Annotated in this window: 50 protein-coding genes, 1 tRNA gene and 2 riboswitches (1 of these 53 running past the window's edge); of the genes, 39 read left to right on the top strand and 12 right to left on the bottom strand. The window is 60.3% G+C overall.

Annotated elements, in window-relative coordinates; genetic code table 11:
- From AC1DIG_RS00255 to AC1DIG_RS00190, 14 genes are all read left to right on the top strand, one after another.
- Positions 1-947, top strand: the 3' portion of a protein-coding gene (locus AC1DIG_RS00255) for a metallophosphoesterase (protein ID WP_477766056.1). Its footprint begins 28 nt before the window's first position; 947 of the gene's 975 nt are visible here — the last part of the coding sequence; its start codon lies beyond the left edge, outside the window; its stop codon occupies positions 945-947.
- Positions 944-1819 (top strand): rhomboid family intramembrane serine protease, encoded by an 876-nt coding sequence (locus tag AC1DIG_RS00250; RefSeq protein WP_477765605.1) that lies wholly within the window; start codon positions 944-946, stop codon positions 1817-1819. The genes AC1DIG_RS00255 and AC1DIG_RS00250 overlap by 4 nt, the downstream gene beginning before the upstream one ends.
- Before the next feature lie 44 nt (positions 1820-1863).
- On the top strand, positions 1864-2124 hold the full coding sequence (locus AC1DIG_RS00245) for a YeaC family protein (RefSeq protein WP_071550343.1): 261 nt from the start codon (positions 1864-1866) through the stop codon (positions 2122-2124).
- Positions 2121-2951, top strand: coding sequence for a DUF2797 domain-containing protein (locus tag AC1DIG_RS00240; RefSeq protein WP_477765604.1), 831 nt, complete (start codon positions 2121-2123; stop codon positions 2949-2951). The genes AC1DIG_RS00245 and AC1DIG_RS00240 overlap by 4 nt, the downstream gene beginning before the upstream one ends.
- Before the next feature lie 12 nt (positions 2952-2963).
- Positions 2964-5621 carry an aminopeptidase N gene (gene pepN, locus AC1DIG_RS00235; RefSeq protein WP_477765603.1) on the top strand — a complete coding sequence of 886 codons (2658 nt, stop codon included), beginning with the start codon at positions 2964-2966 and terminating at the stop codon, positions 5619-5621.
- A 397-nt stretch (positions 5622-6018) separates the two neighbouring features.
- On the top strand, positions 6019-7071 hold the full coding sequence (locus AC1DIG_RS00230) for a WD40/YVTN/BNR-like repeat-containing protein (protein WP_477765602.1): 1053 nt from the start codon (positions 6019-6021) through the stop codon (positions 7069-7071).
- A 23-nt stretch (positions 7072-7094) separates the two neighbouring features.
- Positions 7095-9470, top strand: a complete 2376-nt coding sequence (locus AC1DIG_RS00225; RefSeq protein WP_477765601.1) for an efflux RND transporter permease subunit — start codon at positions 7095-7097, stop codon at positions 9468-9470.
- A 425-nt stretch (positions 9471-9895) separates the two neighbouring features.
- A complete protein-coding gene (locus AC1DIG_RS00220) occupies positions 9896-10687 on the top strand; it encodes an enoyl-CoA hydratase/isomerase family protein (RefSeq protein ID WP_477765600.1) in 792 nt (263 codons plus the stop codon).
- A 45-nt stretch (positions 10688-10732) separates the two neighbouring features.
- Positions 10733-11893, top strand: a complete 1161-nt coding sequence (locus tag AC1DIG_RS00215; protein WP_054597340.1) for an acyl-CoA dehydrogenase family protein — start codon at positions 10733-10735, stop codon at positions 11891-11893.
- Between the two features lie 18 nt (positions 11894-11911).
- A complete protein-coding gene (locus AC1DIG_RS00210; RefSeq protein WP_477765599.1) occupies positions 11912-14011 on the top strand; it encodes an acetate--CoA ligase family protein in 2100 nt (699 codons plus the stop codon).
- Positions 14012-14021: 10 nt separating this feature from the next.
- Positions 14022-15629 (top strand): 5-guanidino-2-oxopentanoate decarboxylase, encoded by a 1608-nt coding sequence (locus AC1DIG_RS00205; protein ID WP_477765598.1) that lies wholly within the window; start codon positions 14022-14024, stop codon positions 15627-15629.
- Positions 15630-15675: 46 nt separating this feature from the next.
- Positions 15676-16866 carry a pyridoxal phosphate-dependent aminotransferase gene (locus tag AC1DIG_RS00200; RefSeq protein ID WP_477765597.1) on the top strand — a complete coding sequence of 397 codons (1191 nt, stop codon included), beginning with the start codon at positions 15676-15678 and terminating at the stop codon, positions 16864-16866.
- On the top strand, positions 16859-18274 hold the full coding sequence (locus AC1DIG_RS00195; RefSeq protein WP_477765596.1) for an aldehyde dehydrogenase family protein: 1416 nt from the start codon (positions 16859-16861) through the stop codon (positions 18272-18274). Before AC1DIG_RS00200 ends, AC1DIG_RS00195 begins: the two co-directional genes overlap by 8 nt.
- A gap of 68 nt (positions 18275-18342) precedes the next feature.
- Positions 18343-19065 carry an NAD(P)H-dependent oxidoreductase gene (locus tag AC1DIG_RS00190; RefSeq protein ID WP_477765595.1) on the top strand — a complete coding sequence of 241 codons (723 nt, stop codon included), beginning with the start codon at positions 18343-18345 and terminating at the stop codon, positions 19063-19065.
- Between the two features lie 122 nt (positions 19066-19187).
- Here AC1DIG_RS00190 and AC1DIG_RS00185 read toward each other — a convergent pair whose 3' ends face one another.
- Positions 19188-19469 carry a DUF3077 domain-containing protein gene (locus AC1DIG_RS00185; RefSeq protein WP_477765594.1) on the bottom strand — a complete coding sequence of 94 codons (282 nt, stop codon included), beginning with the start codon at positions 19467-19469 and terminating at the stop codon, positions 19188-19190.
- 722 nt (positions 19470-20191) lie between these two features.
- Here AC1DIG_RS00185 and AC1DIG_RS00180 point away from each other — a divergent pair.
- Entirely contained in the window at positions 20192-20752 is a 561-nt protein-coding gene (locus AC1DIG_RS00180; protein WP_477765593.1) for a lipid-binding SYLF domain-containing protein, read from the top strand.
- 34 nt (positions 20753-20786) lie between these two features.
- On the opposite strand, the gene AC1DIG_RS00175 is transcribed toward AC1DIG_RS00180, so the two are convergent.
- A complete protein-coding gene (locus AC1DIG_RS00175) occupies positions 20787-20996 on the bottom strand; it encodes a hypothetical protein (protein ID WP_477765592.1) in 210 nt (69 codons plus the stop codon).
- A gap of 288 nt (positions 20997-21284) precedes the next feature.
- Here AC1DIG_RS00175 and AC1DIG_RS00170 point away from each other — a divergent pair, with 288 nt between their 5' ends.
- The 3 genes from AC1DIG_RS00170 to AC1DIG_RS00160 all read left to right on the top strand — a co-directional run bounded on the left by AC1DIG_RS00170 (position 21285) and on the right by AC1DIG_RS00160 (position 22871).
- Positions 21285-21443 (top strand): DUF3309 family protein, encoded by a 159-nt coding sequence (locus AC1DIG_RS00170; protein ID WP_477765591.1) that lies wholly within the window; start codon positions 21285-21287, stop codon positions 21441-21443.
- Between the two features lie 125 nt (positions 21444-21568).
- Positions 21569-22018 (top strand): carboxypeptidase regulatory-like domain-containing protein, encoded by a 450-nt coding sequence (locus tag AC1DIG_RS00165; RefSeq protein WP_477766055.1) that lies wholly within the window; start codon positions 21569-21571, stop codon positions 22016-22018.
- A 1-nt stretch (position 22019) separates the two neighbouring features.
- Entirely contained in the window at positions 22020-22871 is an 852-nt protein-coding gene (locus tag AC1DIG_RS00160; protein ID WP_477765590.1) for a sensor histidine kinase, read from the top strand.
- Positions 22872-22876: 5 nt separating this feature from the next.
- On the opposite strand, the gene AC1DIG_RS00155 is transcribed toward AC1DIG_RS00160, so the two are convergent.
- Together AC1DIG_RS00155 and AC1DIG_RS00150 are read right to left on the bottom strand one after the other, a co-directional pair.
- Positions 22877-23572, bottom strand: coding sequence for a Crp/Fnr family transcriptional regulator (locus AC1DIG_RS00155; protein ID WP_477765589.1), 696 nt, complete (start codon positions 23570-23572; stop codon positions 22877-22879).
- Between the two features lie 123 nt (positions 23573-23695).
- Entirely contained in the window at positions 23696-24424 is a 729-nt protein-coding gene (locus AC1DIG_RS00150; protein WP_477765588.1) for a Crp/Fnr family transcriptional regulator, read from the bottom strand.
- Positions 24425-24650: 226 nt separating this feature from the next.
- On the opposite strand from AC1DIG_RS00150, the gene cls reads away from it, so the two are divergent.
- Positions 24651-26045, top strand: a complete 1395-nt coding sequence (gene cls, locus AC1DIG_RS00145; RefSeq protein ID WP_477765587.1) for a cardiolipin synthase — start codon at positions 24651-24653, stop codon at positions 26043-26045.
- 156 nt (positions 26046-26201) lie between these two features.
- Here cls and AC1DIG_RS00140 read toward each other — a convergent pair whose 3' ends face one another.
- Genes AC1DIG_RS00140 through AC1DIG_RS00130 form a run of 3 tightly spaced genes read right to left on the bottom strand, consistent with a single transcriptional unit; the run spans position 26202 to position 30153 of the window.
- Positions 26202-27362 carry an iron-containing alcohol dehydrogenase gene (locus AC1DIG_RS00140; protein WP_477765586.1) on the bottom strand — a complete coding sequence of 387 codons (1161 nt, stop codon included), beginning with the start codon at positions 27360-27362 and terminating at the stop codon, positions 26202-26204.
- Positions 27363-27365: 3 nt separating this feature from the next.
- The gene (locus AC1DIG_RS00135; protein ID WP_477765585.1) at positions 27366-28757 is read right to left on the bottom strand and encodes an aldehyde dehydrogenase family protein; all 1392 of its coding nucleotides are present in this window, start codon (positions 28755-28757) and stop codon (positions 27366-27368) included.
- A gap of 22 nt (positions 28758-28779) precedes the next feature.
- On the bottom strand, positions 28780-30153 hold the full coding sequence (locus AC1DIG_RS00130; protein WP_477765584.1) for a glutamine synthetase family protein: 1374 nt from the start codon (positions 30151-30153) through the stop codon (positions 28780-28782).
- 326 nt (positions 30154-30479) lie between these two features.
- Here AC1DIG_RS00130 and AC1DIG_RS00125 point away from each other — a divergent pair, with 326 nt between their 5' ends.
- The 16 genes from AC1DIG_RS00125 (at position 30480) to AC1DIG_RS00050 (ending at position 48667) form a co-directional block, all read left to right on the top strand.
- Entirely contained in the window at positions 30480-30797 is a 318-nt protein-coding gene (locus AC1DIG_RS00125; protein ID WP_477765583.1) for a Rieske (2Fe-2S) protein, read from the top strand.
- Between the two features lie 89 nt (positions 30798-30886).
- Positions 30887-32335 (top strand): Fe-S cluster assembly protein SufB, encoded by a 1449-nt coding sequence (gene sufB / locus AC1DIG_RS00120; protein ID WP_477765582.1) that lies wholly within the window; start codon positions 30887-30889, stop codon positions 32333-32335.
- A 16-nt stretch (positions 32336-32351) separates the two neighbouring features.
- Positions 32352-33116 (top strand): Fe-S cluster assembly ATPase SufC, encoded by a 765-nt coding sequence (gene sufC / locus AC1DIG_RS00115; protein ID WP_477765581.1) that lies wholly within the window; start codon positions 32352-32354, stop codon positions 33114-33116.
- Entirely contained in the window at positions 33113-34423 is a 1311-nt protein-coding gene (sufD, locus tag AC1DIG_RS00110) for a Fe-S cluster assembly protein SufD (protein WP_477765580.1), read from the top strand. Before sufC ends, sufD begins: the two co-directional genes overlap by 4 nt.
- Complete coding sequence (locus AC1DIG_RS00105) at positions 34420-35694, top strand: SufS family cysteine desulfurase (protein ID WP_477765579.1); 1275 nt, start codon at positions 34420-34422, stop codon at positions 35692-35694. Before sufD ends, AC1DIG_RS00105 begins: the two co-directional genes overlap by 4 nt.
- Complete coding sequence (sufU, locus tag AC1DIG_RS00100; RefSeq protein WP_477765578.1) at positions 35691-36149, top strand: Fe-S cluster assembly sulfur transfer protein SufU; 459 nt, start codon at positions 35691-35693, stop codon at positions 36147-36149. The genes AC1DIG_RS00105 and sufU overlap by 4 nt, the downstream gene beginning before the upstream one ends.
- Before the next feature lie 6 nt (positions 36150-36155).
- Positions 36156-36989, top strand: coding sequence for a putative Fe-S cluster assembly protein SufT (gene sufT / locus AC1DIG_RS00095; RefSeq protein ID WP_477765577.1), 834 nt, complete (start codon positions 36156-36158; stop codon positions 36987-36989).
- A gap of 24 nt (positions 36990-37013) precedes the next feature.
- Positions 37014-39002 carry a thioredoxin domain-containing protein gene (locus AC1DIG_RS00090; RefSeq protein ID WP_477765576.1) on the top strand — a complete coding sequence of 663 codons (1989 nt, stop codon included), beginning with the start codon at positions 37014-37016 and terminating at the stop codon, positions 39000-39002.
- 42 nt (positions 39003-39044) lie between these two features.
- Positions 39045-39392, top strand: a complete 348-nt coding sequence (locus tag AC1DIG_RS00085) for a carboxymuconolactone decarboxylase family protein (protein ID WP_477765575.1) — start codon at positions 39045-39047, stop codon at positions 39390-39392.
- Between the two features lie 144 nt (positions 39393-39536).
- Positions 39537-42602 carry a formate dehydrogenase-N subunit alpha gene (fdnG, locus tag AC1DIG_RS00080; protein ID WP_477765574.1) on the top strand — a complete coding sequence of 1022 codons (3066 nt, stop codon included), beginning with the start codon at positions 39537-39539 and terminating at the stop codon, positions 42600-42602.
- A complete protein-coding gene (gene fdxH / locus AC1DIG_RS00075) occupies positions 42602-43552 on the top strand; it encodes a formate dehydrogenase subunit beta (protein ID WP_477765573.1) in 951 nt (316 codons plus the stop codon). Before fdnG ends, fdxH begins: the two co-directional genes overlap by 1 nt.
- Complete coding sequence (locus AC1DIG_RS00070) at positions 43549-44202, top strand: formate dehydrogenase subunit gamma (protein ID WP_054597365.1); 654 nt, start codon at positions 43549-43551, stop codon at positions 44200-44202. The genes fdxH and AC1DIG_RS00070 overlap by 4 nt, the downstream gene beginning before the upstream one ends.
- Positions 44203-44206: 4 nt before the next feature.
- Complete coding sequence (fdhE, locus tag AC1DIG_RS00065; protein WP_477765572.1) at positions 44207-45133, top strand: formate dehydrogenase accessory protein FdhE; 927 nt, start codon at positions 44207-44209, stop codon at positions 45131-45133.
- 85 nt (positions 45134-45218) lie between these two features.
- Positions 45219-46649 (top strand): L-seryl-tRNA(Sec) selenium transferase, encoded by a 1431-nt coding sequence (gene selA / locus AC1DIG_RS00060; protein ID WP_477765571.1) that lies wholly within the window; start codon positions 45219-45221, stop codon positions 46647-46649.
- Positions 46646-48565, top strand: coding sequence for a selenocysteine-specific translation elongation factor (gene selB, locus AC1DIG_RS00055; protein WP_477765570.1), 1920 nt, complete (start codon positions 46646-46648; stop codon positions 48563-48565). The genes selA and selB overlap by 4 nt, the downstream gene beginning before the upstream one ends.
- Positions 48566-48571: 6 nt before the next feature.
- A tRNA-Sec gene (locus AC1DIG_RS00050) sits at positions 48572-48667 on the top strand.
- A gap of 58 nt (positions 48668-48725) precedes the next feature.
- Here the strand turns inward: AC1DIG_RS00050 and AC1DIG_RS00045 are convergent.
- Positions 48726-49676 carry a magnesium transporter gene (locus tag AC1DIG_RS00045; protein ID WP_477765569.1) on the bottom strand — a complete coding sequence of 317 codons (951 nt, stop codon included), beginning with the start codon at positions 49674-49676 and terminating at the stop codon, positions 48726-48728.
- A gap of 145 nt (positions 49677-49821) precedes the next feature.
- Positions 49822-49996, bottom strand: a riboswitch (M-box (ykoK) riboswitch).
- A 376-nt stretch (positions 49997-50372) separates the two neighbouring features.
- Positions 50373-50533, top strand: a riboswitch (yybP-ykoY riboswitch).
- Between the two features lie 18 nt (positions 50534-50551).
- Here AC1DIG_RS00045 and AC1DIG_RS00040 point away from each other — a divergent pair.
- A complete protein-coding gene (locus tag AC1DIG_RS00040) occupies positions 50552-51559 on the top strand; it encodes a sodium:calcium antiporter (RefSeq protein WP_477765568.1) in 1008 nt (335 codons plus the stop codon).
- Positions 51560-51562: 3 nt separating this feature from the next.
- On the opposite strand, the gene AC1DIG_RS00035 is transcribed toward AC1DIG_RS00040, so the two are convergent.
- Positions 51563-52486: a LysR family transcriptional regulator gene (locus AC1DIG_RS00035; protein ID WP_477765567.1), complete on the bottom strand. Its 924-nt coding sequence runs from the start codon at positions 52484-52486 to the stop codon at positions 51563-51565.
- 103 nt (positions 52487-52589) lie between these two features.
- On the opposite strand from AC1DIG_RS00035, the gene AC1DIG_RS00030 reads away from it, so the two are divergent.
- Both AC1DIG_RS00030 and AC1DIG_RS00025 read left to right on the top strand, forming a co-directional pair.
- Entirely contained in the window at positions 52590-53147 is a 558-nt protein-coding gene (locus AC1DIG_RS00030) for an ester cyclase (protein ID WP_477765566.1), read from the top strand.
- 145 nt (positions 53148-53292) lie between these two features.
- Positions 53293-53637: a cupin domain-containing protein gene (locus AC1DIG_RS00025; protein ID WP_103314646.1), complete on the top strand. Its 345-nt coding sequence runs from the start codon at positions 53293-53295 to the stop codon at positions 53635-53637.
- A gap of 47 nt (positions 53638-53684) precedes the next feature.
- Here the strand turns inward: AC1DIG_RS00025 and AC1DIG_RS00020 are convergent, their stop codons facing one another.
- Positions 53685-54665: a site-specific integrase gene (locus AC1DIG_RS00020; protein WP_477765565.1), complete on the bottom strand. Its 981-nt coding sequence runs from the start codon at positions 54663-54665 to the stop codon at positions 53685-53687.
- Between the two features lie 182 nt (positions 54666-54847).
- On the opposite strand from AC1DIG_RS00020, the gene AC1DIG_RS00015 reads away from it, so the two are divergent.
- Positions 54848-55816, top strand: a complete 969-nt coding sequence (locus AC1DIG_RS00015) for a DNA-binding protein (RefSeq protein ID WP_477765564.1) — start codon at positions 54848-54850, stop codon at positions 55814-55816.
- 98 nt (positions 55817-55914) lie between these two features.
- Here AC1DIG_RS00015 and AC1DIG_RS00010 read toward each other — a convergent pair whose 3' ends face one another.
- Together AC1DIG_RS00010 and AC1DIG_RS00005 are read right to left on the bottom strand one after the other, a co-directional pair.
- Positions 55915-57351 (bottom strand): NAD(P)(+) transhydrogenase (Re/Si-specific) subunit beta, encoded by a 1437-nt coding sequence (locus AC1DIG_RS00010; RefSeq protein ID WP_477765563.1) that lies wholly within the window; start codon positions 57349-57351, stop codon positions 55915-55917.
- Positions 57348-57671, bottom strand: a 324-nt coding sequence (locus AC1DIG_RS00005) for an NAD(P) transhydrogenase subunit alpha part 2 (RefSeq protein WP_477765562.1), incomplete at its 5' end; no start/stop codon positions are given. The genes AC1DIG_RS00010 and AC1DIG_RS00005, both read right to left, overlap by 4 nt.

Below are 57671 nucleotides of genomic sequence, written 5' to 3'. Positions count from 1 at the left end.
ACCTGATCGGTGACGTGCACGGTTGCGCTCATACCCTTGAGCATTTGCTGGGCCGACTCGGGTATCACAAGCAAGCCGGCGTCTGGCGCCATCCGTCACGCATGGCCGTGTTTCTCGGTGACGTCATCGACCGCGGCCCGCGGATTCGCGAAGCGCTGCACATCGTTCACGACATGGTCGAGGCCGGTCAGGCGCTGTGCATCATGGGCAACCATGAATTCAACGCGCTCGGCTGGAGCACGCCGGCCCCGCCTGGCAGTGGTAAACAGTATGTGCGTGAACACACGCCTCGGCATGCGCGCCTGCTCGAAGAAACCCTGACTCAATTTGCCGATCACCCGGCGGACTGGCACGACTTTCTTGCCTGGTTCTACGAGATGCCGCTGTTCGTCGACGCCGGACGCTTCCGGGTCGTCCACGCGTGCTGGGACGGTGGCCTGATCGACGTGCTACGTGCGCAGTATTCCGATGGCTGCATCGACGAACACTTCGTCCAGGCGGCGGCGGTTTCCGGCAGTTTCGCCTGCATGGCCTTCGACCGCTTGCTGCGCGGCACCGACATGCGCCTGCCGCACGGCTTGACCATGACCAGCGGCGACGGTCTGACGCGTTCGTTCTTCCGCACCAAATTCTGGGAAGACAACCCACAAACCTACGGCGACATTGTGTTCCAGCCAGATGCCTTGCCCGAGTCCGTGGCTCGCACGCCGCTGTCGCCGGTAGAAAAAGATAACCTGTTGCGCTACGGCATCGACGAACCGCTGTTGTTTGTCGGGCACTACTGGCGCAGCGGCAAACCGGCGCCGATCCGCCCGAACCTGGCCTGCCTGGATTACAGCGCGGTGTTGTACGGCAAGCTGGTTGCCTATCGGCTGGATCAGGAAACCCGTCTCGATCCACACAAGTTTGTCTGGGTCGATGTTGAACGGCCAGAGGTATTGCGATGAGTGTTGTGGCTGTTTTACGTCTGCCGCTGGCGGTGGACCTGAGTGGTTTCGTCAAACTGCTGCAACGCATGCACGTGCCGCATCGGGTCAGCGAAGAAGCCGGTGAACAGGTGCTGTGGGTGCCGGACGCGATCAGCGAAGACGTGCGCTCGCTGTACGAACGGTTTCCTGCGGGCGATCCCGAGCATCAACTGGATATCCCGGCTGCACAAGCGAATATCCAGCGTCCAGGATTCGTCGAGCAACTGCGCAACAGCCCGGTAACGGCGCTGATTCTGCTGCTGAGCATGATCGTCGGCGCTGTGACCATGCTCGGCGAGAACCTCGATACCATGCGCTGGCTGACGTTCCTCGAGTTTCGCGTGGTGGGCGAATACATCCACTTCACGCCGTTGGCCGACAGTCTGGCAGCGGGGCAGTGGTGGCGTCTGGTGACGCCGATGCTGATCCACTTCGGCGTACTTCACCTGGCCATGAACGGCATGTGGTACTGGGAACTGGGGCGGCGTATCGAGTCGCGTCAGGGCAGTGTCAACCTGCTGGGGCTGACGTTGCTGTTCAGCCTGGTGTCGAACTACGCCCAATATTATTACGGCGGCGCGACCTTGTTCGGCGGTCTGTCCGGGGTGCTTTACGGCCTGCTCGGGCATTGCTGGATCTACCAGTTGCTGTCGCCGAACCCGGCGTATCGCCTGCCTCGCGGGGTGTTGGTGATGATGCTGGTGTGGCTGCTGCTGTGTATGTCGGGGCTGATCTCGATGATCGGTTTCGGCGAAATTGCCAATGCGGCGCATGTCGGCGGGTTACTCGTCGGATGCCTCACCGGTTTGTTGGGCGGCTTGTACAGTCGCCGTAGACTCTCTGTCCAATAAACTGCCGTCTAAATTGTGCTGTGAATAACGAGCGCGGAGACCTGATGTCCTCTTTTAACGAAATGATCAAAAACATCACGCCAGAGATCTATCAGAGCCTGAAATTGGCGGTAGAGATCGGCAAGTGGTCCGACGGCGGCAAACTGACTGCCGAGCAGCGCGAACTGTCGTTGCAGGCGATGATCGCCTGGGAAGTGCAGAACCTGCCCGAGGAAGAGCGCACCGGATATATGGGCCCGCAGGAATGCAGTTCGAAGTCGATCACTGTGCCGAATATCCTGTTCAAGTCGGATGCCATCCATTGATCGAGATTGGCCGCGGTGTAATCAGCAAGATGTCGGCGCGCCTCGAAGCGTCGACCGTGCAATACGCTTTTCGCCTGGGCGATACCGAGGTGCCGGTCAATCCCATGATCGGCAGCACGGTCCGCCTGGAATACCTGGGTGCGATCCACTGCATCCATTGCGGACGCAAAACCAAAACCAGCTTCAGCCAGGGTTACTGCTACCCGTGCATGACCAAACTGGCGCAGTGCGATGTCTGCATCATGAGCCCGGAGCGTTGCCATTACGATGCCGGGACCTGCCGTGAACCAGCCTGGGGCGAGCAGTTCTGCATGACCGACCACGTGGTGTATCTGGCCAACTCGTCGGGCGTCAAAGTCGGGATCACCCGCGCCACCCAGCTGCCAACCCGCTGGCTCGATCAGGGTGCCAGCCAGGCATTGCCGATCATGCGCGTGTCGACCCGTCAGCAATCCGGCTTCGTTGAAGACCTGTTTCGCAGTCAGGTGGCCGACAAGACCAACTGGCGCGCCTTGCTCAAGGGCGATGCGGCACCGGTTGACCTGAAACAGATTCGTGATCAACTGTTCGAAAGCTGTGCCGAGGGCGTGCAAGGACTGCAGGAGCGCTTCGGTCTGCAAGCGATTCAACCGGTATTTGATGTCGAGCCGATTGAAATCCGTTACCCGGTCGAGCAGTACCCGGCCAAGATTGTCAGCTTCAATCTGGACAAGAACCCGATTGCCGAAGGCACGTTGTTGGGGATCAAGGGTCAATACCTGATCTTCGATACCGGCGTTATCAATATTCGTAAATACACGGCCTACCAGCTCGCCGTGCATCAGTAAAAGGACTCCAGCATGCGCACCGAACAACCGAAGATGATCTACCTGAAGGACTATCAGGCGCCCGAGTACCTGATCGACGAGACGCACCTGACCTTCGAATTGTACGAGGACCACAGCCTGGTCCATGCGCAACTGGTGATGCGCCGCAATCCGGCCCGTGGCCCGGGCCTGCCGCCGCTGGTACTGGATGGCCAGCAACTCGAGCTGCTCTCGGTAGCCTTGGGCGACACTGAACTGAGCGCCGGCGACTATCAACTGACGGACAACCATCTGACCCTGCAACCGACCAGCACCAGTTTCACGGTCGACACCAGCGTGCGGATTCACCCGGAAACCAACACCGCGCTGGAAGGCCTGTACAAATCCAGCGGCATGTTCTGCACCCAGTGCGAGGCCGAGGGCTTTCGCAAGATCACCTATTACCTCGACCGCCCGGATGTGATGAGCAAGTTCACCACCACGGTGGTCGCCGAGCAGCACAGCTATCCGGTGCTGCTGTCCAACGGCAACCCGATTGCCTCAGGTCCCGGCGAAGACGGTCGGCACTGGGCGACCTGGGAAGACCCGTTCATGAAGCCGGCCTACCTGTTCGCGCTGGTAGCCGGTGACTTGTGGTGCGTCGAAGACACCTTCACCACCATGACCCAGCGCAGTGTGGCGCTGCGCATTTACGTCGAGCCGGAAAACATCGACAAGTGCCAGCACGCCATGAACAGCCTGAAGAAGTCCATGCGCTGGGACGAAGAAGTCTATGGTCGCGAGTACGACCTGGACATCTTCATGATCGTTGCGGTCAACGACTTCAACATGGGCGCCATGGAGAACAAGGGCCTCAATATCTTCAACTCCAGCTGCGTGCTGGCCCGTGCCGAAACCGCGACCGACGCCGCGCACCAGCGGGTTGAAGCGGTGGTGGCCCACGAATACTTCCACAACTGGTCAGGCAACCGCGTGACCTGCCGCGACTGGTTCCAGCTGTCGCTGAAGGAAGGTTTCACGGTGTTCCGTGACGCCGAGTTCTCCGCCGACATGCACTCGCGCACCGTCAAGCGCATCGAGGACGTGGCCTACCTGCGCACTCACCAGTTCGCCGAAGACGCCGGCCCGATGGCTCATGCAGTGCGCCCGGATGCGTTCATCGAGATTTCCAACTTCTACACCTTGACCGTCTACGAGAAAGGTTCGGAAGTGGTGCGCATGATCCGCACCTTGCTCGGTGCCGAAGGTTTCCGCAAAGGCAGCGACCTGTATTTCGAGCGTCACGATGGCCAAGCGGTCACCTGCGACGATTTCATCAAGGCCATGGAAGATGCCAACGGCGTCGACCTGACCCAGTTCAAACGCTGGTACAGCCAGGCCGGCACACCGCGTCTGGCGGTGAGCGAGTCTTACGACGCGGCGGCCAAAACCTACAGCCTGACCTTCCGCCAGAGCTGCCCGGAGACCCCGGACAAGGTTGAAAAACTGCCGTTCGTGATTCCGGTCGAACTGGGCCTGCTGGATAGCAAAGGCGCAGCGATCGCATTGCGTCTGGCCGGTGAAGCGGCCGCTGACGGGACCTCCCGCGTGCTGTCGGTGACTGAAGCCGAGCAGACCTTCACTTTCGTCGATATTGCTGAACAACCGTTGCCATCGCTGCTGCGCGGTTTCTCGGCACCGGTGAAACTGAGTTTCCCGTACAACCGCGATCAACTGATGTTCCTGATGCAACACGACAGCGACGGCTTCAACCGTTGGGAAGCCGGCCAGCAATTGTCGGTGCAGGTGTTGCAGGAACTGATCGCTCAGCATCAAGCAGGTCAGGCATTGGTGCTGGATCAGCGCCTGATCAGTGCGTTGCGTACTGTGTTGGCGGATGAATCCCTGGATCAGGCGATGGTCGCCGAAATGCTCTCGCTGCCAAGCGAGGCGTACCTGACTGAAATCAGCGAAGTGGCGGACGTCGATGCGATTCACGCGGCCCGTGAGTTCGCTCGCAAGCAACTGGCGGACAACCTGTTCGACGCGCTGTGGCTGCGTTATCAGGCCAATCGCGAGCTGTCGAAGCAAACTGCTTACGTTGCCGAAGCCGAGCATTTCGCCCGCCGTAGCCTGCAGAACATCGCGTTGTCCTACCTGATGCTCAGTGGCAAGCCAGAAGTGCTGGCCTCGACGCTTGAGCAGTTCGATGCCTGCGACAACATGACTGAACGCCTGACGTCGTTGGCGGTGCTGGTTAATTCGCCGTTCGAAGCCGAGAAGGCCAAGGCGCTGGCAAGTTTTGCCGTGCACTTCAAGGACAATCCACTGGTCATGGATCAATGGTTCAGCGTTCAGGCCGGTAGCACGTTGCCGGGTGGTTTGCAGCGGGTTCGGCAGTTGATGGAGCACCCGGCGTTCAATATCAAGAACCCGAACAAGGTGCGGGCGCTGGTCGGTGCGTTTGCCGGGCAAAACCTGATCAACTTCCATGCGGCCGATGGTTCGGGGTATCGCTTCCTTGCGGATCTGGTGATCGAGTTGAATGGCTTCAACCCGCAGATCGCTTCCCGCCAATTGGCGCCGCTGACGCGCTGGCGTAAATACGACAGCGCCCGTCAGGCGTTGATGAAGGCCGAGCTGGAGCGCATCCGCGCTTCGGGTCAACTGTCCAGTGATGTGTTTGAAGTGGTCAGCAAAAGCCTGGCGTGACGCGTCTGATCTGACGCTGATACCTGATCGTTCCCACGCTCTGCGTGGGAATGCCACCATGGACGCTCTGCGTCCGCTGTTGACGTCGTGACGCGGAGCGTCACGGGATGCGTTCCTTTGCGGCGCGTGGGAACGATCTGTCGTCTGTGAATCCTCGCTCATCATCCCTGCGAATGCCTGGTCATTCAGCGACCGTTCGTGATTCCCCCAGTTAACAAAACATAACGTGGCGTTGATTGTCAGACCTTTCGAAAGCTGGATAGGATAGGCCAGCTTCCGAAGGGGCTCTAGATTGCGCGTTTCAGGACTATGCTCCAAAAACGCTCAATCGCGACGAGCAACCCTGCGGCGCCCTGAAAGGTTGAACGACCTAACAATAATAATGGGGGAAAGGTCTATGAGTGAGCCTGTCATGGGTGTGGGTTTTTGCCGCCCGCCGGCGTTACGCAGATTCGCGTTGCTGGCTACAGCGCTCTCGCTGTTGGGTTCTGCCGTGCTGTCGGCACCCGTCCTGGCCGCAGATGCACCGGCGTCCGGTACGGTCTATTCGATTGAGTCCGCCAAGTCCGCCAAGGGACTGATGCTTGATGTTGCGCATGCAGGCAAGCGCCTCGTGGCCGTCGGCGATCGTGGCCACATTCTGTATTCCGATGACCAGGGCCAGACCTGGACCCAGGCCAAAGTGCCCAGTCGGCAACTGCTGACCGCGGTCTATTTCGTCGATGACAAGCATGGCTGGGCTGTCGGTCATGACGCGCAAATCCTCGCCAGTGAAGACGGTGGCGTTACCTGGATCAAACAATTCGAAGACTTGAAGCGCGAAGCGCCACTGCTGGCTGTCTGGTTCAAGGACCTCAGCAGCGGCTTTGCCGTGGGTGCTTACGGCGCTCTGCTGGAAACCACTGACGGTGGAAAGAACTGGGCAGACGTCGGCGATCGCCTCGATAACCCGGATCAATACCACCTCAACGCTATCGCAGCGGTAAAGGATTCCGGGCTGTTCATCGTGGGCGAGCAGGGCAGCATGTTCCGTTCCCCTGACTGGGGGCAAACCTGGGAACGCCTTCAAGGTCCGTACCAGGGGTCGCTGTTCGGGGTGATCGGCACCGCCAAACCGGCGACGTTGCTGGCCTACGGTCTGCGCGGCAATCTGTTCCGCTCCACTGACTTTGGCAGCACCTGGGAGCAGGTCGAGCTCAAGGCTGCGCGCGGCGCGCTGGAGTTCGGTCTGTCCGGTGCGACCTTGCTCGACGACGGCAGCATCGTGATCGTTGGCAATGGCGGCAGCGTGGTGCGCAGCAGTGACGACGGCGTGACCTTCAGCGTATTCAACCGTCCCGACCGCATTTCCGTTTCGGCGGTCACGGCGGCGGGCAATGGCAACCTGATTCTGGTAGGACAGGGCGGCGTTCGCGCTACTTCGCCAATCGGCGCCGAGCTGGGCAAATAATGAGAGGCGCAGATATGACATCCATGAGCAGTCATCATCAGGACAAGGCGACGCTACTCGAGCGCCTGATTTTCAATAACCGCCCAGCAGTGATCGTGATCTGCCTGCTGGTCAGCATGTTCCTGTTCTGGCAGGCGACGCTGATCCGGCCGTCCACCAGTTTCGAAAAAATGATCCCGCTCAAGCATCCTTTCATTGAAAAGATGATGGAGCACCGCAACGATCTGGCCAACCTCGGCAATACCGTACGTATTTCCGTGGAAGCCACCAATGGCGACATCTTCTCCAAGGAGTACATGGAGACCCTGCGCCAGATCAACGATGAAGTGTTCTACATTTCCGGTGTTGACCGTTCCGGCCTCAAGTCGCTGTGGAGTCCGAGCGTGCGCTGGACCGAAGTGACTGAGGAGGGTTTTGCCGGCGGTGAAGTCATCCCGCAGAGCTACAACGGCTCGGCCGACAGCCTCGATCTGCTGCGCAACAACGTGCTCAAATCCGGTCAGGTCGGTCGGTTGGTGGCCAACGATTTCAAATCGAGCATCGTCGATATTCCACTGCTGGAGTCCTACCCGGACCCGCAGGACCAGGGCAAGCTGCTGGCACTGGACTACCAGAAGTTCTCCCATGAACTTGAAAACAAGATCCGCAACAAGTTCGAAAAGCAGAACCCCAACGTACAGATTCACATCGTCGGCTTCGCCAAGAAGGTCGGAGACTTGATTGACGGCCTCATCATGGTGGTCATGTTCTTCGGCGTGGCGTTCGTCATCACCCTGATTCTACTGCTTTGGTTCACCAACTGCCTGCGCAGCACCGTGGCGGTGTTGAGCACCACCCTGGTGGCAGTGGTCTGGCAGCTCGGGTTGATGCACGCGTTTGGCTTTGGCCTGGACCCGTATTCGATGCTGGTGCCGTTCCTGATCTTCGCCATCGGTATTTCCCACGGTGTGCAGAAAATCAACGGGATTGCCTTGCAGTCCAGCGACGCGGACAACGCCTTGACCGCCGCCCGGCGCACATTCCGTCAGCTGTTCCTGCCGGGGATGATTGCGATCCTCGCGGATGCAGTGGGTTTCATTACCTTGCTGATCATCGATATCGGGGTGATTCGTGAGCTGGCCATCGGCGCGTCCATCGGCGTGGCGGTGATCGTGTTCACCAACCTGATCCTGCTGCCGGTAGCGATTTCCTACGTCGGCATCAGCAAACGTGCAGTCGAGCGCAGCAAGAAAGACGCAATCCGCGAGCATAGGTTCTGGCGTCTGCTGTCGAATTTTGCCAGCTCGAAAGTCGCCCCGGTTTCAATTCTCCTGGCGCTGATCGCCTTCGGTGGTGGCCTCTGGTACAGCCAGAACCTGAAAATCGGCGACCTCGACCAAGGTGCGCCAGAGCTGCGTCCGGATTCGCGCTACAACCAGGACAACAACTTCATCATCAGCAACTACTCCACCAGCTCCGATGTACTGGTGGTGATGGTCAAGACCAAGGCAGAGGGCTGCTCGCGTTACGAAGCCATGGCGCCGATCGATGAACTGATGTGGAAGATGCAGAACACCGAGGGCGTGCAGTCGGCGATTTCCCTGGTGACCGTCTCCAAGCAGATGATCAAGGGCATGAACGAGGGCAACCTGAAGTGGGAAACCCTGTCGCGTAACCCGGACGTGCTGAACAACTCCATCGCCCGTGCCGATGGCCTGTACAACAACAGCTGCTCGCTGGCACCGGTGTTGGTGTTCCTCAACGACCACAAGGCCGAAACCCTCGACCGTGCAGTGCATGCGGTGCAGGACTTCGCCAAGGAGAACAACAAGGACGGCCTGGAGTTCATCCTGGCTGCCGGCAACGCCGGGATCGAAGCGGCCACCAACGAGGTGATCAAGGAATCGGAACTGACCATTCTGGTGCTGGTGTACATCTGTGTGGCGACCATGTGCATGATCACCTTCCGTTCCTGGGCGGCGACCTTGTGCATCGTGTTGCCGCTGGTGCTGACCTCGGTGCTGGGCAACGCGCTGATGGCGTTCATGGGCATCGGCGTGAAAGTCGCGACCTTGCCGGTGGTGGCGCTTGGGGTGGGGATTGGCGTGGACTATGGCATCTATATCTACAGCCGCCTCGAAAGCTTCCTGCGTGCTGGCCTACCGTTGCAGGAGGCGTACTACCAGACGCTGAAGTCCACCGGTAAAGCGGTGCTGTTCACCGGTCTGTGCCTGGCCATCGGCGTATGCACCTGGATCTTCTCGGCGATCAAGTTCCAGGCCGACATGGGCCTGATGCTGACCTTCATGCTGCTCTGGAACATGTTCGGTGCGCTGTGGCTGTTGCCGGCGCTGGCGCGTTTCCTGATCAAACCCGAGAAGCTCGCCGGGCAGAAGGGCAACTCGCTGTTCGCTCACTGATCCTTGTCTGAAATGAACAAGTCGCAATCCTGGGGTTGCGGCTTGATCGTCCCCTCGCTCTGCTTCACGAGCGTCCGGTAAAACCTGAAGGGGGAGCTTGCTCCCCCTTGCTGCGTCTGCGTCCAAGCAATAATCAAGCTTTTTTGACTCGACTCTCACCCATGTTCAGCAGCGCTCGATTCGCGTCATTGCTTCAGGCACTTCCTCATCAGCTATCCAAAGCTGTAGCCAGTTGTTCAAAGTTGTAACAGCGCAGCTGAGGCATGGCCAAAAGCCAGAAAAATACTCAATAAAAACAATAATTTAATGCTTTTTTAAAGCTGTTACAGCCCATTTCCTCGCAGATTGCCGCCTTGCTGAACACTCGTTTAGTATGGCCTCAAGTCGCATCACCTCATGCCAAACACAATAATTCGAGGATTCGCATGACTACTCAATCTTCTCTGCTCAGTCAGGTCGAAGCGGGCGTTGCCTGGATCACCCTCAATCGCACCGCTCAGCGCAATGCGCTGGACATTCCAACCCTGAAAAATCTTCACGCCTTGCTGGATGGCTTCAATGCCGATCCTGCGGTTCGGGTCGTGGTGCTGACCGGTAGCGGCCGCAGTTTCTGCGCCGGTGCCGACCTTGCCGAATGGGCCGAAGCCGAAGCCCGTGGCGCGCTGGAAAGCTACGGCTGGACCGAAACCGCCCACGCGCTGATGAGCCGCCTGTACAGCCTGGACAAACCAACCATCGCAGCGATCAACGGCACCGCCGTCGGCGCCGGGATGGACCTGACGCTGTGCTGCGACCTGCGCATCGCCGGGCAATCGGCGCGGTTCAAGGCCGGCTACACCAGCATGGCGTATTCGCCGGACGCTGGTGCCAGCTGGCATCTACCACGGTTGATCGGCACCGAACAGGCCAAACGCCTGCTATTTCTTGACGAGTTGTGGAGCGCCGATCGCGCCTTGGCAGCGGGGCTGGTCAGCGAAGTCTGCGCCGACGAACAACTGCTCGACGCCGCCAGTGAATTGGCCACACGTTTGGCCAGCGGACCGACCTTTGCGTTCGCCCAGACCAAGAAGCTCATGCGCGAAGGCGCCCAGCGCAGCCTGCCGGAACAACTGCAAGCCGAACTGGCGGCGGGGTTGCTCTGCGGTCGCAGCGAAGATGGTGCAGAAGCCTTGCGCGCGGCCATGGAAAAACGCTCGTCACAATTTGTCGGCAAGTAGGCCCACGCCGCTCATCTATTCAGTGAACGAACAACAGGTAACACCATGAATTTCCAACTGACCCAAGAACAAGAAATGTTGGTGGACGCGGTTCGCAGCTTTGTCGCCAAGGAATTGCTGCCCCATGAAGAAGCGGTCGACCGCGCCGACGAAGTCTCCCCGGAGCTGGCGGCACAGATTCGCGGCAAGGCCATTGCGGCGGGCTTTTATGCCTTCAACATGCCTGAAGAAGTCGGCGGTGGCGGTCTTGATTACCTGTCGCAGGCGCTGATCGAGCGTGAGCTGTCCAAGGTTTCCTGGGCGCTGCATGTATTTGTCGCTCGGCCGTCGAAAATCCTCATGGCCTGCACCGGCCAGCAAATCAACGATTACCTGCTGCCGTGCATTCAGGGCGAGAAGATCGACTGCTTCGCGCTGACCGAGCCGGGCGCCGGCTCCGATGCCAACGCGATCAAGACCCGTGCGGTGCGTGACGGCGATGACTTCGTGCTGAACGGCAGCAAGCACTTCATCAGCCACGCCGGGCACGCCGATTTCGCCATCGTTTTCGCGGTCACCGACACCTACGAACACAACGGCCGCAAGCGCAACGCCGTGACCTCGTTCCTGGTGGATCGCGATACCCCGGGCATGACCATTCGCCGTGGACCGAAGTGCGTGAGCAACCGTGGTTATCACACCTTCGAAATGTTCTTCGACGATTGCCGCGTACCGGCCTCCAAAGTGCTCGGCGAAGTCGGCAAGGGTTGGGAAGTCGCCAACGCCTGGCTGACGGCCGGGCGAGTGATGGTCGCGGCCAACTGCGTTGGCCAGGCTCAGCGCGCACTCGATGTATCGCTGCAATGGGCGGCGGATCGTAAACAGTTCGGCCAGCCGATCGGTACCTATCAAGGCGTGTCGTTCAAGTTGGCCGACATGGCCACGCAGATCCGCGCGGCAGAGCTGCTGACCTTGCACACGGCGTGGAAGATGGATCAAGGCACGATGACCGATGGCGAGGCCGGAATGGCCAAGCTGTTCGCCAGTGAAGTGCTCGGTCGGGCGGCCGATGAGGCGGTGCAGATTTTTGGTGGCATGGGCCTGATGGATGAAGGGCCGGTGGAGCGTATCTGGCGTAACGCGCGAATCGAGCGGATCTGGGAGGGCACTTCGGAAATCCAGCGCCACATCATTTCCCGCGAGCTGCTGCGGCCGCTGTTGCGCTGATCGCCCCGGAGAATACCTATGTCCCAGACGATTCGTGACAACCTCAAACGCCTGCTCGCGCCGCGCCATCTGGCGTTTGTCGGTGGCCGCAGCATGGCTCGGGCCCTTAAGCGTTGCGCTGAAGGTGGCTACCTTGGGCAACTTTGGCTGGTTAACCCGCAGCATGAAAGCCTTGAAGGCGTGCCGTGCGTGCGCAGCATCGCCGAACTGCCGTGCGGCCCGGACGCGGTGTTCGTCGCGACCAACCGTGACTTGACCCTGACCTGCGTGGCCGAACTGGCCGCCAAAGGCGCGGGCGGGGTGATTTGCTACGCCTCGGGTTTTGCCGAGACCGGCGCTGAAGGTCAGGTACTGCAACAACAGTTGCTCAAGGTTGCTGGCAACATGGCTTTGCTCGGGCCTAACTGCTACGGCTTGCTGGATTACTTGCACAGTTCGGCGTTGTGGCCGGTGGCCCACGGCGGCAAACCGGTGGAGCAGGGCGTTGCGGTGCTGACGCAGAGCGGCAACTTCGCTTACAACCTGTCGATGAGCGACCGTTCGCTGCCGGTGGCCTACATGGCCTCGGTCGGTAATCAGGCGCAACTCGGTATTGCCGAATTGATGGACGTGCTGCTCGACGAACCCCGGGTCACCGCCATTGGCTTGCACCTGGAAGGTTTGAAAAACGTTCCAGGTTTCGCCCGCGCGGCGCACAAGGCGCTGGAGAAGGGCATTCCGATCATCGCCTTGAAAACCGGTGTGTCGCAGATCGGCGCCGAACTGGCCCTCAGTCACACCAGCTCGCTGTCGGGTTCCGATGCGCTGTACGACAGCCTGTTTGCACGGCTTGGGGTGATTCGCGTCAGCGGTCCGGTGAGTTTCGTCGAAACCCTCAAGGCTGCGGCGTGCGGCAAGCTGCCGGCGGGCAACAGCCTGATTGCGCTGGCCTGTTCGGGCGGCGATGCCGGGCTGATTGCCGACTACGCCGAACGCAATGACCTGAGCCTGCCCAAGCTCGATGAGCGTCAAACCGATGAGCTGGCGCAGGTGTTGCCGAGCTACGCCAACCTGGTCAATCCGCTGGATTTCACCACGGCGATCTGGGGCGACGGCGAGGCGCTGAACCGCATGCTCGACAGCGCCCTGCGCACTGAAGCCGATGCGGCGATGCTGGTGCTGGACTACCCGGCGGAGTTCACCGGTGAGCGCAAAGAGTGCGACTTGCTGCTTGAGCTGTACTGCCAGGCGCTGGTCCGTCACGGCAAGACCGGTTTCGTTACGTCAGCCTTTCCCGAACTGCTGCCGGCCAGTGCTCGCGAGCGCTTGCACGTTCAAGGCGTGGCGGCGTTGCAAGGTGTGGAAGACGGATTGGCCGCATGGGGCCGAATCGCAGGCTATCAACGCAATCGCCAGGCACTGCTCGCGCTCGGCGAATCAGCATTGGTGCCGCTGTGTCCGCAAGCGTTGGACGGTGAAGGCCGCTTGCTCAACGAGTGGGACTCCAAACAGGCCCTCCAGGCCTTCGGCTTACCGACTCCAAACGGCGTGTTGAGCACACCGGAGAAGGCACTGAATGACGCTAAAACGCTCGGTTACCCGTTGGTGCTGAAGGCGGTCAGCGCGCAATTGCCACACAAAACCGAAGCCGGCGCCGTGGCACTGAACCTCAAGGATGGCGCGGCCTTGAGTGCAGCACTGGAAACCATGCGCGCGAGCATTGCCGATTACGCACCTAATGTGCGGTTCGATCGGGTACTGCTGGAGCCCATGGCAACCAAGCCATTGGCTGAACTGATTGTCGGCATCAAGCGTGAAAACGATTTTGGCCTGGCCTTGGTGATCGGCGCCGGCGGGATTCTGGTGGAGTTGCTCAAGGACAGCCGCAGCCTGCTGCTGCCGACCACCGATGGTGCGATTCGCAGAGCGTTGTTGAGCCTGCGCAGTGCCGCGTTGTTGCAAGGCTTTCGCGGTCGTGAAGCTGCAGATCTGGACGCATTGGTGGCGGCGATTCGTGCCGTGGCCGATTACGCCTGCGAGAACGCCGGGCAGTTGCTGGAACTCGATGTGAACCCATTGTTGGTCGGTGCCCACGGCACGACGGCGGTCGATGCGTTGATTCGCCTCGGCCACAAGTGAGGATATGAACATGCAAACCACAACTTTGACCGGCGGCCAGGCCCTGGTTCGCCTGCTGGCCAACTACGGCGTCGACACCGTATTCGGGATTCCCGGCGTGCACACCCTGGAGCTGTATCGCGGCCTGCCCGGCAGCGGCATTCGCCACGTATTGACCCGCCACGAGCAAGGCGCCAGCTTCATGGCCGACGGCTATGCGCGCGTCAGCGGCAAACCCGGCGTGTGCTTCATCATCACCGGGCCGGGTGTGACCAATGCCGCGACCGGCATCGGTCAGGCTTATGCCGACTCGATTCCGATGCTGGTGATTTCCAGCGTCAACCACACCGCCAGCCTCGGCAAGGGCTGGGGTTGCCTGCATGAAACCCAGGACCAGCGCGCCATGACCGCGCCGATCACCGCGTTCTCGGCGGTGGCGCTGAGCACTGAGGACCTGCCGGAGCTGATCGCCCGTGCCTATGCGGTGTTCGACAGCGAACGGCCACGGCCGGTACACATTTCTGTGCCGCTGGATGTGCTGTCAGCACAGGTTACTCGCGATTGGAGTCATGAAGTGGTGCGTCGCCCCGGACGCGGCGTACCGGCAGCGACCGCGCTGGATCAAGCCGTGGCCAAGCTGCAGGCGGCCAAGCGGCCGATGATCATTGCCGGTGGCGGCGCGCTGAACGCGGCGCAGGAACTTCAGAGCCTCAGCACTCGGCTGGCTGCGCCGTTTTTCACCAGCGTCGCCGGCAAAGGCTTGTTGCCGCCGGATGCGCCGCTCAATGCCGGCTCGACCCTGTGCGTGGAACCGGGCTGGCAACTGATCGCCGAAGCCGACGTGGTGCTGGCGGTTGGTACTGAAATGGCCGACACCGATTTCTGGCGCGAGCGTCTGCCGCTGAATGCCGAACTGCTGCGCGTGGACATCGACCCGCGCAAGTTCAACGACTTCTACCCATGCGCGGTGGCGTTGCACGGCGATGCGCACCAAACCCTGGCAGCGTTGCTGGAGCGTCTGTCGCCCGACACCCGCGATGCCAGTGTGCCGATTGCCGCAGTCGCTGCATTGCGAGCAGCAGTGAAGGCCGGCCACGGTCCGTTGCAGTCGATCCATCAGGCGATTCTTGAGCGTATCGCCGCCGAGCTGCCGGACAACGCGTTCATCAGCACCGACATGACCCAACTGGCCTACACCGGTAACTACGCCTTCAACAGCCTGGCGCCGCGCAGTTGGCTGCATCCGACCGGCTACGGCACCTTGGGTTATGGCTTGCCGGCGGGCATCGGCGCCAAGTTCGGTGCGCCGCAACGGCCTGGACTGGTGCTGGTTGGCGACGGCGGTTTTCTCTACACCGCGCAGGAACTGGCGACTGCCGTCGAGGAACTGGACAGCCCGCTGGTGGTATTGCTGTGGAACAACGACGCGCTGGGGCAGATTCGCGACGACATGTTGGGGCTGGATATCGAGCCGATTGGCGTGTTGCCGCGCAACCCGGATTTCGCCGCTCTTGGCCGGGCGTTCGGTTGCAGCGTGAGCCAGCCGCAGAGCCTGGCTGAGCTGCAAACCGATCTGCGCCACGGCTTCAAACGCAACGGCGTGACTCTGATCGAACTCAAGCATGCGTGCGCGCACTGATGTTCAAACATTGTTGCGGGGCTTTTTTTAAAAAGGGGATAGGGCCATGCGCTTTTCCGATCTGACTCAACGTATCGCCGGTGACGGCGCCGCCGCCTGGGACATTCACTACCGCGCACTGGCGCTGCAAGAACAGGGCGAAGACATTCTGCTGCTGTCGGTGGGCGACCCGGATTTCGACACGCCGGTGCCGATCGTGCAGGCGGCTATCGACAGCCTGTTGTCCGGCAACACCCACTACGCCGAAGTGCGTGGCAAACGCGCGCTGCGTGAAAGCATCGCCAAGCGTCATCAGCAACGCAGCGGTCAGCAGGTTTCGGCCGATCAGGTCACGGTGCTGGCCGGGGCGCAATGTGCGCTGTTCAGCGTCGCCCAGTGCGTGCTCAACCCGGGCGATGAAGTGATTGTCGCCGAGCCGATGTACGTCACGTATGAAGCGGTATTCGGTGCCTGCGGTGCGGTGGTGATTCCAGTGCCGGTGCGTTCCGAGAACGGCTTTCGGGTGCTGCCCGAAGACGTTGCCGCCCGCATCACGCCGCGCACTCGGGCGCTGGCGCTGAACAGTCCGCACAACCCGTCAGGCGCCAGTCTGCCGCGAACCACCTGGCAGGCGCTGGCCGAACTGTGCATCGCCCATGACCTGTGGCTGATTTCCGATGAGGTCTACAGTGAGCTGCTGTTTGAGGGCGAACACGTCAGCCCGGCCAGCTTACCGGGCATGGCCGAGCGCACCGCGACGCTCAACAGCCTGTCGAAATCCCACGCCATGACCGGTTGGCGCGTCGGCTGGGTGGTGGCGCCGCCATCCCTCGCGGCGCATCTGGAAAACCTCGCGCTGTGCATGCTCTACGGCTCGCCGGACTTTGTTCAGGACGCCGCCGTGGTGGCGTTGGAAAGCAACTTACCGGAGCTGGCCGCCATGCGCGACGCCTATCGCCAGCGTCGTGATCTGGTCTGTGAATCCCTCGCGGATTGCCCCGGTGTGAGCCCGTTGAAGCCGGATGGCGGGATGTTCGTGATGGTCGATATTCGCGAAACCGGGCTCAGCGCCCAAGCGTTCGCTGATCGCCTGCTCGATCGGCATGGTGTGTCAGTGCTGGCCGGTGAAGCGTTCGGCCCGAGTGCCGCCGGGCATATTCGTCTGGGACTGGTGGTGGGCGCAGAACCGTTGCGTGATGCCTGCCAGCGGATCGCCCGCTGTGCCAGTGAACTGATGGAGGCCCAACTCCATGCATAACCACACCGCGCTGTTTATTGATGGACGCTGGCAAACGCCGTCGGGGCAGGGCATCGCCGAGGTGATCAACCCGGCGACTGAGGCAGTGGCGGGTTCGGTGCCGCTGGGCGATGAGCGCGACGTCGAGAACGCCGTGGCCGCAGCACGTCGGGCTTTCAGTACTTGGTCGCGGACACCATCCAGCGTACGCGCCGGCTACATCCGCGCCCTCGCCGAGCAGTTGCGCGCACGGGCCGACGAGATGGCCGCAGTGATCACCGCTGAACTGGGGATGCCGGTGCAATGGTGTCGTTCGGTTCAGGTGGACGGGCCAATCATCGGGCTGGAGCAATACGTCGAGCTCGCAAGCTTGATGGATGAAGTGCGCGAGGTCGGCAATTCGCTGGTGATCCGCGAACCGGTGGGCGTCTGCGCCTTCATCAATCCCTGGAACTACCCGCTGCATCAACTGATCGGCAAGCTCGCACCGGCGTTGGCGGCCGGTTGCACGGTGGTGGTCAAGCCGAGTCAGGAAACCCCGCTGCATGCGTTTTTACTGGCGCAAATGATCGAGGCCATCGACTTGCCGGCCGGGGTGTTCAACCTGGTCAGCGGGCCGGGTTCGAAGGTCGGTGAAGCACTGGCTAAACACCCGGACGTGGACATGGTGTCGTTCACCGGTTCCACCGGCGCCGGCGTGCGAGTGGCGCAAGCGGCGGCACCGTCGGTGAAACGCGTCTGCCTGGAACTGGGCGGCAAGTCGCCGCTGCTGATTGCCGAGGATGCGGACCTGTCCGCCGCGGTGCGCTACGGCGTGCAGGACGTGATGATCAACTCCGGGCAGACCTGCACCGCGTTGACCCGCATGTTACTGCCGGCCAGTCGTTATGCCGAGGCGGTGGAACTGGCGCGGGCAGAAGCCTTGAGTTTGCGCATGGGCGATCCGCTCGACCCGCAGAGCTTTCTCGGGCCGATGTGCTCGGCGGCCCAACGGCGTACCGTGCGCGACTACATTCAGGTCGGTCAGCAGGAAGGCGCGCGGCTGGTGTGTGGCGGCGACACGGCGCAGGCGTTCGAGCGCGGTTACTACGTAAGCCCGACATTGTTCGCCGATGTCGACAACCGGATGCGCATCGCTCAGGAAGAAATCTTCGGCCCGGTGCTGTGCCTGATTCCCTATGCCGATGAGGCACAGGCGATTCAGATCGCCAACGACTCGCCGTTCGGTCTGTCCAGCGGTGTTTGGGCCGGCAGCGCAGATCGGGCCTTGCAACTCGCCCGGCAATTGCGTGCGGGCCAGTGTTTCTTGAATGGCGCAGCGTTCAACTATCAGGCGCCGTTCGGTGGTTACAAACAGTCGGGTAACGGCCGCGAATGGGGGGAGGAGGGGCTCAACGAATTCGTCGAAGTGAAGGCCATTCAGGTGTGATCGTTGATGACTCCACATGCCCATTACTGTCTTCAAACACATTGCGTGCAAACGTCTAAGGAATTGCCATGAAAGTACTGATCGTCCACGCCCATCCGGAGCCGAAATCCTTTACCGCTGCACTGCGTGACCAGGCTGTCGCGACCCTTGAAGCCCAAGGGCATGAGGTCCAGGTCAGTGACCTGTACGCGATGAACTGGAACCCGGTGGCCAGCAGCAATGACTTTTCCTCGCGGGAAAACCCCGAGTATCTGGTCTATGCGCTGGAGCAACGCCTGGGGGTGAAGAGCCAGTCGCTGGCGGCGGATATTCAGTCTGAACTCGACAAGCTGCTGTGGGCGGACTTGCTGATTCTCAACTTCCCGATTTTCTGGTTCTCCGCCCCGGCGATGCTCAAGGGCTGGATCGACCGGGTGCTGGTGTCCGGTGTCTGCTACGGCGGCAAGCGTTTTTACGATCAGGGCGGGTTGAGCGGCAAGAAGGCGCTGGTGAGCGTAACTCTGGGCGGTCGCGAGCATATGTTCGGTGAGGATGCGATTCACGGCCCGTTGCAGGACATGCTGCGGCCGATCTTGCGCGGCACGCTGGCTTACGTCGGGTTTGAGGTGCTGGAACCGTTCGTGGCCTGGCATGTGCCTTACATCAGTGATGAGGCGCGCCAGGCATTCCTCAAAGACTATCGCCTGCGTCTGGAGCACCTTGGCGACGAGCAACCGCTTGAGTTCCCGCGCTTGTCGCAGTTCGATGAACAGCTATATCCGTTGCGCAACCCGGCAACCGCCGACGTCTGATCAACACCACACACCTTGTGGGAGCGGGCTTGCTCGCGAAGAGGCCATCAACCTCAACATCTCCGTTGGCTGACACTCCGCCTTCGCGAGCAAGCCCGCTCCCACAGGTTATGCGTGGGTGCTTACTGAGTGCGCTGGCCGTCCACCGCGCCCAGCACTTTGACCACATCATCGATCACCGCCTTGCTCATCTCCTGCAAGTAGTGCGCTGCCCAGGCATAACGGTCGGTGCCGCGTTCCATGGCAGCGTCTTCGGCCAGGAGTTTGGAGAGATGGAGCAAATCAGAAACGTGGGACAACGCCTCGCGGATCGGCACTCCACTATTGACGCGGAACAGGGCTTGATCGTTGTGGATGGAAAACGGGGTAAGGCCGGCGGTTTTCAGAGGCAGAGAGTGGGGCATTGTCTAGCTCCTTGATTTGAGGAGCTGCCGCGAACTTTCTCACAAGTTTGGGTGGCAGCTGTACGCGGGGTGAGAAACCGGCAATCAAAGAAACCGGTAGACCCAAGGGTCTCCCACGCACAGCCGCCATAAAACGTTCTCGCAGAGAGAAATACGCTGCGATAGGTTTTGGGGCGCTTTTGCGCTTTGATTTCTTCAGGCTCTCACACCCGGTCACTGAACATTCAGCGACACGGAAACGATAGAGACCCGGTGCCAAGCGCGCAAGCCGGCGGATTCTGGCGCAGGTGTAGGTCACAACGCAAGGCCGCGTAGCCCTCGACTGACACCGCGCCGCTTGGCATGAACACACGAAACCCTGTGGGAGCGAGCTTGCTCGCGATGACGTCGGTACATCCAACATCGACACTGCCTGAGACACCGCCATCGCGAGCAAGCTCGCTCCCACAGGGATCTCCGCTGTCTTGAGAGTGTTGATCATTCCGAGAACACTCGTTTATGGCGCCGCCCGCGAAATCCCTCATTAGTGGGCTCGTCCGCTCATCCAAGGCGGAATTCGCGCTGGCTGCACCACGATTGAAGCCTTTCAGCGGCTGCCAATGTGCGCCACCGAACAGACATCGGCCGGTCGCTACTACACTTTAATAAACAGTCAGCGGCTGCCAATCCTGATGGTTATCGGCTCGCCGCATTGTTTGCATTGCTCGCATTGGAGTACAGCCATGACACGCTCATTACGCTCACTTCTGTTTATCGCCCTCACAACCCTGTCACTGGCTTCAACAGGTTTGCTCAATACCGCAAGCGCCGCAACGGCCGCGGACCTGGAACAGGATTCGCGGCATGCCTTGCAAATGCTCTACAAAGCTAACCCGGTGGCCGAGACCATGTCGCGTACTGCCAAGGCAGTGCTCGTATTCCCTAAAGTTATCAAGGCGGGTCTGGTATTTGGTGGCAGTTATGGTGAAGGAGTCATGTTCAGCGGTTCAAAAGTAGACAACTACTACAACACCGTGACCGGTTCATGGGGCTTGCAGGCGGGAGCCCAGTCCTATGCTTATGCCGTGTTCCTGATGACTGACAAAGCGGTCAAGTATGTACGTGAGACCAAGGGCTGGGAAGTTGGTGTAGGCCCGACCGTCGTCCTGGTTGACCAAGGCGTTGCGAAAAATCTGTCGAGCTCGACATTGAAAGACGATGCTTATGCGTTTGTCTTTGACCAGCAAGGCCTGATGGCGGGCGTCAGCATTGAAGGCACCAAGATTTCGCTGATCAAACGATAAATTCGATAACGTATATCCAGGCTGGAGAGGCTGCCTAAGGCAGTCTCTCCCAGACTTGCGTATCGGCTAACTCGCTGTCGGTTGCGTGTTTTACATGGCCGTTTATAGGGTTCAGTTCATAACTGCCGGTGGCGTCATAGGCGGCCAAATAGCGTACGCCACTTAATTTGTGGAGGTAGCGCATCAAGGGATGGCACTGTGCATTAATACGCTGTACCAGGGCGGATTCGGTCATTGTGTTCATGGTTTTACCTGCTGCAGCGAAGGTTGCTCTGTGGTTATTTTTATTCTGTGCCGGATCGTCGCAGCGTTCTGTACGCCATCACACACTGGGCAATCTAAATAACGCAAAAAACGTTGCACAAGCGGAATAACAACGACTGCGCCTTTGATCAATCAAACACTGACGATATGTGTGTTGCCGTACAGACCGCACCGGGTACTTGCGTCAAGTTGGTAGCCTGCACTGCACAGATCAAGGTCTCACTGCCTGCACAACATCCACTTACTTGCAGACTCAAGGAGAAAAGCCATGAGCTTGGGAACCATACTGTTGATCCTGCTGATTTTGCTGCTGGTTGGCGCTATTCCGACATGGCCGCACAGCCGAGGCTGGGGCTATGCGCCGAGCGGTTTATTAGGCGTGGTCGTTATTGTCCTGGTTGTGTTGCTTTTATTAGGGAGAATCTGACACCCGTTAATAAAACACGCACACCTCCGTGCACTAACGCACAGACTCAATCCGGCCACTACGCGCACTCTGAGTACCAGGCAGATTACTGCTGGTTATTTACCGGAGAAAATATGAAAACCATCATGATGTTCAGTCATTCACTGACGCTTTCAAGACTCACCCTGGCCCTATTGCTGGGATTGTCTCCCGTGGTGCTGCATGCAGCCACCGCAGAACCGGTTGACATGTCGGCCGTGCAGTTGGAGCCGCAGGAGCAGAATGGCATCCGCTATCTGACGGGAGGCATCGGCCTTGATGAGTCAAAGGCCTTGCTCCAGACCCAGGGCTACAACCTACACATGACCTTTTCAACCGGACCGGCCAATCAATACGTCAGCAATGTCGACGTGGTGATCCAGAGCGAAAAAGGTAGCCCCCTGTTATCGCTGAGTCAGGTGGGCCCCATCGTGTATGCACAACTGCCGGTAAACAAATACGTGGTCATCGCTCGTTTGAATGGCCATGAAGAGCGCCACACCATTTCAGTCGGTGGTAAATCCATCGAAACGCTGAACTTGCACTGGAGTGAATAGCGTGCAACCGAGTATTGCGTACCACGGCACGTTTCATGAGGTGAGGCCGTTCAAGACCGATGACCGGCCTCTCGCTGCCCGCATGCTTGCCGAGCGGTATCTGCCGATGAACCTCAAGGCCGACTATGCGATGGACGTTGCACAGGACGCGTTATGGAGCAACTACGCCGTGGCAGCAGACCGGGCGCTGTTCGCCGAACAGCTGATCGGGATTGTCAGTCACGACCTGCGCAATCCGTTGGCGGCGATAGAAATGGCTTCGCAATTGCTCGGTTGCCGTGACCTGCCTCCCAAGCAAGCACAACTACTCGGCCACATCACACACGCTGCAGAGCGCGCGCAACGTCTGGTGGCAGACCTGCTGGACTTCACCCTGAGGCAAGTCGGGCGAAGCATTGCGGTTTCCCTCAAACACGTTGATTTGCACACATTGGTGGGCGAATGCCTGGACGAGCTGAGTCTGGTGTTCCCTGAGCACACGCTGACTCATCTTTGTGTCGGCCAAGGTCATTTCATCGCCGACAGTGACCGGATCTACCAGCTTATTGGCAATCTGGTTGCCAACGCGATTGCCTATGGCACGGCTGAGGGTGGGGTCACGGTGTCTTCGTGCTTCGGGGACCAGGTGATCATTACCGTGCACAACCTTGGCACGCCGATACCCTCAGAGCTGCTCGACAACCTGTTCGAACCGATGATTCGCGGCAGTCACGATAACGCAAAACTGCGCAGTGTCGGGCTTGGCCTGTTCATTGTGCGAGAGATTGTCAGAGCGCATCACGGCGATGTACGGGTGACCTCCTCGACAGAAGGCGGTACCACGTTCACGGCGACCTTTCCCTTGGCACGATAGTCGTGTCATAACGCAGGCGAGTGGGTGTCGCTATAGCACTCGCATGACGCCGCTTCCAATCCCTTGCGGTCAAGAATCGTGATTTCACCACGGGTGTAACGGATCAATCCACGCTGTTGCAGCGTGCCGGCGGCCAATGTCACACCACTTCGCCGAACCCCGAGCATGTTCGCCAGGGACACGTGGGTCAGGTGAAAGTGATTGGCGTGCGCGCGATCATGGGTCATCAGCAACCAGCGCGCCAGGCGTGGCTCGATCTCGTGGAAATGGGTGCAGGCGGCGGTTTGAGCGAGCTGCATCATCTGCACGTACAGGTACTGATTGAGCCTGCGCAACAATAACGGGCTCTCGCGCAGCGCGACCTGCAACTGCAAGCCACTCATCCTCAGGCACGTGCCAGCGCCTTGCACCACGGCGCGCATGGGGGCGGTATTAACCCCCAGAGCAAGCGTCGCCCCAAGCATCCCCTCATTGCCGATCAGGCTCATGTGTAGCGGAGGGTGGCGGTACAACGTCACCACTTCAGCAATGAGCGCTGTTTGAGGGAAATACACATGCAGGATCGGATGACCCGGTTCGCACAGGACGGTGCTAAAGGCCAGTTCGACGTTATCGCACTGTGCCGCCAGCCGGCCGTAGTCAGTCTTCGACAGCCCCTGGAGTAGCCGGTTTTCTATGGGTCGCCCAGATGTCATTGGCATGCGCAGATCCTGCGGCACAGTGGGCCCTGGATGGGCGGGACAGGTGCCGGGGCCGTCTCATGCGTTAAGTGTGGGTGACTCTGGCAGGCCGGTCTGTTCGCTAGAACACGCAGATACTGGCAGTCAGCGGGTTGGCTTTAGCGGAACGTAAGGCAGCAGCCGCTCGGTTTCTTTTCTGACCACCGCGTAGCACTCGCAGCTCAGTAGTTCGAGTGCGGCCCTGTCCAGCACCTTGATGTGGCCACGGCTGTATTCGATAACGCCCAGGCGTTGCAGCTTGCCGGCGGCGTCGGTCACGCCTTCACGACGTACGCCGAGCATGTTGGCGATCAACTCCTGGGTCATGATCAGTTGATTGTCTTGCAGGCGATCGAGAGACAGCAGCAACCAGCGGCACAGTTGTTGATCAATCGAGTGATGGCGGTTGCACACCGCGGTCTGGGCCATCTGGGTGATCAACGCCTGGGTGTAGCGCAACATCAGCAGGAGCATCTCTCCGTGGCGGTTGAACTCATCCTTGAGTCGCTGGCCGGGCAACCGAAAGGCATGCCCGGCACTCTGGACAATTGCCCGGCTTGGCGTGCTTTCGCCACCCATGAAGACGGCGATGCCGATCAAGCCTTCATTACCGACCACTGAAATTTCCGCCGAGGCGCCGTTCTCCATCACATACAGCAAGGACACGATGGAGTCGGTGGGGAAGTAGACGTGTCGCAGGGCATCCCCGGACTCGTAGAGCACCTTGCCGAGCGGCAGGGTGATCGGATCGAGGTAGGGCAGCAAGCGCTCCAGCGATTGCGCGGGCAGGGCCGCCAGCAAATGGTTCTGTTGTGGCCTGGGAGCATCAAGCATTTCAGCCACCGTCCGTAGGCAGGGTTTCGATAATTACAGATTAATCCATGGCGTGCTGTGTACATAACCGCACTTAACCGTCTGTCGGTATTACTACACGCATTCGAACCCGCTGACAGCGATAAAAAAGCCGCAGGGCTGTTGTGCAGAGTCTAAATTTAAGAGCGTTATCGCACCGAAACTGTGCTCATTTACTGTGTCCCCTTCAGTTTCGGGCGGAGGCTGCATGAACCTGTTTTCCATCCGGATTTTGCTGCGAACTCTGACAGTGCCGAGCCTGACACTGCTCGTGGCGTGTGGTTCGTTGCCCACCATCGTTCCCGATATGGCCTACACCAACCCGGCCTCTGTGAAGATCGACAGTACGCATGGACCGCTGTCAGCCGAACGCAGCAAGGCCGTTATTGACCGTTTGAAGGCCAATGGCGTCCAGACGAACATCTTCGACCTGCATATGGCGATCGAGGAGGCCATCGTCGGCAGCCCGTTGACGGACGGCAACAAGGTCGAACTGTTACAGAACGGTCCGACTACCTACCAATCAATGATCTCTGCGATTAGTAGCGCGCGTGATCACATCAATATCGAGAGTTACATTTTTGACGACGATGAAATCGGCGAGCGCTTTGCCGCGGCGCTGATTGCCAAACAGGCGGCTGGGGTGCAGGTCAATCTGATCCGGGACAGTGTCGGTACCCTCAGCACACCTTCGGCTTTTTTTACCCGCCTGACCGCCGCAGGCATCAATGTGCTGGAATTCAATCCGGTCAATCCAGCGACCGCCAAGGCTGGGTGGCAGGTGAACCAGCGGGATCATCGTAAGCTACTGATCGTTGATGGCCGAATTGCCTTCCTCGGCGGTATCAACGTGAGTAGTGTCCATTCAGGCAACTCGTTCAGCCTGAACGCCAAAGTCAAACCTGGCGGCAAGTTGCCTTGGCGCGACACTGACCTGCGGGTTGAAGGGCCGGCAGTGGCTGAACTGCAAAAGCTATTTATCGAAACGTGGCAAAAGCAGAAAGGCAAACCGCTTGCGGCACGTCATTACTTCCCGCAAACCGAACGAAAAGGCCACGAGGTCGTTCGTGCCATCGGCAGCTCGCCAGACGAACCCTACAGCCTGATCTACGCCACGCTGATTTCGGCGCTGCGCAGTGCGCAAACCGAAATCTGGCTGACTAACGCCTACTTCGTGCCCGATCCGCAGTTGCTGGCGGAGCTCAAGAATGCTGTGGCACGCGGCGTCGATGTGAAGCTGGTGCTGCCCAGCAGCACTGATTCCTGGCTGGTATTCAACGCTGGCCGCAGGCATTACACCGAACTGCTAAAGGCCGGTGTCAAGCTCTACGAACGCCGCGATGCCTTGCTGCATGTCAAAACCGCGGTGATCGATGGTGTCTGGTCCACGGTCGGCTCTACCAATCTTGACTGGCGAAGTTTTCTGCACAACCAGGAAGTCAACGTCGTGGTACTGGGCAGCGGATTCGGCGAGAAAATGCGTGCAGCGTTCCTCGCGGACCTGCTGAAGTCGAACGAAATTACGCTTGAGAAGTGGCAGCAGCGTTCCCTTGACGTAAGAGCCAAGGAGCAGTTTGCGCACCTCTGGGAGTACTGGCTGTGAGGCAACCCCTAGGACTTTGAGCCGAGCGAAATTCATGTGGGAGCGGGCTTGCTCACGAAGAGGGAGTGTCAGTCGACATTAATGTTGCCTGGCACACCGCCTTCGCGAGCAAGCCCGCTCCCACAGGTTCCGCACCTTAACTGACTGGCATTTGCGCTAGAGCCGGCCGTGATACGCCGCGTCGAAAATCTCTGCCGCGCCATTGCGGGTCAAGGGCAGCGGGTTGCCGCCAGCGCAGGGGTCGACAATCGCCATGTCGGCGATCAGGTCAGCCTGCCGATCATCCACCCCCAGCTCAAACAGCGTATGCGGCACGCCGATGTCCTTGCGCAACTTGAGGACGAAGGCGAGAAAGCTGTCGAAGCCAGGCGAGGGCAGACGCAAGTAAGCGGCCAGGCGAGTGATGCGTTCCTCGATGGCCGGGCGATTGAACTTCAAGACATAAGGCATGAAGGTGGCGTTGGTCATGCCGTGATGGGTGTCGTACAGGGCGCCCACCGGATGCGCGAGCGCGTGCATCCCGCCCAGGCCTTTCTGGAAGGCGGTGGCACCCATCGCGGCGGCGGCGAGCATTTCTGCGCGCGCCTCAAGATCAGAGGGGGTGCGTACTGCCCGCACCAGCGCATTGGCTACCAGGCGCATGCCTTCCACCGCAATCCCTTCGGCCATGGGGTGAAAACCGGGAGCGCAGTACGATTCCAGGCAATGCGCAAAGGCATCCATGCCGGTGCCGGCGGTGACCTTGGCCGGCATGCCGACAGTGAGCGCCGGGTCGCTGATGACCACCCGCGGCATCATTTTCGGGTGGAAGATGATCCGTTTGGTGTGCGTACTCTCATCAATGATCACCGCTGCACGGCCGACCTCGGAGCCCGTACCCGCGGTGGTCGGCACCGCAATGATCGGGGCGATGCTGCTTTCATCGGCGCGGGTCCAGTAGTCGCCGATGTCTTCGAAATCCCACACCGGCCGGGTCTGGCCACTCATGAAGGCGATCAGCTTGCCCATATCCAGCCCGCTGCCACCGCCGAAGGCGACCACGCCGTCGTGCTTGCCGGCACGCCAGGCGTCGAGCCCTCCTGCCAGGTTGGCCTCGACCGGATTCGGTTTGAGGTCGCAAAACAGCGCTACGCCGAGGCCGGCGGCGCGCAGGGATTCCAGCGCCGCGGTGGTGATCGGCGCGCGCGCCAGGCCACTGTCGGTGACCAGCAACGGTCGCTGGATACCTTGGCTGCGGCAGGTGTCGGCCAGTTCGGCGATACGGCCAATACCGAAGTGGATGCTCGTGGGGTAGTTCCAGTTCGCAGTCAGGCTCATGGCTCAGATCTCATGGCGCAGATGGAAGGATTTGGCTCGGGTCAGGTGTTCGTAGCCGATGCGCGACAGCGTGACGCCGCGCCCGCTGTTTTTCACCCCGGTCCAGGCCAAGGCCGGGTCCAGGTAATCGCAGCGGTTCATGAATACGCTGCCGGTGGCGATCTCGTTGCCGATGCGTTCGGCGGCGGCGAGGTCCGTGGTCCAGATGGAAGCGCTGAGCCCGAACTCGCTGTCATTCATCAAGGCGATGGCTTCGTCGTCGCTGGCAACCGGCATGATGCCGACCACCGGACCAAAGCTTTCCTCGCGCATCACCGACATTTGATGGCTGACATCGACTAACACCTGCGGCGCGAGGTAGGCGCTGCCTGGCACGTCCGCCGCAAAGGCCTTTGGATCGATCAGTGCTTTTGCACCTTTTGCCAGCGCTTCGGCGATCTGCCCGCGCACGAACTCCGCAGCTCCCGGATTGACCAACGGACCGAGAGTAGTGGCTTCGTCCAACGGGTTGCCCAGCACGTATTGGCGGGTCAGGGCGGCAAAACGCTCGACAAACGCCGGGTAAATTTTTTGATCGACATAAATGCGCTCAACGGCGCAACAGCTTTGCCCGGAGTTGAAGAAGCTGCCGTCCACCAGGTTTTCCACGGCATGCTCAAGGTTGGCGTCTGCGCGGACGTAGGCCGGGTCTTTGCCGCCGAGCTCCAGCCCGATGCCGAGGAAGAGCCCGGTGGCGGCGATTTCGATGGATTTGCCGGCTTCGACCGAACCGGTGAAGTTCACTTGCTGCACCCGTCCCGAGGTAATGATCGCAGCGGTATAGGTGTGATTGAGCAGCAGGTTCTGGAACAGCCCTTCAGGCAGATTGGCCCGGCGAAAGGCCTCGGCGAAACGTTCGCCGACCAGCAGCGTTTGCGAGGCGTGTTTGAGGATGACGCTGTTGCCGGCCATCAGCGCCGGAATAATCGTATTCACCGCCGTCAGGTAGGGGTAATTCCACGGCGCGATAACCAGCACCGTGCCCACCGGCTCGCGTTTGATCTGGCGTCGAAACCCCGCGACAGGTGCAGGTTCGACCGCTGCCAAGGCTTCAGGTGCGATGGCGATCATATGGCGCGCACGCTCTTCGAAACCACGCAGCTCGCCGGCACCGAAGCGTACCGGGCGGCCCATTTGCCAGGCCAGTTCCGGGACTATTTCGTCTTTCATGGCCAGCATCGCGTCCACGGCGGCACTGCAAAAAGCGGCGCGCTCGCTCAGTGGCCGACGCTTCCATGACGCCTGGGCGGCTGCGGCAGCCGTCAGAGCCTGCTCGATCTGCGTTGCATCAGCGCAGTGGCGTTCGGCGTAGACCCGGCCATCGACCGGGGAGATGAGTTGAATCATCGTCGTCATGGCTGCCTCAATAATGGATTGCTCAATAGCGCTCAAAGCCGCGCTGCAGTTCCCAGTCGGTTATCCGTCGGTCGTACTCTTTCTGCTCCCATTCGGCGGTGTGCACGTAGTGGTCGACCACTTCGTCACCGAACGCCTCGCGCAACATGCTTGAGGCCTTGAGCGCGGCGCAGGCTTCGCGCAGGGTCTTCGAGACTTCCGGCAAGTGCTCATCGAGGTAGGCATCGCCTTCAAAGGGTGGCGCCAGGCTGAGCTGCTCGTCGATACCGGCCAGGCCTGCGGCAATCAACGCGGCGAAGGCCAGATAAGGGTTAAGGTCGGCGCCACCGATGCGACATTCGATGCGGATGGATTTGCTGCCTTCGGCGCACAAACGAAAGCCTGCGGTGCGGTTGTCCCGACTCCAGATCGCCCGTGTCGGCGCGAAAGTGCCGACCTGGAAGCGCTTGTACGAATTGATGTAAGGCGCGAGAAAACAGGTGATGTCGTTGGCGTACTTGAGCTGCCCGGCCACCCAGGCACGCATCAGCGTCGACATGCCGAACTCGGCCTTGGGGTCGAAAAACAGCGGTTTTTTGCCATTCTTGTCCCACAACGAGTTGTGGATATGGCTACTGGAGCCGGCGGCGTCATAGCGCCACTTGGCCATGAACGTGATCGCCTTGCCCTGCAACTGCGCGATCTCTTTGCAGGCGTGCTTGATGATGACGTGCTGGTCGGCCATGGTCAGGGCATCGGCATAACGGACGTTGATTTCTTCCTGGCCCGGGCCCCATTCACCCTTGGAGTTTTCCACGGGAATGCCGCAGGCCTGCAGGTGTTTGCGAATCGCCCGCAGCACCGGCTCCTCGCGGGTGGTCTGGAGGATGTTGTAATCCTCGATGTAGTGGCCGGCGGTTTTCGGCTTGTGGTAGTTGCGCTCGTGGATGGCCTCGTAACTCTCGTCGAACAGATAGAACTCCAGTTCAGAAGCAAACATGCCACTGTAGCCGCGCTCACGCAGTCGCTCGATCTGCTTTTTCAGGATTGCCCGCGGGCTGTGCGGCAGGTCACGCCGATGGTGGTGATCGAGCACGTCGCAGAGCACCAGCGCCGTGCATTCCAGCCACGGCACGCGACGCAAGGTGGCCATGTCGGGCTTCAGCACGAAATCGCCATAGCCTTTGCTCCAGCTGGCGGCGGCGTAACCCGGCACCGGCTCCATGTCGATGTCGTCGGCCAGCAGGTAATTGCAGCAATGGGTTTCTTCATGGCCGCTGTCGATGAAAAACTCGACCTGGAATCGCTTGCCGACCAGTCGCCCCTGCATGTCGACCATGCAGACCAGCACGGTATCGATATCACCTGCGGTAGCGGCGAGTTTCAGTTCTTCGAAGCTGAGGAGGGGCTCGGTCATCACGTCAGTCCTGCGTGAAATATGAGCAATGAGTTGCTGAAAGCGTAGCCTACTGCTGCTGTAAACAAGTCTTGGCGGGCGAAACCCGACGAATCAGCAGCAGATCCAGAAGCTAAAATAACTATCAAGAAATGTCAGTACGCAATCTGTAGCAGCTGGCGAAGCCTGCGTTCGGCCGCGAAGCGGTCGTGAAATCACGCAATGCGGACTTCCAGATCGACCGAGGAGGCAGGATTTACGACCGCTGCGCGGCCGAACGCAGCCTTCGGCAGCTGCTACGAATAAGCGTTAAATCCGGAATGTCTTATGCCTCCTGGAGTGGCGTCATGAGTGAGTTCGTCAAGGTCGCCTGCGTGGGGGATGTCGAACCGGGTAACGGCATGACCGTGAACCTTGGGGGCACGCCCGTCGCGCTGTTCAATGTCGATGGCCAGTACTTCGCCATCCACAACACCTGCCCGCACGAAGACGGTTCGCTGGGGGACGGAATACTGTGCGACAACGTGGTGATTTGCCCGGTCCACGCCTACGAGTTCGACGTGACCAGCGGCGAATGCCTCACAGAACCGGCTTACCAGGTCGAACAGTTCGAGGTCCGGGTGGACGGTAACGACATCCTGTTACGGCAATCGTCGGATGTTTGAACGCCGGGGGCTAGCTCGGGTCGTAAGGAACAGGGAAGGAGTATAGTTAAACGATCACATCATCCTGCCAACAGCAGGAGGCATCCGCGATGAGCACTGACAATGCGAGGATCCGCGAACTCAGCAACCGGGCCTACAAGTACGGCTTTGTCTCTGATTTTGAGAGCGATGCGGCCCCGCGCGGCCTCAACGAAGACCTCATCCGCCTGATCTCGACGAAGAAGAACGAGCCGCAGTGGCTGCTCGACTGGCGCCTGAAGGCCTATCGCCACTGGCTGACGATGCGCGAGCCCTCCTGGCAGAACGTCCATTACGCGCCCATCGACTACCAGGACATCATCTATTACTCGGCGCCGAAGCCGAAAACGCCAGGGCCCACCAGTCTTGACGAGGTCGATCCCGAGCTGCGCGAGATGTTTGGCAAGCTTGGCATCTCGCTCGCCGAACAGGAACGCCTGACCGGCGTCGCGGTGGATGCCGTGGTCGACTCGGTCTCGGTAGCGACCACCTTCAAGCACAAACTCGCCGAAGTCGGGGTGATCTTCTGCTCGTTCTCCGAAGCCGTGCAAAACCATCCGGAACTGGTGCGCAAGTACCTCGGTTCGGTCGTGCCCTACAGCGACAACTTCTTCGCCACACTGAACTCGGCGGTGTTTTCCGACGGCTCCTTCTGCTACGTGCCCAAGGGCGTGCGCTGCCCGATGGAACTGTCGACCTATTTCCGCATCAACGCCGCGGACACCGGCCAGTTCGAACGTACGCTGATCGTCGCAGAGGAGGGCGCCTATGTGAGCTACCTCGAGGGCTGCACCGCGCCGATGCGCGACAATAACCAGTTGCACGCGGCGGTGGTCGAGCTGGTCGCACTGGATAACGCCCAGATCAAGTACGCCACGGTGCAGAACTGGTACCCCGGCGATGCCGAAGGACGCGGCGGTATCTTCAATTTCGTCACCAAGCGCGGCAAATGTGCAGGCGCGCACTCGAAGATTTCCTGGACCCAGGTCGAAACCGGCTCCGCGATCACCTGGAAATACCCGGGAGTGATTCTCCAGGGCGATTATTCGGTCGGCGAGTTCTATTCAGTCGCCCTGACGGCCAATCACCAACAGGCGGACACCGGCACCAAGATGATCCACATCGGCCGGCATACGCGCAGCACCATTCTGTCCAAGGGAATCTCCGCCGGTCATGGACAGAACACCTACCGCGGCCTGGTGAAAATCCAGAAAGCCGCGACCGGTGCCCGCAACCACACGCAGTGTGACTCGCTGCTGCTGGGCAGCGAGTGTGGCGCACACACATTTCCTTATATCGACGTGAAAAACCCCAGCGCCCAGGTCGAGCATGAGGCCTCCACGTCGAAGATTAGCGACGAGCAGCTGTTTTACTGCCGACAACGCGGCATCAGCGCAGAGGACGCGGTGCCGATGATCGTCAACGGTTTCTGCCGCGAGGTGCTCAAGGAACTGCCGATGGAGTTCGCAGTAGAAGCCCAGAAACTGCTGGGTGTGAGCCTGGAGGGCTGCGTGGGCTAAGGCCCGGGGTGGGAGCATGCTCGAGATCAATGATCTGCACGCCAGCGTCGACGGCCGTGAAATCCTGCGGGGCATCACGCTGCGGGTGGAAGCGGGCGAGGTGCACGCGATCATGGGGCCGAACGGCTCCGGTAAAAGCACGCTGGCCCAGGTCCTCGCGGGCCTTGAGACTTACGAGGTCAGCGGCCAGGTGCTGTATGACGGTCAGGACCTGCTCGCCATGCCGCCGGAGGCGCGGGCGGTCGCCGGGATTTTCCTCGCGTTTCAGTACCCGGTGGAAATCCCCGGCGTCGGCAACCTCTACTTCCTGCGCACGGCCCTCAATGCCGTGCGCAAGCAGCGCGGGCTTGAAGAACTCGACGCGCTGGATTTCCTTGAGCTCGCCAAGGAGCGCATGGCGCTGGTCGAGATGGACCAGAGCTTCATGAACCGCTCGCTCAACGTGGACTTTTCGGGTGGCGAAAAGAAACGCAACGAGATTTTCCAGATGGCGATTCTCGAACCCCGGCTGGCGATCCTCGACGAGACCGACTCGGGTCTCGACATCGACGCGCTGCGGACAGTCGCAGCTGGCGTCAATGCGCTGCGCAGCAAAGACCGCGCACTGCTGGTGATCACCCACTATCAACGCCTGCTCGACTACATCGTCCCGGATCACGTGCACGTCATGGCCAACGGGCGGATCGTCCAGTCCGGTGGCAAGGAGCTGGCGGTCGAGCTGGAAAAGCACGGCTATGCGAGCTATGAGCAGGATTCTGCAGCGCCTGGAGCCAGGCCATGAACAGCGCGGCGTTTCTCGCCAGGCTCGAGCCCCGGGCCGATGCCCGGCATCCTGTCTGGCTGCAGGCGTTACGCCTCGAGGCGTTCCAGCGGGTGGCCGAACTGGGCTTTCCCACGGCCAAGGACGAAGCCTGGAAGCACACGCGAGTCGCGTCCATCCTGGAGATCCCTTTCCAGCCTGCCGAACCGGGCGTGAGCCGGCACCCGTCTGCTGCCAGTGTCGAGCGGCTGGCCGGCGATTATCGTGGCCCGCGGCTGGTCTTCGTCAATGGCTATTTCGCTACTGAACTCTCGGCACTCAAGGGGCTACCTCCAGGCACCCAAGTGACCCATTTCGCGCCGCTGCTGCGCGCCGACAGTGGGACGCTCGAAACCCTGTTTGCCCATGCGTTCGGCGTGCAATCGCAAGCCTTTACGGCGCTGAATACGGCGCTCGCCGAGGATGGGGCGTTGGTGCAGATACCCGCCCACACGACGCTCGAAGCACCGATCCATCTGGTGTTCCTCTCGGAGCCGGGCACTACGCCACGGGTGACACATCCGCGTGTTTTGGTGCGGGTGGGGGCGGGGAGCCGGGCGATTCTGGTGGAAAGCCACGTCGGCAGCGAGGGCGAGGTCTACCTGAGTAACGCTGTCAGCGAGGTGGTGCTCGACGCGGACGCTGTACTTGAACATTACACGCTGCAGAACCAGAGCACGGCGGCGTACCATGTCGCGCTGCTCAGCGTGCGCCAGGCTTCGGGCAGTCACTTCGCTTCGCACTCTTTTGCATTGGGCGCCACTCTGGCACGGCAAGAGCTGCGCGTGGTACTCGAAGGCCCCGGCGCAGAGGTCGCGCTGAACGGTCTGTACCTGCCGCGAGGCCAGCAACACCTGGACAATCAGACGACCATCGAGCATCGGGCCCCGCGTTGCACCAGCCGCGAACGCTATAAAGGCGTGATCGATGATCATGGGCATGGAATCTTTGACGGACGGATCATCGTACGCCCGGGAGCGATGAAGACCGATGCCAGCCAGACCAACAAGAATCTGCTGTTGTCGACGTCGGCCCAGGTCAACTCTCAGCCTCGGCTGGAGATCTTCGCCGATGACGTCAAGTGCGCTCACGGTGCTGCCGTCGGTCAACTGGATGAACAGGCTATTTTCTACCTGCGCTCACGGGGGATTCCGCTGGCGGCGGCGCGGTCGCTGCTGACCTTTGCGTTTGTCAGCGAGATGCTTGAGCTCATTGAGCTGGAGCCGTTGCGCGAGCATGTGCAGCGACTGGTCACCGCGCAATTGCGCGGGCGGGAGGTGTCGGCATGAGCGACCTCGAAAACCGCCTTCAAGGGCTATCGAAACCGCTCCACCTTACGCCAGGCTATGACGTCGAACGTGTGCGCCAGGCGTTCCCCATCCTTGCGGAGACGATCTACGGCAAGCCGCTGATTTACCTCGACAGTGCCGCGACCAGCCAGAAGCCGCAGGCGGTCATCGATGCCATGTCGCACTTCTTTTCCAAGGAGAACGCCAACGTACACCGTGGCGTGCACTACCTTTCGGTGCGCGCCACCGAGGAGTACGAGAAGGCGCGGGCCAAGGTCCAGGGCTTCCTCAATGCCGAATCCGTCGAAGAGATTGTCTTCGTCCGCGGCACGACCGAAGCGGTCAATCTCGTGGCGCAAACCTATGGCAAGACGCAGCTCCGTGCAGGCGACGAGGTGTTGATCACGGCCATGGAACACCATTCGAATATCGTGCCTTGGCAGATGCTCTGCGAGCAGACGGGCGCGCGGCTGCGGGTGGCGCCGATCAACGACGCTGGCGAACTGCTGCTCGATGAGCTGGAACGGTTGATTGGACCCAGGACCCGACTGGTGGCCGTCACCCATGTCTCCAATGTGCTGGGCACTATCAACCCGATCCGGCGTATTGTCGAGCTCGCCCATGCGAGGGGCGTACGTGTGCTGGTCGACGGCGCCCAGGCGGCTCCGCACCTCAAGGTCGACGTGCGAGCACTGGGCTGCGATTTCTACGCCTTGTCCGGCCACAAAATGTACGGCCCCACCGGCATCGGCGTGCTCTACGGCCGTCACGAGCTGCTCGAAAGCATGCCGCCGTATCAGGGCGGCGGCGACATGATTCTCTCGGTCAGCTTCGAGAAAACCATCTACAACAAACCACCGTACAAGTTTGAAGCGGGAACGCCGAACATGGCCGGCGCGATAGGCCTCGGCGCGGCGATCGACTTTCTCGCTGAACTGGGGCCGGAGGCGATTGCGGCTCACGAGCAGGCCGTGCAGGCCTACGCCACGAAGGCGCTGGCGACGGTGCCCGGCCTGCGGCTGATCGGTACGGCAGCGGAGAAGGTCGGTGTGCTTTCGTTTGTCCTCGACGGCATTCACCCGCACGACATTGGCACTATCCTCGACCGTGAAGGGATCGCGATTCGCACCGGGCACCACTGCGCACAGCCCTTGATGACCCGTTTCGGCGTGCCCGCCACCGCTCGTGCTTCGCTCGGTTGCTACAGCACCGAGCGTGATATCGATGCACTGGTGGCCGGGCTGGCCAAAGTTCAGGAGGTGTTCCGATGAGTGGCGACGAACTGCGCGACCTCTACCAGGACGTAATCATCGACCACGGCAAGCGGCCGCGTAACTTTCACCCGCTTACGGATGCGACCTGTACGGCGGAGGGTTTCAATCCGCTGTGCGGCGATCAGTTGAAGATTTATCTCCGGCTTGCGAACGGAGTGATCGAGGACATCAGTTTTCAGGGGGTTGGCTGTGCCATCTCCCAAGCCTCGGCATCCCTGATGACGCTGGCGGTGAAGGGGAAAAAACCGGAGGAGGCGCAGGCACTTTTTGCCCGGGTGCATACGTTGCTCACCGAAGGGCCAAACGCCCAAGTGACACCCGCAGAGCTCGGTAAACTCGCGGTGCTTTCAGGCGTTTGGGAGTTTCCGGTGCGGGTCAAGTGCGCCACTCTGGCCTGGCACACGCTGCGTAGCGCCCTTGAAGGCGGCGCCTCGCAGGTCACGACGGAGTAATCAGCCATGGCAGCCACATTACCAATCCCCCGTATTCACCTGCGCGAACTGGCACGCAAAGTCTTGCTCGATGCCCTGGCGGATGGGCACGTGCGCGGTGTGCGGCTCAGGATCGATGAGCATTTCGCGCATGAGTTTTTCTTCGAGCGCGCTGCCGAAGGTGATATCACGGCCGAGGCAGACGGCATCAAGCTGTTGCTCGATCCCGCGAGCGCAGGGCGCGCCGATGGCTTGTCCGTCGATTTCGAGTATGACCTGCATGGCGCCGGCTTCCATTTCGATAACCCGAATAAACCGGGCTACCTGCAACCGATCGAACTCACGCGCGACTGCGCGGTGACCCTGATTCCGGGTGGGGAGCGACTGCAACTGGGCCGTGGCGAGCGGGTGGTGGTAACCCAGGCGCTCGGTGGCAGCTTCACGGTGCAAATCTCCAGGGGCCGACTGGCACGGATCGCCGCCGCTGACGCCGATGCGTTGGGTCAGGATGTTCAACAGAAAGGGCAGCCCAAAGCGATCAGCGGCGCCTTCGACGTCCAGCAGGTGCTCGACATGCTGCGCACCGTCTACGACCCGGAGATTCCGGTCAATGTGGTCGATCTCGGGTTGATCTACCAATGTGAAACCCGCTTGCTTGCCGACGGCGGCCAGCGCGTCGAGATCAAGATGTCCATGACCGCGCCCGGCTGCGGAATGGGCGATGTGCTGCAGGAGGAAGCGCGCACCAAGGTCCAGACTATCCCGGGAGTCAGCGAGGTCGAGGTCGAGATCGTCTGGGACCCGCCTTGGGATCAAAGCCGCATGTCCGAGGCGGCGCGTTTGCAGTTGGGGCTGTTCTGAGAAACCCGGCGTGAGGAGCCAGCCATGAGCAATCGACTCGCCAACGAGACTTCGCCCTATCTGCGGCAGCACGCAGAGAACCCCGTCGATTGGTATCCGTGGGGCGAGGAAGCGTTCCGCCGCGCGCGCGACGAGGACAAGCCCATCCACCTGTCGCTGGGTTATGCCACCTGCCACTGGTGTCATGTGATGGCCCACGAGTCGTTCGAGAATCCCGAGACCGCGCGCCTGATGAACGAGCGCTTCATCAATATCAAAGTCGACCGCCAGGAACGGCCTGACCTTGACGACATCTATCAACAAGTCGTGCAAATGATGGGGCAGGGCGGTGGCTGGCCGTTAACGGTGTTCCTGACTGCGCAGCGCGAGCCGTTTTTCGGCGGCACTTACTTCCCGCCAGACGACGGTTATGGCCGGCCGGGATTCTCTCAACTGCTGCTCGGTCTGAGCGACGCCTGGCAGAACAACCGCGCGGCGCTGCAACAGAACGTCAAGCAGTTCCTTCAGGGTTACCGCAAGCTGGAGGCATCAATGCTGGAGGGCGATACACCGCTGGAGCCAGACCAGCCAGCCACCGCTGCCCGGTTGTTTGTCCGAAACACCGACCCGGTGAACGGCGGCCTGGGCAACGCGCCGAAATTTCCCAACCCGGCTTGCCATGATCTGGTCCTGCGCCTCTATCAGCGTCTGCACGAGCCGGATTTGCTGCATTCGGTGGAGCTGACCCTCGATCGCATGGCCGCCAGCGGGCTCTATGATCACCTGGGCGGCGGTTTTGCTCGCTATTGTGTGGATGAACGCTGGGCCGTCCCTCATTTCGAAAAGATGCTCTATGACAACGGTCAGCTCGTGAAGCTCTATGCCGATGCCTATCGCGAGACCGGCAAGCCTGCCTGGCGGCGTGTGTTCGAGGAAACCATCGACTACATCCTGCGTGACATGACCCATCCTGACGGTGGTTTCTACGCCAGTGAAGACGCTGACAGCGAGGGTGAAGAGGGCAAGTTCTACGTGTGGACACTCGCTCAAGTGCAGGCCGCGCTCGGCGAGCCGGATGCTGCGCTGGCCTGCCGGGCTTACGGTGTCACCGCCAACGGCAACTTCGAGCATGGCAGCACGGTGCTGCACCGCGCAGTCGCACTGGACGCGGTGCAGGAACTACAGCTCAAGGGCCTGCGCGGCAGGTTATTGCTGGCGCGTGCCCAGCGTATTCGTCCGGGGCGCGACGAGAACATCCTCACCAGCTGGAACGCGTTAATGATCCAGGGTCTCTGTGCGGCTTATCAGGCGACCGGAACCACAACGTATCTGGACGCCGCGAGGCGCGCCGCCGACTTCATTCTGGACCGACTCTCGACGCCCGAAGGTAGCCTGTACCGGGCCTGGCGGGAGGGCACGGCGAAGGTTCCAGGCTTCCTCGAAGACTACGCCTTCCTCGCCAACGCCTTGATCGATCTCTACGAGTGCGACTTCGATAAACGCTATGTCGAGCGCGCCACGCAATTGGTCGAGGTGATCCTCGACAAGTTCTGGGAGGACGGACTGTACTTCACGCCCAGCGATGGCGAGCGGTTGGTGCACAGGCCTCGGGCGCCGCACGACAGCGCCTGGCCGTCGGGAACCTCGGCCTGCGTGTTGGCTTTCCTGCGGCTCTTTGAACTCACCGGTCGCGAGCTTTACCGCGAGCGTGCCGAGCAGGTCTTGGCGATGTACCGCGCCGCAGCCGCGCAGAATCCCTTCGGCTTCGCCCATCTGCTGGCGGCTCAGGAGTGGATGCAACGTGGCCCGATCAGCATCGTCATTGCCGGCGAGCGTTCTGCCGCCAGCGCCTTGGTCGCGAGCCTGCAGCGCCGCTACCTGCCGGCGCGCGTCCTGGCCTTTGCCGAGGATGTACCGATCGGCGCGGGCCGACATGCGCTTGCGGGACAAACCAGCGCCTATGTCTGCCGAAACCGCACTTGCGAGCCACCGGTCACCAGCGCCGAGGAGCTTGTAGAGCGCTGCCTGAAGTGAAGAGCCAGAACTGAATCGAACCGTCAACGCGAGGAGACAACAATGGACAACAAGAGCAGCCACAACCCTTACACGTACCAACGTCTCAAGCATCTATATCCTGATTACTTCAGTGCCATGGAGGCCCTGGGAACAGCGGCGCATCATGCAGGCCCGCTGGAGGAGAAAACCGTCCAGCTGGTTCAGCTCGGTGCCGCGGCGGCCGTCCGCTCGGAAGGCGCCGTGCACAGTCATACCCGACGAGCGCTGGCGGCGGGCGCCACGACAGAGGAGATCCATCACACACTGATCGCATTGACCAGCACTATCGGTTTCCCGACGGTCATTGCGGCCATGAGCTGGGTGGATGATGTGATCGGGAAAGGAGGCAATGACGCGCCGGAGCTCTGAGTACACCGCCGACAATCGGGTTTCGTTACATCCCGTGCAATCTTGACTAAAGTTTCAAGTGTCGGCGGCCGTAATTCAGTCACCGTGATCGTCCAGGATTTCCCGGCCAGACACCGGGTAACTTAACCTGATCAGGAGTGCACGATGGACCTCAACCGTCGTCAGTTCTTCAAGGTCGCCGCGATCGGCCTTGGAGGCTCCAGCCTGGCCGCGCTGGGTATGGCACCCGCGCCAGCCTTTGCCGAGCAAGTCCGCCACTTCAAACTGGCCCATACCCATGAAACCCGCAATACCTGCCCCTACTGTTCGGTGGGTTGCGGCTTGATCATGTACAGCCAGGGCGATGCGGCCAAGAACGTCAGCCAGAGCATCATTCACATCGAAGGGGATGCCGACCACCCGGTCAATCGCGGCACACTGTGCCCCAAAGGCGCAGGCCTGCTGGACTTCGTCCATAGCCCCAGCCGGCTGCAATATCCGCAGGTACGCAAGCCGGGCAGCAAGGAATGGACGCGGGTTGCGTGGGACGAAGCGCTCGATCGCATCGCCGACCTGATGAAGGCTGATCGCGACGCCAACTTCATCGAGAAGAATGCCAAGGGCCAAACGGTCAACCGTTGGCTGACGACAGGTTTTCTCGCTGCCTCGGCGTCCTCCAACGAAGCCGGTTACATGACCCACAAGGTCGTTCGCAGTCTGGGCATGCTGGGGTTCGATAACCAGGCACGTGTCTGACATGGCCCGACGGTGGCAAGTCTTGCCCCAACGTATGGCCGAGGTGCGATGACCAACCACTGGACCGATATCGCCAACGCGAATCTGGTCCTGGTCATGGGCGGTAATGCCGCTGAAGCCCACCCCTGTGGCTTTAAATGGGTGACCGAAGCCAAAGCGCACAATCAGGCGCGATTGATCGTGGTCGACCCGCGCTTCACCCGTACCGCCTCGGTGGCCGACTATTACGCACCGATTCGCACCGGCACCGACATCGCCTTCATGGGCGGTCTGATCAACTATTTGCTCACTGAAAACAAGATCCAGCACGAGTACGTGCACGCCTATACGGACGTGGCGTTCATCGTCAAGGCCGACTTTGGTTTCGAGGACGGGCTGTTTACCGGCTACGACGCGACCAAGCGCACCTACAGCGACAAGTCCAGCTGGGGCTATGAAATCGGCGAGGACGGTTTTGCCAAAGTCGATCCGTCCCTGATGCACCCGCGTTGCGTCTACCAGTTGATGAAGCAGCATTACAGCCGCTACACCCTGGAACTGACCAGTCAGATCTGCGGCATGCCGAAAGACGCCTTGCAGAAGATCTGGGAAGAGATCGCCACTTGCTCGCAACCGGGCAAGACCATGACGATCCTCTATGCGCTGGGCTGGACCCAGCATTCGACGGGATCGCAGATGATTCGCAGCGCAGCCATGGTGCAGTTGCTGTTGGGTAACGTCGGCATGCCGGGCGGTGGCGTCAATGCCCTGCGCGGGCACTCCAACATCCAGGGCCTGACGGACCTTGGGTTGCTGTCGAACCTGCTGCCCGGCTACCTGACCTTGCCGGGCGATGCCGAACAGGACTACGACACCTACATTGCCAAGCGTGCGCTCAAACCACTTCGGCCCGGACAACTGTCTTACTGGCAGAACTACGGCAAGTTCCACGTCAGCCTGATGAAGGCCTGGTACGGCGCCAACGCCACCGCCGACAATCACTGGGGCTACGACTGGCTGCCGAAGCTCGATATCCCCGGCTACGACATCCTGAAAGTGTTCGACATGATGTCCAGTGGGCAGATCAACGGCTACGTCTGCCAGGGCTTCAACCCTATCGCCGCCTTGCCCGACAAGAACCGGGTGATGGCCGCGCTGGCCAAACTCAAGTGGCTGGTGGTGATGGACCCGCTCGCTACCGAGACTTCGGAATTCTGGCGCAATGTCGGGCCTTACAACGATGTCGAAACGGCCGGCATCCAGACCGAAGTCATCCGCCTGCCTACCACCTGTTTCGCCGAAGAGGACGGTTCACTGGTCAACAGCGGCCGCTGGCTGCAGTGGCACTGGAAGGGCGCCAACGGCCCGGGACAAGCACGCACCGACATCAAGATCATGAGCGAGCTGTTCATCCGTTTGCGTCAGCGCTACCAGGCCAACGGCGGGGCTTTCGCCGAGCCGATTCTCAAGCTCAACTGGCCCTATAAGGTGCCTGACGATCCGACACCGGAAGAGATTGCCAAGGAGTTCAATGGCTACGCCGTTGCCGACCTCACCGACGCCACGGGAGCGACGCTCAAGGCCGGGCAGCAGTTGTCCGGTTTCGCCCAGCTCAAGGACGACGGCAGCACGGCGTCGGGCTGCTGGATCTTCTGCGGCAGCTGGACCGAGCAGGGCAACCAGATGGCCCGCCGCGACAACAGCGACCCCTTCGGGATGAAGCAGAACCTGGGATGGGCGTGGGCCTGGCCGATGAACCGGCGCATTCTCTATAACCGCGCCTCGGCCGACCCGAAAGGCCAACCCTGGGATCCGAAAAAACGCCTGGTGTGGTGGAACGGCAAGACCTGGGGTGGCACCGACGTGCCCGACTACAAGGCCGACGTACCGCCGGAAGCAGGCATGAACCCGTTCATCATGAACCCCGAAGGGGTGGCGCGTTTCTTCGCCCTCGACAAGATGAATGAAGGTCCCTTCCCGGAACATTACGAACCGTTCGAAACGCCTATCGGCATCAACCCGCTGCACCCCACCAACAAGAAGGCGACCAGCAACCCGGCCGGGCGCATCTTCGATTCGGTCTGGGAGTCGCTCGGGACGGCGAAGGACTTCCCCTATGCCGCCACGAGCTACCGGCTCACCGAGCACTTCCACTTCTGGACCAAGCATTGCCCGATCAATGCCATCACCCAGCCCGAGCAGTTCGTCGAGATTGGTGAAGCCCTGGCCAAGGAGAAGGGGATTGCCCCAGGCGATCGGGTAAGGGTCAGCTCCAAGCGCGGGCATATCGAGGCGGTGGCGGTGGTGACCAAGCGGATTCGTCCGCTGCAGGTCAACAACCAGACCGTGCACCATATTGGCATCCCGTTGCACTGGGGGTTCACCGGGGCAACCCGGCATGGCTACCTGACAAACACCCTGGTGCCGTTCCTCGGTGACGGCAATACACAGACCCCGGAATCCAAGTCGTTCCTGGTCAATGTGGAGAAAATCTGATGGCCAACCAAGACATCATTGCCCGTTCGGCCACCACCACCTTGCCGCCCTCGGTACGCCAACAGGAGGAAGTCGCCAAACTCATCGATACCACCAAGTGCATCGGTTGCAAGGCCTGTCAGGTGGCCTGTTCGGAATGGAACGAATTGCGCGACGAGGTCGGTCACAACCATGGAACCTACGACAACCCGCAGGACCTCAGCGCCGAGACCTGGACCCTGATGCGCTTCACCGAACACGAAACCGACACCGGCAACCTCGAATGGCTGATCCGCAAGGACGGCTGCATGCACTGCGCCGAGCCCGGCTGCCTCGCAGCGTGCCCAAGTCCGGGGGCGATCATCAAGCACGCCAATGGCATCGTCGACTTCGATCAGGACCATTGCATCGGCTGCGGTTATTGCATCACCGGCTGCCCCTTCAACATTCCGCGCATTTCGCGCAAAGACCACAAGGCCTACAAGTGCACGCTATGTTCGGACCGGGTGGCAGTCGGACTGGAACCGGCGTGCGTCAAGACCTGTCCGACCGGTGCCATCGTGTTCGGCAGCAAGGAGGACATGAAAGAACACGCTGCCGAGCGCATCGTCGACCTCAAGTCACGGGGCTTCGACAACGCAGGTCTGTACGATCCCGCCGGCGTCGGCGGCACGCATGTGATGTACGTCCTGCACCACGCCGACCAGCCATCGCTGTACGCCGGCTTGCCAAATCAGCCGGCCATCAGTCCATTGGTGGGGCTATGGAAAGGCGTGAGCAAACCACTGGCGTTGCTGGCCATGGGCGCCGCAGTGCTGGCGGGTTTCTTCCATTACGTGCGCATCGGCCCGCAGCGCGTCGAGGAAGACGAACACCCGCCCGGCAAGGATTCCAGCGTGCATGAAGTCGACCCGACGGTGCATGTCTATGACCCGAACACGCCAGGATCGCAGGAGGACAGGCGACCATGAAAGACAAAACGATCCTGCGCTACAACGCCAACGAACGCACCAATCACTGGCTGGTGGCGATTCTGTTTTTCATGGCGGCCCTGTCGGGTTTGGCACTGTTCCACCCGTCGCTGTTCTGGCTCAGCGAGTTATTTGGCGGCGGGCCGTGGACGCGCATCCTGCACCCCTTTATGGGCGTGCTGATGTTCGTGTTTTTCCTGGGGCTGGTGATCAGCTTCTGGCGGGCCAATGTCTTTATTGCCAACGACCGCCTGTGGCTCAAACGGGTCAACCGGGTGATGCGCAATGAGGAGGAAGGCGTACCGCCCATTGGCAAGTACAACCCCGGGCAGAAGCTGCTGTTCTGGACCTTGCTGGCCTGCATGCTGATATTGCTGCTGAGCGGTGTGGTGATCTGGCGGGCCTATTTCAGCCAGTACTTCGGCATCACCTCGATTCGCCTGGCGATGCTGTTGCATGCGCTGGCGGCTTTCGTGCTGGTGCTGAGTATTATCGTGCACATCTACGCCGGCCTCTGGATCAAGGGCTCGGTCAGCGCAATGCTGCATGGCGGGGTCAGCCGTGCCTGGGCGAAGAAACATCATGCGCTCTGGTACCGCGAGGTGACGCACGACGAGAACCCTGACAGCCAGATAAGCAAGAAAGGATGATGCCTTGAGCACGATACTCGAGCCCGGACAAATCGAGGCGGCGGCGAGCACGCCGCCGTTCCTGCGCCTACCGCCGCCCAACCTGTTCACCTTGCGTGCGATGCGCCTGGAGCGATTGGCCAATGGGCATCCGCTGGCCGATTTCCTGCGGCTGGCGGCCGATTTGTGTCACGTCCAGCAAAGCCTGTTGGACGAGCCACCGCTGGCCCCGGCACCGAACCCTGAACGTCTGTTGTTGTGCCAGGAACATGGCTTGCCGCCGCTGGCTGCCGACAGTCTGGTGCGCGAAGACGGCTGGTTGCCGTACCTGGAAACCCTGCTGCGGCGTTACCAGGCACCGCCGCGTTCGGCAGTGAAAAGTGCCGTGGCAACCTTGCACACCGCCCGCGTCGGGCAGCGCAAGGTCTGGGCAATTGCCTTGCTCAGCGGCCAGTATGCAGGGCTGCCAGCGGCACTGGTGCCGTTTCTCGGCGCGGCCTTGCAGGCGGCCTGGAGTCATTGGCTACTCAACATGCCAGCGGGCGAACTGAAACCTTGCGCCAGCCTTGGCCAATGCCCCGCCTGTGGTTCGCCGGCCATGGCCGGGGTGATTCACCAGCGGGGGAAATACAACGGGTTGCGTTATCTGGTCTGTTCGCTGTGTGCCTGCGAATGGCACGTGGTGCGGGTCAAATGTGTCTACTGCGAGCAGAGCAAGGGGCTCAAATACGTCAGTTTCGAGGATGATCGACATACTGCCAGCCAGGCGCCACTGCGGGCTGAAATCTGCCCTGGCTGCAACAGTTACCTGAAACTGCTGTACCTGGAAAACGACGCGGAGGCCGAAGCCCTCTCGGCGGATCTCGCGAGCTTGACGCTGGACATGCGCCTGGACCTGGAAGGCTACCAGCGTCTGGCACCGAACCTGATGCTGGCGCCAGGGGGAGATTGATCACAGCGGCTACACTCAGGTTTCCGGGACCGAAGCCTGTTCAATTGCGCTCCCGCGACGGTAAACCGTTTCAGGGAGCCCCTTGATGCCCGTAAAACTTGCCAGCGTCCCCGCGCGTTTACCTTCCATCGATAGCCTGTTGCGCAACGCCGCCTGCCAGCCGTTGGCTGAACGTTATGGCCGTGATGCCTTGCTCGCCACCTTGCGACAGTTGCTCGACGATGTGCGTGAACCGGTGCAACGGGGTCAGCTTGACGCCATAGAACTCACGGCTCAGGTGTTGGCGGGGAGGGCCGGCGAGCGCCTGGCAAACCAGTACCGCAGTCGGGTCCGGCGAGTGTTCAACCTCACCGGGACAGTACTGCATACCAACCTCGGTCGGGCATTGTTGCCGGAGGAAGCGATCGAGGCGGTGCAACAGGCTGCCCGTTATCCGCTGAATCTGGAATTCGACCTGGCAAGTGGCAAGCGCGGTGATCGTGATGATCTGATTGAAGGCCTGATACGCGAGCTGACCGGTGCCGAGGCGGTGACAGTGGTCAACAACAATGCCGCCGCCGTGTTGCTCGCGCTCAACAGCCTGGGAGCGCGCAAAGAGGGGATCATCTCCCGTGGTGAACTGATCGAAATTGGCGGTGCGTTCCGCATCCCCGACATCATGGCGCGGGCCGGGGTCAGACTGCATGAAGTCGGCACCACTAACCGCACCCATCCCTGCGACTACGAAGCCGCCATCGGCCCGCGCAGCGGCTTGTTGATGCGCGTACACGCGAGCAATTACAGCATTCAGGGCTTTACGGCCCAGGTGCCGACCGCCGAACTGGCGCAACTGGCCCACCGACACGGACTGCCATTGCTGGAAGATCTGGGCAGCGGCAGTCTGCTGGACCTGACCCGTTGGGGCCTGCCCGCTGAACCGACAGTGCGCCAGGCTCTGGCCGACGGTGCCGATATCGTCACCTTCAGCGGCGACAAGTTGCTCGGTGGCCCTCAGGCAGGGTTGATCGTCGGTCGTAAGGAACTGATCGCCCGGATCAAGAAGAACCCGCTCAAACGGGCCCTGCGCGTGGACAAACTGACCCTGGCCGCCCTCGAAGCCGTGCTGGGTCTGTACCGCGATCCCGACCGTTTGGCCGAGCGCTTGCCCAGCCTGCGCCTGCTCACCCGCCCGCAAGCCGATATCCTTGCTCAGGCCGAACGCCTGTGTCCGCTGCTGGCGCGTGTATTGGGCGACGGTTGGGCAGTAACCGCGCTGCCGGCGCTGGGCATGATCGGCAGCGGCAGCCAACCGATTGCGCGCTTGCCAAGCGCCGCTTTGTGCCTGCGTCCGCAGGTGTCCAAAAGGTTGCGTGGTCGGCAACTGCATAGCCTGGAAAGCGCATTTCGAGCCTTGCCCATTCCGGTGCTCGGTCGCATTGACGACGATGCGCTGTGGCTGGACCTGCGCCAACTGGACGACGAAGCGGTCTGGCTCGCTCAACTCGACTTGCTGCGAGGAGTGGGGGAGGCTAAGTGATTGTCGGCACCGCGGGACACATTGACCACGGCAAAACGGCCTTGCTCAAGGCCCTGACGGGGCAGGCCGGCGACCGTCGCCGGGAAGAGCGCGAACGCGGCATCACCATCGACCTGGGTTTCCTTTATGCGCCGTTGGAACCTGGGGCAGAGATGACCGGTTTTATCGACGTGCCGGGGCATGAGCGCTTCATCCACAACATGCTCGCTGGTGCTCAGGGCATTGATCTGGTGCTGCTGGTGGTGGCCGCCGATGACGGGGTTATGCCCCAGACCCGCGAGCATTTGGCGATTGTCGAATTACTGGGGATTCCACGGGCACTGGTGGTGATCAGCAAAATCGACCGGGTCAAGCCTGCACGGGTGCAGTCGGTACAAGACCAGATTGCCGCGTTGCTGGCGCCGGGGCCCTATTGCGGCGCGCCACAGTTCGCCGTGTCGAGCCTGACCGGGGAGGGCGTTGAAGCTTTGCGCCAAGCATTGCTGACTGCTCAGCATGAGGTGCGGCAGCGTAGCGCCAGCGGAGGATTTCGTCTGGCAACCGATCGCGCGTTCAGCGTCGCCGGCGCCGGTATTGTGGTCACCGGCACAGCGCTGGCCGGGCAGGTGAAGGTGGGCGACACACTGCTGTTGGGCCAGACAGGCAAGCCTGTGCGAGTGCGCAGTTTGCATGCGCAGAATCACGTCGTCGTCGAGGCGTGGGCCGGGCAGCGGGTGGCGTTGAACCTGAGTGCCGAGCGCCTGGCCCTGGAACAGATCCATCGCGGTGACTGGTTACTGGCCGAGTGGCTGTTCGCGCCGACGCAGCGCCTGGACATCGAGATGCGGTTGCTGGCCAGCGAAGCGCACGTCTTCGAACATTTCAGTCCGGTGCACGTGCATCTGGGCACTCAGGACGTCACCGCCCGGGTCGCTTTGCTGGAGGGCACACGCCTGGAACCGGGGGCGCGGATGTTCGCGCAGTTGTTGCTGAACACGCCGTTGCAGGCGGTGCATGGCGACCGTCTGGTCCTGCGCGGCCAGAGCGCTCGGCGCACCCTCGGCGGCGGGCGGGTGCTCGATCCGTTTGCTCCGGCCCGCCAGCGCCGCAGTCCGGCCAGGCTGATGCAGTTGCAAGTGCTGGCCACCGGCGAAAGCCTGGAGCAAATACTGCCAGTGCTGCTTGCCAATAGTGACGCCGGGCTTGACCCATTGCGCCTGGAACGCCAGTTCAATCGCCTGCGCAGCACCTGGCATTTGCCGGTGGATGTCCGTGTCATTGCTACGCGCCAAGGTCCGTTATTGTTCAACACCGAACGCTGGGAGGCACTGAAAGTCTCGTTGCTGGAACACCTGGCACACTTTCATCAACTTGAACCGGATGAGCTGGGCCCGGACCGGGATCGCTTGCGGCGGTTTTCGGCCATGTCGCTGGACCGACCGACGTTCATCTGTCTGCTCGACGAACTGCTGTCCAGTGGCGCCATTGCAGTCAGTGGGCCGTGGCTGCACTTACCCGAACACCAAGTGCGACTGAATGAAGAAGACGAGACCATGTGGCAGCAGTTGCGGCCATTGTTCGAACAAGCTGGCTTCGATCCACCCTGGGTGCGCAACCTGGCCAGCGCCATTGGCCGTGACGAAGCTGCGGTGCGCTTGCTGCTGCGCAAAATGGCGAGATTAGGGCTGGTTCACCAGGTCGTCCGTGACTTGTTTTACCTCGACGCGTCGGTGCACCAGCTGGCGGCTATGCTGATGCAACTGGTCGATGACAATCCGCTGATTCAGGCGGCGGGGTTTCGCGACAAGATCGGGATCGGCCGCAAGCGCAGCATCCAGATACTAGAGTTCTTCGATCGGATCGGCTTGACCCGGCGGATTGGCGACCAGCGTTGCATCCGTGCGGACAATGCCCTGGCGCAGCGCCCCGAGAGCTGACTTCAAGGAAGGCAATCGCGTCCGGTGGCGCGGCCGGGCTTCAAACCCGGTTGGGGACGGCAGCCGTTCCCGGGCAGGTTCGACTCCTGCTGCCTTCCGCCATTTTTCACAGTCGAGGCGGCCCCGGAATCCGGCGATTCGGGGCCGCCTGGCGGGTGGCTTAAGCCGGCAGGTCGGTCATCACCATTTTGGCAATGTTGAAATAGATCACCAGGCCGGTGCCGTCGATAAAGGTCGCGATGAAGGGGGCCGAGACTACGGCCGGATCAATGCGCAGTTTTCTTAACAGCATCGGGATGATCGATGAGACGACGGCGCTCCAGATGGTGATGGCGACCAGCGTCAGGCAGACCACCATGGCGATTTCCGATCCCACTCCCAGCATCCACGCCCGGATCCACGCCACGACACCGATGGCCAGTGCGATCATGAAGGAGGTGGTCACTTCCTTGCGCAGCACCGTGCCGACATTGCGCAGGCTGACTTCGCCCAGGGCCATGGCCCGTACCAATGTGGAGGTGATCTGGGTGCCGCTGTTGCCGCCAGTGCCGATCAGGAGGGGGATGAAGAAGGCCAGGGCGATGGCGGCTTCCAGTTGCTCTTCAAATACCTGCAAGATGGTGCTGGTGTAGGCTTCGGCGAGAAACAGCAGCAGTAGCCACGGCAAGCGCTTTTTCCACAAACTCCACGGGCTGGTGCTGAGGTAGGGCGTTTCCAGCGGCAGGCTGGCACCCTGGCGTTGAGCATCGTCGGTGCCTTCATCCTGAATCAGCGTCGCGATTTCTTTTTCATACAACACGCCCAATAGCCGGCCTTCGCTGACCACGGGAACGATGTCCACGCCTTTCTCGATCAGTTCGGGTGCAACATCGTGCCGGAGCTGATTCGGCGAAACCGAAAAGCGGATGGGCATCATCAGATCGCGGACGCAAAGGTCAGTGTTTTTCTCGGTGAGCAGTGTTTTCACCGACAGCTGGCCATGCAAAGCGCTGCGCGGGTCGGTGACAAAGATGTGGGCCGGAATATCATCGTCCGGCAGTTGTTTGAGCAGATGTTCCCTGGCCTGGCTGACCGTCATGTTGCCGGTCACGGTGATGAGCAGAGGGCTCATGTAAGACACTACTGTGTCTTTCAGGCGGATATCCTTGAAGGTGGAAGGGGTAGCGCTTGCCATTGACATTTGAGGTAGTCCCCGTAGCTGTTTTGACCACAAACAGTTCTCACATAGGGGCGTAAACCAGAGAAGAGAGTGCAGAAAGCGATCTCCACGTCTAGGTTTTGGCACTGTACAACGTATCCGGGCCATTCCGGCCGGAAGTCACTTGGGCTAAACCTTAATCCGATAGAGCCTGTCTTAACCTTGGGCGTCTCTCGACGTCGTCAGATCAGTGACCTGTGTTTGTACAGGAGCCTCGCCGAACGAGATACTGCAACATTAAATAAACCAGGGCGGTGCCGATCTGGAGTCGGGCAACGCCGGTGTGAGTTTGCTGCTGTTTAATCACCTCCTGAATATTAATTGCCATTAAAGAATGTTTGATAACCCCCCCTGAAGGATTACTTCCGAAACAAGAATAAGAGGGATTGCTTTTGCTGTAACCCACTCGATGGATAGTGTTCAGCGTTCATTCAGAAATTGCTGCTGAAGCATTTTTAAGACATGGAATGTTACAAATGCTTGTGTCGAGCATTTAAAGTACCGCCTGCTCTAGCTATATATGGGGCTGACACAAAGTAATGAACTCCTGAGTTTGAAAATTCGCAACTAAGCCGTTGACGCATGTGTGCTTGATCTTTAGGATCGCCGCTCCCTTGGGGAGTAGCCGCCTTCGTTTCCAGAAGGGGTCACGTCAACATACTTGGCTCGCAAGCCATGGCGTGACCGGTCATATGACTTGGCAAGACCATTGGTGAAGATACCTGTCTGTGGGTCGGACGCGGGTGTCTGAACCATTGGCTCTTGTGTCCGGCCCCTCAGGTTTTCTCATGCATTCAATGCCCATGACGTTTGCGTTGCTGTTGGGCTCCGCGGTTGTCATCTATCTGGCTTGTGAATACTTCGTTAATGGCGTCGAGTGGGTCGGTCGCAAACTTGCGGTTGGGCAACAAGCCACAGGATCCATTCTGGCGGCCTTCGGTACGGCGTTACCCGAAAGTGTCATCACATTCATTGCCGTTGTGTTTGGCGACACGCCAGAGCAGAAGTCCCTCGGTGTCGGTGCTGCACTTGGCGGCCCTCTGGTTTTGGCGACGATCGCCTATGCCGTAGTCGGCGTGACGCTCTTGCTGTGTCGTCAGCGCCTGGCGAATACCGAGGCCATCCGTCAGGACTTCAAACGACTCAGCCGCGATCAAGGATGGTTCCTCGTCATTTTTGTGGCGAAGATTGCGCTCGGTCTTGTCGTGTTCGCCTACAAACCATGGCTGGGTATTCTTTTCCTGGCGGCCTATGCGGCGTATTTCTGGAAGGAAATGCGTGGTGAGCAGGATGAAGAAGAGCATGAACTCGAGCCCCTGAAACTTGCGCCAGGCAAAGCAACTCCGTCGACCTCGGCGGCGGTGATTCAAACGCTGATTGCATTGGCGGTTATCTTCGCAGCCTCTCACTTCTTTGTCGGACAACTCGATGCCCTGGGCCCCATGCTGGGTATTCACCCTCAATTGCTGGCCCTGTTGCTAAGCCCAATTGCCACCGAACTACCTGAAACGCTGAATGCGATCATTTGGGTTCGGCAGGGTAAACACCGACTGGCCTTGGCCAACATCAGTGGCGCCATGATGATTCAGGCCACAGTGCCCACTGCATTCGGGCTGTTCTTTACACCTTGGGCGCTGGACAAGTCGCTGGTTCTGGCCGCAATCATCACCCTGATAGGTGTGGGCATCATGTTCTTCGCTTTCCGAAAGGGCATCATTTCGCGCTGGCTATTGGCATCGATGGTATTGCTGTACATCCTCTTTGCAGTCCTTTTGAAGGTTTTTGATCTGGCGTAGCTGTCAGCTCAAGTAGTCGTCCAGGTGGTTGGACTCTTCTGCAAAGCGCTCGACCAGAAAATCGAGTAGGGCACGTACGCGGGGCGCCATGTACCGGTTGCGTTGATACAGGGCATGTACCGGCGCCTCCGCAGTTCGCCACTCCGGCAACAGGATCTTCAAGCGTCCTGCTCGCAGGTCTGTGCCAATATCCCACAGTGATTTCATCGCAATGCCGTAACCGTGAACCGCCCATTCTCGGGCGACCGCGCCGTCATTCGTCTCGCGAGCGTTTGCGAGCGGGACCGTATAACTGTCGACTTTGCCATTGCGGGTGAAGCGCCAGTCGTTCGCGGGTCCGGCAACAGAGTTGAGGACAATACAGTCGAAACGCTCCAGATCCCGTGGGTGCTCGGGGGCGCCATGCTTTGCCAGATAGTCGGGCGATGCGCACAACATGCGCCGGTTGGGTGCCAAGGGCCGGGCAACGAAGGAGCTGTCCGGCGGCACACCGAACCGGATGGCGAGATCGATATCGTCTTGCAACAAATGCGACAGCGAATCCGACAGCACCAACGCGAACTTCACCTCGGGGTATTGCGTGTTGAACCGGTCAAGCCAGTTCTTCAGCACGTTACGACCGAAATCCGAGGTTGCGGAAATTCGTATCTTGCCCCCCACAACGCTTTTCCCGGCCTGTAGAAAGGCATGGCCATCGTCGAGTGCCTGGAGTGCCTGCTGACAATAGGCCAAATACGCCTGCCCCTCATCCGTCAAGCGCAGGTGGCGTGTCGTGCGCTCGAACAGACGCGTATGCAACACCGATTCGAGCTTGACGAGGCGCGCACTGGCGGCAGCGGGGGATAGTCCGAGTTTGCGGCCGGCGGCCGATAATCCGCCCAGATTGGCGGCTTCGACAAACAGCCTGATGTCGCCCAGGTAGTCCATGATATTTCGATAGTTTTTGAAAGTGATTCAAATAGTACGTCAATTATCAAATAAACGAGACCTGCACAGAATAGCGACATCAATCAACGATTGGAGACTCCTGATGTCACTTATCCCTGTTGCACGCCTGACCCACGCACGTTGCTGGTTGCTCTCTTCCCTGGCCGCCGTCGCGGTGAGCCCCGTCTTCGCCGCGACCGATCCGCTCGTCGAGCCCCGCACGGTGATCGTCGACCATAGCCTTGCAAAGGCGCAGGTCGAGGCGCAGATCCTGGCCGCACGCCGTTATGGCACGTTCTGGACCACCGGCGACGAAGCGCTCGCTCGCGCCGCCCTGACACCCGACTTCAAGGATTCGACACTGCCGCCAGGTCGCCCCCAAGGCATCACCGGACCGATCGCGGCATCGAAAACCATGCATGCGGCGATTCCTGATATCCAGTGTGAAGTGGAGCAGATGATGGTGGTCGGCGACCGGGTCATCGCTCATTTGCGTTTCACCGGTCACTTTACCGGCCAGTTCAAGGGCGTTCAGGGCACAGGGCAGACGATCGATTTCATCGCGACGGACATCTACCGCGTCGTCGAAGGTCGTATTGCCGAGAACTGGCATCTCGAAGATAACCTGCCCCTGCTGCAACAGCTCGGCATGGTGAAGTAAGGGGATCAGGAGATCGTTGCGCGTGACCGTGAAACGGTCGGTCACGCTCTGGCTTGAAGCCCGAAGCGTTACGATAGGGTACCCGGTTAGCCTTTTAGGGTGTTTACTTCCAGTCAGGCCCTGCCTGCACAGAGAGGAGAGCACGATGAGCAACGAACAAGTTGCACCTGAAACGAAAGGTGTTGCGGTGAAGTTACTTGCCACGGTTGACCTGGGTCCTGAGATCGAGGGCATGGCAGGGCGCCAACTTCGAATGCGTATGGTGACCATCGAGCCTGGAGGCGTCTTCGGGCCGGTTCACAACCATAAAGACCGACCTGGCACCGTCTACATTCTGCAAGGTACGATCACTGACCATCGAAATGGAGTCGCCACGGACTACGGGCCGGGAGTGGGCTGGCCCGAGGACAGGAATACCACACACTGGCTTGAGAACAGAGGAACAATTGCGGCGGTGGAGATCTCGGTCGACATTGTCAGGCAAGAGTGAGGTCAGTTGTTGAGCGGCTATCAGGCAACCTGAGTTAATGCCACCTCCTAGAGCTTTCCGGCGAGAGCGCTGGAATGTTTTCGAGGCATTGATGAAGGAGAGGGCGAATGCTCCATGGCTAATTCCCCAAATGAATCGGCCGTGTCGATATAGCGCATGGCCGATTTCATGTCCTTCCAGCCGACGTACGTCATCAGCGCTTTTACATCCCAGCCATTAGCGCTAGCCCAGGTCGCAAACCCTCGGCGCAATGAGTGGCTGGTGTACAGTTCGCCGGGCACGCCCGCTCGGCTAAACACTCGACGCAGCAAAGGGATCAGACTGTTGGCATTCAGGCCATCCTCCGCCAAGTGCCCCCAACGATCGAGCTTTCTGAAGACCGGGCCTTTCGCAATGCCCGCGACGGTAATCCAGTTCACATAGGCCTGGACGGGGCAGAGCTTCTTCAAGGCGGGTGTGCGGAAGGTCGTTCCCAGATGCTGACGATCGCCTTTGCTGTGCGGCAGATAGAAGGTGATGCCCACACCTGTTTGCGCCTGGGTGTGCTCCACCTGTATTCGCGATAACTCATCGCCGCGAAAACCCCGCCAGAACCCAATCAGCATCAACGCAATATCCCGCCGACTGCGCAACATCCCCGTCAGGTCGTGCCGCGCGGCGGCCTGTTCCGCCTCTCGTTCCAGCCACTGAACAGCTTGCTCCAGGTGCTGCAGGAGCAGGGGAGCCGCCTGCTTTTCCCGGGCCGGGTGCAAGGCCCGAATGCCCTTGATCATCTGCCGCACGACCGGTGTCTTGGTCGGATCGGGAAAGCCTTGGGTGATGTGCCACTGGGCGAGGGCGGCCAGACGCTGCTTGAGGGTGCTGACGGTGTGCTGGTCGGCGTATTCCGCCAGGTAGCGCACGATGCTGTCCCCGGTTGCCGGCAGAAAACCGCCCCAGGTCACTTCGAAGTGCTCCACCGCGGCGCGGTAGCTGCGCCGGGTGTTTTCCCGGGTGCCGGCCTGCAGGTAGCGATCAACCTTGTTCATCTCGACCCATCCCCCCGCGAACGTACCTTTTCCGGCCGTGGAAAAGACGAATTTTGTCTATCTGATGCGATAACGCTCAATTATTTTATCAGATGACTGCGGCTTTATAGGTCTTTACTTCATGTAAAAATAGAACGTAAATACATGGTATGTAAAACAGTACGAAATCGTAGGAGCAAAAAATGGCCCGTGGCGGCGTAAACAAGGCAATCGTGCAGAAAGCACGCGAGGCGCTGCTGGCTCGCGGGGAGAATCCGAGCATTGATGCCGTGCGGGTCGAGCTCGGAAATACCGGCTCGAAAACCACAATTCATCGCTATCTGAAGGAGCTGGATGAGCTTGATCAGCGCCGAAAAGCGCCTCAACAGGGGCTGAGCGACGAATTGAGCGAGTTGGTGGCGCGGGTGGCACAGCGCCTGGCAGAGGAGGGCGAAGAACAGATTGAGCTGGCACTCGCGGCTTCGCGGACTGAGAAAAGCGAGTTACTCGAACAATTTCAGGCCAGTCAGGATGCGCTGCGCCAGCTCCAGCAGCAGTTCGATATCCAGCGCAGCGCCCTGGATACGGAGTCAGCCGAACTGCAGACCTGCCGTACGACATTACAGGCCGAACAAACCCGCAATGCCCGGCTGAATCAGTCCAATCTGGATCTTGAAGTGCGGCTGAAGGACAAGGACGAGCAGATTCGCTCGCTGGAGGAGAAGCACCTGCATGCCCGTGATGCGCTCGAGCACTACCGAGGCGCAATGAAAGAACAACGCGAGCAAGAACAGCGCCGCCATGAAGGGCAGTTGCAACAGGTCCAGATGGAGCTGCGTCACCTGCAGCAAACGCTCATCATCAAACAGGATGAGCTGACTCAGTTGAATCGGGATAACGAGCGTTTATTAACCGAAGCTCGCCAGCAGCAGAAGGCGTATCTGGATCAGGAATTGGTCAAGGAGCGCCAGACGGGCGAAATAAACTCGCTCAAAACCCTGGTCGCGCAAGGCGAGGGTGGCAAACAGGTGTTGCTGGATCAGGTCAGCACTTTGCAGCACAACATTAATGAGCTCGCTGATGCTCTGGAGAAGAGATCACTCGAGGCGAACGAACTGGCAGAAGAGCTGGATGCTGCTCGAAAAACTATCGCAAAAAAAGTCGATGACTAAGGCGCATCAAGCTTTCCCTATGGCCGCTTTCGACCGATTCTGGATAGGTCGCGCGACATTCTGCGAAAGCGTAGCCCTCGCAGAATGAGGGGCGGAGCTTACTCGACGGCTTTAACCATGTCTTCGATGACTTTCTTGGCATCACCGAAGACCATCATGGTCTTGTCCAGGTAGAACAACTCGTTATCCAGACCGGCATAGCCGCTGGCCATCGAGCGTTTGTTGACGATGATGGTCTTGGCCTTGAAGGCTTCGAGAATCGGCATGCCGGCAATCGGCGATTTCGGGTCGTTCTTCGCCGCCGGGTTAACCACGTCGTTGGCACCCAGCACCAGCACCACGTCGGCCTGGCCGAACTCGGAGTTGATGTCTTCCATCTCGAACACCTGGTCGTAAGGCACTTCGGCCTCGGCCAGCAGCACGTTCATGTGGCCAGGCATCCGGCCGGCTACCGGGTGGATCGCATACTTCACGGTCACGCCACGGTGGGTCAGCTTCTCGGTCAGCTCTTTAAGTGCGTGCTGCGCCCGTGCAACCGCCAGGCCGTAGCCTGGAACGATGATCACGGTGTCGGCGTTGGTCAGCAGGAAGGTGGCGTCGTCCGCCGAGCCGGATTTCACCGGACGGGCTTCTTTGGAACCCGCCGGGCCGGCCGCGTCTGCGTTGTTGCCGAAACCACCGAGCAGCACGTTGAAGAACGAACGGTTCATCGCCTTGCACATGATGTACGAGAGGATCGCACCGGACGAACCGACCAGCGAGCCGGCAATGATCAGCATCGAGTTGTTCAGCGAGAAGCCAATTCCCGCTGCAGCCCAGCCGGAGTAGCTGTTGAGCATCGATACCACGACGGGCATGTCGGCACCGCCGATCGGGATGATGATCAGCACGCCCATCACGAAGGCCAGGGCCAGCATCAGGGCAAAGGCGCTGAAGTTGCCGGTCAGCACGAAGGTGACGCCCAGCGCCAGCGTCGCCAGGCCCAGCAGCAGGTTCAGTTTGTGTTGACCGCTGAACTGTACCGGTGCGCCCTGGAACAGACGGAACTTGTACTTGCCCGACAGCTTGCCGAACGCGATCACCGAACCGGAGAAGGTGATTGCGCCAATGGCCGCGCCGAGGAACAGCTCCAGACGGTTGCCCGCCGGAATCGAATCGCCCAACTGCTTGACGATGCCCAGCGACTGCGGCTCGACCACGGCGGCGATGGCGATGAACACCGCTGCCATACCGATCATGCTGTGCATGAACGCGACCAGCTCTGGCATCTTGGTCATTTCAACGCGTTTGGCCATGATTGAACCGGCAGTGCCGCCGATCAGCAGGCCGACGATCACGTAACCGATRCCGGCGGTGGCCAGCTCGGAGCCCAGCTTGAACACCAGCCCGACAGTGGTGACGATGGCCAGCGCCATGCCGAGCATCCCGTACACATTGCCGCGTCGCGACGAGGTCGGGTGTGACAAGCCCTTAAGGGCCTGGATGAAGCAGATCGAGGCGAACAGATACAGGGAGGTAACCAGGTTCATGCTCATGCTTTTTGTACCTCGACCGTGCCTGCTGCGGCCTTGGCCACCGGAGCTTTTACAGGAGCTGCCTTCTTCTTGAACATTTCCAGCATGCGCCGGGTSACCAGGAARCCACCGAACACGTTGACMGCMGCCAGCGCYACRGCGAGGGTGCCCATGGTTTTRCCCAGTGGCGTYACGGTCAGCGCCGCCGCCAGCATGGCGCCGACGATCACGATCGCCGAAATGGCGTTGGTCACCGCCATCAACGGGGTGTGCAGTGCGGGTGTAACGTTCCAGACCACGTGATAACCGACATAAATCGCCAGCACGAAGATGATCAGGTT

It is taken from the genome of Pseudomonas sp. 05N431, from assembly GCF_056397005.1.
The sequence above is the reverse complement of the archived record's forward strand: the minus strand, read 5'-3'. Positions and strand labels throughout refer to the sequence as shown.

Excerpts from the sequence above, each read along its gene's own strand:
- AC1DIG_RS00175 (WP_477765592.1), bottom strand. The coding sequence starts at position 20,996 with ATGAACACAATGACCGAATCCGCCCTGGTACAGCGTATTAATGCACAG.
- AC1DIG_RS00215 (WP_054597340.1), top strand. The coding sequence starts at position 10,733 with ATGAATTTCCAACTGACCCAAGAACAAGAAATGTTGGTGGACGCGGTT.
- AC1DIG_RS00130 (WP_477765584.1), bottom strand. The coding sequence starts at position 30,153 with ATGACCGAGCCCCTCCTCAGCTTCGAAGAACTGAAACTCGCCGCTACC.
- pepN (WP_477765603.1), top strand. The coding sequence starts at position 2,964 with ATGCGCACCGAACAACCGAAGATGATCTACCTGAAGGACTATCAGGCG.
- AC1DIG_RS00150 (WP_477765588.1), bottom strand. The coding sequence starts at position 24,424 with ATGCTTGATGCTCCCAGGCCACAACAGAACCATTTGCTGGCGGCCCTG.
- AC1DIG_RS00035 (WP_477765567.1), bottom strand. The coding sequence starts at position 52,486 with ATGGACTACCTGGGCGACATCAGGCTGTTTGTCGAAGCCGCCAATCTG.
- sufC (WP_477765581.1), top strand. The coding sequence starts at position 32,352 with ATGCTCGAGATCAATGATCTGCACGCCAGCGTCGACGGCCGTGAAATC.
- sufT (WP_477765577.1), top strand. The coding sequence starts at position 36,156 with ATGGCAGCCACATTACCAATCCCCCGTATTCACCTGCGCGAACTGGCA.
- sufD (WP_477765580.1), top strand. The coding sequence starts at position 33,113 with ATGAACAGCGCGGCGTTTCTCGCCAGGCTCGAGCCCCGGGCCGATGCC.
- selA (WP_477765571.1), top strand. The coding sequence starts at position 45,219 with ATGCCCGTAAAACTTGCCAGCGTCCCCGCGCGTTTACCTTCCATCGAT.
- AC1DIG_RS00030 (WP_477765566.1), top strand. The coding sequence starts at position 52,590 with ATGTCACTTATCCCTGTTGCACGCCTGACCCACGCACGTTGCTGGTTG.
- AC1DIG_RS00180 (WP_477765593.1), top strand. The coding sequence starts at position 20,192 with ATGACACGCTCATTACGCTCACTTCTGTTTATCGCCCTCACAACCCTG.
- AC1DIG_RS00135 (WP_477765585.1), bottom strand. The coding sequence starts at position 28,757 with ATGACGACGATGATTCAACTCATCTCCCCGGTCGATGGCCGGGTCTAC.
- AC1DIG_RS00085 (WP_477765575.1), top strand. The coding sequence starts at position 39,045 with ATGGACAACAAGAGCAGCCACAACCCTTACACGTACCAACGTCTCAAG.
- cls (WP_477765587.1), top strand. The coding sequence starts at position 24,651 with ATGAACCTGTTTTCCATCCGGATTTTGCTGCGAACTCTGACAGTGCCG.
- AC1DIG_RS00015 (WP_477765564.1), top strand. The coding sequence starts at position 54,848 with ATGGCCCGTGGCGGCGTAAACAAGGCAATCGTGCAGAAAGCACGCGAG.
- AC1DIG_RS00155 (WP_477765589.1), bottom strand. The coding sequence starts at position 23,572 with ATGCCAATGACATCTGGGCGACCCATAGAAAACCGGCTACTCCAGGGG.
- AC1DIG_RS00040 (WP_477765568.1), top strand. The coding sequence starts at position 50,552 with ATGCATTCAATGCCCATGACGTTTGCGTTGCTGTTGGGCTCCGCGGTT.
- AC1DIG_RS00220 (WP_477765600.1), top strand. The coding sequence starts at position 9,896 with ATGACTACTCAATCTTCTCTGCTCAGTCAGGTCGAAGCGGGCGTTGCC.
- AC1DIG_RS00070 (WP_054597365.1), top strand. The coding sequence starts at position 43,549 with ATGAAAGACAAAACGATCCTGCGCTACAACGCCAACGAACGCACCAAT.
- AC1DIG_RS00170 (WP_477765591.1), top strand. The coding sequence starts at position 21,285 with ATGAGCTTGGGAACCATACTGTTGATCCTGCTGATTTTGCTGCTGGTT.
- AC1DIG_RS00165 (WP_477766055.1), top strand. The coding sequence starts at position 21,569 with ATGATGTTCAGTCATTCACTGACGCTTTCAAGACTCACCCTGGCCCTA.
- AC1DIG_RS00020 (WP_477765565.1), bottom strand. The coding sequence starts at position 54,665 with ATGAACAAGGTTGATCGCTACCTGCAGGCCGGCACCCGGGAAAACACC.
- sufU (WP_477765578.1), top strand. The coding sequence starts at position 35,691 with ATGAGTGGCGACGAACTGCGCGACCTCTACCAGGACGTAATCATCGAC.
- AC1DIG_RS00190 (WP_477765595.1), top strand. The coding sequence starts at position 18,343 with ATGAAAGTACTGATCGTCCACGCCCATCCGGAGCCGAAATCCTTTACC.
- AC1DIG_RS00245 (WP_071550343.1), top strand. The coding sequence starts at position 1,864 with ATGTCCTCTTTTAACGAAATGATCAAAAACATCACGCCAGAGATCTAT.
- AC1DIG_RS00045 (WP_477765569.1), bottom strand. The coding sequence starts at position 49,676 with ATGAGCCCTCTGCTCATCACCGTGACCGGCAACATGACGGTCAGCCAG.
- sufB (WP_477765582.1), top strand. The coding sequence starts at position 30,887 with ATGAGCACTGACAATGCGAGGATCCGCGAACTCAGCAACCGGGCCTAC.
- AC1DIG_RS00225 (WP_477765601.1), top strand. The coding sequence starts at position 7,095 with ATGAGCAGTCATCATCAGGACAAGGCGACGCTACTCGAGCGCCTGATT.
- AC1DIG_RS00140 (WP_477765586.1), bottom strand. The coding sequence starts at position 27,362 with ATGAGCCTGACTGCGAACTGGAACTACCCCACGAGCATCCACTTCGGT.
- AC1DIG_RS00230 (WP_477765602.1), top strand. The coding sequence starts at position 6,019 with ATGAGTGAGCCTGTCATGGGTGTGGGTTTTTGCCGCCCGCCGGCGTTA.
- AC1DIG_RS00205 (WP_477765598.1), top strand. The coding sequence starts at position 14,022 with ATGCAAACCACAACTTTGACCGGCGGCCAGGCCCTGGTTCGCCTGCTG.
- AC1DIG_RS00025 (WP_103314646.1), top strand. The coding sequence starts at position 53,293 with ATGAGCAACGAACAAGTTGCACCTGAAACGAAAGGTGTTGCGGTGAAG.
- AC1DIG_RS00105 (WP_477765579.1), top strand. The coding sequence starts at position 34,420 with ATGAGCGACCTCGAAAACCGCCTTCAAGGGCTATCGAAACCGCTCCAC.
- AC1DIG_RS00195 (WP_477765596.1), top strand. The coding sequence starts at position 16,859 with ATGCATAACCACACCGCGCTGTTTATTGATGGACGCTGGCAAACGCCG.
- AC1DIG_RS00125 (WP_477765583.1), top strand. The coding sequence starts at position 30,480 with ATGAGTGAGTTCGTCAAGGTCGCCTGCGTGGGGGATGTCGAACCGGGT.
- AC1DIG_RS00210 (WP_477765599.1), top strand. The coding sequence starts at position 11,912 with ATGTCCCAGACGATTCGTGACAACCTCAAACGCCTGCTCGCGCCGCGC.
- fdxH (WP_477765573.1), top strand. The coding sequence starts at position 42,602 with ATGGCCAACCAAGACATCATTGCCCGTTCGGCCACCACCACCTTGCCG.
- AC1DIG_RS00090 (WP_477765576.1), top strand. The coding sequence starts at position 37,014 with ATGAGCAATCGACTCGCCAACGAGACTTCGCCCTATCTGCGGCAGCAC.
- AC1DIG_RS00185 (WP_477765594.1), bottom strand. The coding sequence starts at position 19,469 with ATGCCCCACTCTCTGCCTCTGAAAACCGCCGGCCTTACCCCGTTTTCC.
- AC1DIG_RS00250 (WP_477765605.1), top strand. The coding sequence starts at position 944 with ATGAGTGTTGTGGCTGTTTTACGTCTGCCGCTGGCGGTGGACCTGAGT.
- AC1DIG_RS00200 (WP_477765597.1), top strand. The coding sequence starts at position 15,676 with ATGCGCTTTTCCGATCTGACTCAACGTATCGCCGGTGACGGCGCCGCC.